This window comes from Actinomycetospora sp. (assembly GCF_036497585.1).
Lineage (GTDB): Bacteria > Actinomycetota > Actinomycetes > Mycobacteriales > Pseudonocardiaceae > Actinomycetospora.
On the sequence record NZ_DASXJD010000223.1, the window covers coordinates 1 to 52,972 of the forward strand.

Below are 52,972 nucleotides of genomic sequence, written 5' to 3' on the forward strand. Positions count from 1 at the left end.
GCCGGCCGTGGTCGCGCCGCCCCCGGACCGCCGCGGTCGCGGTCGCGACGACGGCGAGCAGCGCCGCCACGAGGACGACCCATGCCGGCGGGTTGAGGCCCGGGGTGTCCATCGGGTTCGCCGCGTACATGACGACCATGCCCGCGGCGACGAGCACGTAGACCAGGTGCCACACCCGAACGGCGCCGGTCGTCCGGACGGCTCGCAGGCTGAGCACGATCGCCACCCCGAGGAGCAGGACCACGCAGATCGCGCGCCACCACGTGGGCAGGAGCTCGGCCGCCGTGGGGTACATCGTTCGCTCTCCTCGCTCCTGGGCGGACCTCAGTGAACCGGACAGCGCCCGGAGCGCGCGCGGGAGGGCCGGTCCATGGCCCACCGGCAGCCCAGCGCGGCCACGATGACGAGCACCAGGCCGCCACCGGCGGCCCACAGGATCGTGCCGCCCCGGTGCACGTCGTCCGGGGAGAAGGCCGGCACGAGGACCGCCGGGACCGCCGCGAGGACGAGCCCGCCGGCCGTGGTGACGGCCGCCGCACCGGTCAGCAGGAGCAGCCCCGCCGCGGCTCGATGGGCGCCCAGCGCGGTGCTGAACACCATCAGCCCGGCCCCCAGCCAGAGCAGCTGCTCGAGCACACCCAGCACGGGGTTCGTCGCGACGGCCACGGGGAACGCGGTCAATCGGGTGAGCACCACGACCAGGGCGTAAACCACCAGCACGGTCGGCGCGGCGGTGGCGGCGCGGACGACGGCCCGGAGCCGGTCGAGGGCGGCCGACACCCGCTCCGACCACCCGCGCCGGAGGAGCTCCCCCGGTCGGCCGGCCACCCACAGCGGTGGCACCACCGAGGACAGCAGGAGCTGGACCACCACGCCCACCGCGAACGAGCGGGACACGGCGGCACCGAGGCCGGAGTCGACGGTCACGACGACGACCGCGAGCGCGCCGATCGCCGACACGGTCCGGATCACCGGCCAGCCGGTGACGTGTAGTGCGTTCCGCAGGTACAGCGCGGCGAGGGCGGTCGCCACGACCTCGACGCCCCACGTGGTGTGCCACGTCGTCAGCACCCCCGGCAGCGTACGGGCGCGGGCTCCTGCCCCCGGGCTGGTGGTGCGCGAGCGCTCCCGGGCCTCGCGGCTGCGCACCGGGAGCGCCGAGACGAGCAGCGCCGCGGCACTCTGGTCCGCGGGCTCCGATCGTCCGGCGGCTCAGTGACCGCCCGCCCGTCCCGGGCGGACCCGGCGCTGCCAGCGCGCGATGTCGTCGGCGGCGACGCCGCGGTCGCGGTGGAAGGTCACCGGGTCCGCTCCGACCTCCTCGAGGACCGCGGTCAGGGCCGGGACCGAGACGTCGAGCAGGTGCTCCATGACCGCCAGGCGGGTCTCGTCGAGGCCGAGGCGCGGGCGCAGGTCGGGAAGCGCGTCGCGGGTCGCGAGGTAGTCGGCGAGGATTTCCGCGCGGGGCACGCCGGCCAGGCGCAGCAGCAGTGCGACCGAGACGCCGGTGCGGTCCTTGCCGGCCGCGCAGTGGACGAGCGTCGGGCCGTCGGCGTGCGCCACGGCGCTGACGAGGTGGGGGAGCCAGGTGTCGGCGCTGCCCAGGAGCTGCCGGTAGAGCTCGGTCAGGCCGATGCGTCCGCGACGCAGTGCGAGCTGTTGGGCCGGTGCCAACGAGCCCGCGAGCGGGAGATTCAGGATCTCCGCGCCGGACCCGGCCAGCGGATGAGGGGCGTCGCCGACCTCGGCGACGTCGCGCAGGTCGACCACGAGTCCCGGCGGCCAGACCACGTCGTCGTGCTCACGAGCCCAGGACGGCGCGACGTCGTCGGGCAGGGGGGCGTCGGAGCGCCACAGCACGCCGGTGCGGACCCAGCGGCTCATCGAGGATCCGGGAGGGGCGACGTCGCGGAAGTTCGCCAGCTCGTCCCGTCGGTGTCCGGAGTGCTCGATGGTCATGACCGCCAGCGTGGGCCTGCCACCGCCCCGCCGAGGTGAACGCGGGACGAAACCTCCCGGGGTGGGGGCGATCCTGCTCACTCGGCGGGGCCGACGGTCGACGAGCGTCGGCCCTCCGGAACCGGTCACGCCCCGGCGGTGACCGAGGCGACGGCGCAGAGCCGGCCGTCCCCGCCGACGATGTCCACCCGCGCCAGGCCGGTGCTCCGGCCCCGGCGCACGGCACGGGCCTCGAACGTCACCACGTCGTCGAGGACGGCCGGGCGCAGGTAGGTCACCCGCAGCGCGGTCGTCCGCAGCGGCGGCTGGTCCTCGCGCGCGAACGTCGCGGCCGCGGCCACGTCGGCCAGAGCGGCGAGGACGCCGCCGTGCCCCATGCCCGCGGCGTTCTCTGCGGTGGGGCCCGGCGGGAGCGTCACGAGGACGCGAGCGTCCGCGCCCACCCCGAGCGTGGCCTGCAGCGCCTCGTGGAGAACGGCACCCGTCCGCGGCGACGGTGCGGGCGGTGGGGTCCGCGACAGGTCGGGCGCACCGTCCGTGTAGTGGGCCGTGACGACGGCCAGCGCGAGGAGCCGCCCGGCCGGATCGCGGACCTCGCCGCGCGCGCTGCCCGTCCGCTCACCGCCGACCAGGAGCTCGCTGGTGGCCGTGAGCACCGTGCCGTCGACCGGGAGACCGGCGAGGACATCGATCGACAGCTCCGCCGTGACCGGCCAGCAGCCCTCCGGTCTGGCGTTGAGCGTCGCCTGCCCGACCACGTCGTCGAGCAGGACGCCGAGCATCCCGGCCGACGGGCGGCCGGCCGCGTCGGTCATCCACCCGGCGGTGCGCATGTGCCCGCGGGCCGTGTCGCCCGCGACCTCGATCGGTCCGAGGCCGAACAGCGCCTCGGCGGGCCGGTGCGGGGTGACCAACTGCTCGCCGCGCGACCGACCGGTCGTGGTCATGCCGTCCTCTCGATGTCGGCGGCGACTCCCGTCAGCCGCCGTTCTTGGCCGTCTCGCGGAGCATGAACTTCTGCACCTTGCCGGTCGCGGTCATCGGGAGCTCGTCGACGAGCACCAGCCGCTCGGGCAGCTTCTGGGTCGAGAACGAGCGGGTGCGCAGGAAGTCGGTGATGTCGGTGAGGCTGGGCTCCTTGCCCGCCACCGGCACGACGATCGCACAGGCCTTCTCCCCGAGTCGCTCGTCGGGGTAGGGCACCACCGCGACCTGTGCGACGTCCGGGTGGGCAGCGATGTGCTCCTCCACCTCGGAGGCGCTGATGTTGGTACCGCCGCGGATGATGATGTCCTTGAGCCGACCGGTGACGCGGAGGTAGCCCTCGGCGTCCTTGCGGCCGAGGTCGCCGGTGTGGTGCCACCCCTGCGCGTCGATCGTCGCCGCGGTGCGCTCCGGGTCTCGCCAGTAGCCGAGGATCGTGCCGGGGCCCCAGTAGCAGATCTCGCCCTCCTCCCCGACCGGCAGGACCTTGCCGTCGGGGTCCAGCAGCTCGATCTGGACCCCGTCGAGGGCGGGGGATCCGTCGGATCCCGAGCGGCGTTCGATCGGGTCGCCCTTGTGGCAGCAGGCGGCCGCCATGATCTCCGAGGCCCCGTAGAGCGGGTTGAGCACGCCCTCGGTGAACACCGCCGAGAACTCCTTCGCCAGGGCCTCGGGGATCGGGGCGCCCGCGCAGAGCCAGAACCGCATCGAGGTGAGGTCCCGACCCGAACCGGGGGCGGCGTCGAGGGCCATCCGCACGAACGGGGTGGCGGTCGCGGTGGCCGTGCACCGGTACTGCTCGATGCGGCGCAGGCCCTCGTTCGGCTCCCAGACGTCGAGGAGGTGGCTCTCCGCCCCCACGGAGAGCGGGGTGATCACACCGACCATCAGACCCGTCGCGTGGGCCACCGGCGACGGCATGAACACCACGTCGTCGGCGTCGATCTCGAAGACGTCGTGGGCCAGCCCGTGACCCGAGAAGTTGATGGTGTTCCAGGTGTGGGCGCAGCCCTTCGCGGTGGACTCGGTCCCCGAGGTGTAGACGATGGCGTGCGGCGCGTCCGGGTCGGGGTGGGGCCCGAGCTCGGCGTCGTCGGTCTCGGTGCCGCACGCGGCGTCGAAGTCCAGCTCGCCCTCGGCCGCCTCGCCTCGCGCGATCAGGAGCGTGTGCAGGTCCGGGGCGTCAGCCTGGAGCGTGCGGAACATCGCAGCGTGGTCGAACTTGCGGAAGACCCCCGTCGTGACGGCCGCGACCGCCTCGGAGTTGTGCAGCACGTGCTCGACCTCGAACTGCCGGTACACCGGCATGATCGGCACCAACACTGCGCCGATCCGCGCGATCGCCATGTACGCGATGACGAACTCGGCCCAGTTCGGCAGCTGGACCACCACGCGCTCGCCGGGCCGCACGCCGCGCCGGAGCAGCGCGGCGCCGAGGCCGCGGGCCCGCCGGCGGACCGTGCCGTAGTCCAGGTCGACCTTGCCGTCGGAGACGAAGCACCGGTCCGGGGTGGTCTCGGCCCAGTGGTCCAGCAGGGCGGCCGCGGAGCCGTCACGCCACCAGCCCCGTGCGCGGAACTCGGCCATGTGCTCCGCGCCGTACCGGCCCTCCGCCGTCAGGGAAGGGGTCGCTTCCGCCGTCACCATGGGGCTCTCCGCTTCGATGCGTCTCGGTCTCGGTACCCGGGATCAGCGCGCCGGGGGCGGGCTGGCCCTCGGGCGGCTGTGATGCAAGGCACCGTAGGGCCGAACAGCGGATAGTTCAATGGTCGGGCCAAATATGTGGTGCCGGTTATTGGCCTGACCATTGATGCGTTCGACGTCCGGCGGGAGACTCGTCCCGCATGTGGACCCTGTGGGGAGGGCCACGATCCGCACGTGACGGAAAGGGGACGGTGTGACCGACGATCATGCCGAGGAGCGGCTGAGGTGGGCCCGGTGAGCTGGGACTGGAGCGCGACCGACCACGCCGCCCTGGAGGGCTTCCTCGGCAGTCACGGACTCGCCGCCGGACCCGTGACCACCCGCCGCATCGGCGACGGCCACTCCAACCTGACCTACCTGGTGACGAGCGGCGATCACCGGGTCGTGGTCCGTCGCCCTCCGCCGCCACCGGTCCCGCCAGGAGCGCACGACGTCCTGCGGGAGGCCGCGCTCCTGCGCGGTGTGGGCGGCAGCGACGTGCCGGTCCCGGCCGTCCTCGCCACCGCCGAGGCGGGCGAGGTCCTGGGTGACGTCCCCCTGGTCGTCCTCTCCTTCGTCGACGGACCGGTGGTCACGACGACGACGCCGGACCGCCTCGGGACCCCGTCCACTCGACGGGAGATCGGCGAGGCGATGGTGGACACGCTGGTCTCGCTGCACGCGGTGGACTGGCGTGGGGCCGGGCTGGTGGAGCTCGGACGGCCCGAGGGGTTCAACGCCCGGCACCTGCGCCGGCTGCGTCGGCTGGTGGCCGACGGCGACGGGGGTCTCCCGGCCGACTTCGCCGACGTCGACGCGTGGCTCTCCGAGCACGTGCCCCCGGAGTCCGGCGCGACGGTCGTCCACAACGACTTCCGTCTCGGGAACGTGATCCTCGGGGCCGAGCCGCCCGGCCGGGTGGCTGCCGTCCTCGACTGGGAGCTCGCGACGCTGGGGGACCCGCTCCTCGACGTCGGGTACCTCCTGGCGTGCTGGCCCGTGGCCGGATCCCCGCTGACGCCGACCGAGGAACTCGCGACCGCGGTCCTGGAGCCCGGCTGGCCGACCCGTGACGAGCTCGCGGGCCGCTATGCCGACGCGAGCGGCCGCGACCTCGACGGTCTCGCCTGGTACTCGACCCTCGTGCTCTGGAAGCTCGCGGTGCTGTACGAGTACAGCCGCAGGCAGGGCGCCGACCCGTACTACGACGACCCGAGCCTGGTCAGGTCGTTCCTGGACGCGGCACACCGAGCCGCCGGAGTCTGACTGGATTTGGTCTGACCGATAGAATAATATCCGCTATCAGCCGATCGAGGAGATGCCGTGGAGCTCGCCGACTCGCCGGAAGAAGCCGCGTTCCGGGCCGAGGTGCGGACCTGGCTGGGCGAGACCCTGCCGACCCTGCCGTGGCCCGAGCCCGTCGAGCTCACCGACAAGCTGCCGTTCTGGCGGCAGTGGCAGCGCCTGCTCTTCGACGGCGGGTACGCGGGCATGTCCTGGCCGCGCGAGTACGGCGGCCGGGGCGCCGACCCGAAGCTCCGGGCGGTGTTCACCGACGAGGCCGACCAGGCCGGCGCGCCGGAGCGGCTCAACACCGTCGGGGAGGACTTCGCCGGGCCCACGATCATCGCGTTCGGGACCGAGGCCCAGAAGGAGCGCTTCCTCCGGCCGATCCTGGCCGGCGACGAGCTGTGGTGCCAGCTGTTCTCCGAGCCCGAGTCGGGTTCCGACCTGGCGTCCCTGCGGACCCGGGCGACGAAGGTCGACGGCGGCTGGCGCATCTCGGGCCAGAAGATCTGGACGAGTCGGGCCCACCTGGCGTCCAACGCGATCCTGCTCGCCCGGACCGGCGGCCAGGACAAGGCCCGTCACCGCGGCATCAGCTACTTCCTGCTGCCGATGGACAGCCCCGGGATCAGCGTCCGCCCGCTGGCCCACATGCTCGGCGAGGCCGAGTTCAACGAGGTGTTCCTGGACGAGGTCTTCGTCCCGGACGACCTGGTGCTCGGTGAGGTCGACGGTGGCTGGAAGGTCGCCATGGCCACCCTGGGCTTCGAGCGGGTCGGGATCGCGACGGGCCGCGTCAACACCCGCCGGGCCGTCGACGACATCATCGCCGAGGTCCGCGCGATGACCGACGCGTCGGGACAGCCGCTGGGCGCGGATCCGCTCGTCCGCCAGCGCATCGCCGACCTCTACGGGCGTGCCCTGGTGCACCACGCCATCGGCCGGCGCGTCCTCACCCTCGCCGCCGACGGCGGATCGCCCGGCGCGGTCACCTCGATCGGGAAGCTCTACTTCTGCCCCCTGGTCGAGGACCTCGCGGACTTCCGGCAGTCCCTCTCGCCGCTGGGCGGTCAGATCGCTCCGGAGGGCCAGTCCGACGCCGAGAGCCGGTGGCAGCGGCTGGCGTACCAGGCGCGTGGCACCGCGATCGCCGGCGGCTCGACCTTCATCCAGCGCAACATCGTCGCCGAGCGGATGCTCGGCCTGCCGAGGAGCTGAGCATGGCGCCGTCGGACGACCCGGCCGACTACGTGTGGCACCCGAGCGCGGAGTACCGCGACGGCGCCACCGTGACCCGTCTGATGCGCCGGTACGGGATCGGCGACATCGGGGAGCTCCGCGCCCGGTCCGTGGCCGACGTCGGCTGGTTCTGGGGCGCGGTGGTGGATGACCTCGGGCTGCCGTTCGCCACGCCGTACCGCGAGGTGCTCGACGTCTCGCGCGGCGTCGCCGACCCGGACTGGTACGTCGGCGGCCGGATCAACGTGGTCGACGCGTGCGTGTCGCGGTGGGCCCTCGACCCCGTGGCCCGCGACCGGGTGGCCGTCGTGCACGAGGCCGAGGACGGCTCGTCCTCCCGGCTGACGTTCGCCGAGCTCGACGAGGCCGTCGCCCGGGCCGCGGCCGGACTGCGGGCCCTCGGGATCGGGCGCGGCGACGCCGTGGCGCTCTACCTGCCGATGTGCGTCGAGGCCGTCGTCTCCCTCTACGCGATCGCCCGGCTCGGTGCCGTCGCCGTCCCGCTGTTCTCGGGGTTCGCGGCCGGCGCGATCGCCGCCCGTCTCGACGACGCGGAGGTCCGCGCGGTCGTGGTCGCGCAGGAGACCGTGCGCCGCAGGCGCACCGTGCCGATGACCCCGCAGGTGCGCGACGCCGCCCGGCGGTGCCCGTCGGTGCGGCACCTCGTCGTCGTCGGAGGGGACGAGCCTGCGGCGCCGGCGGCCGGGTCCGGCGCCGAGGAGATCTCCTGGCGCGATCTCGTCGCGCACGCCCCCGACACGGAGCCCGCCGAGCCGATGGCAAGCGCGGACACCCTGCTGCTCGCCTACACCTCGGGTACCACCGGGCGGCCCAAGGGCGCGGTGCACACCCACGCCGGGTTCCTCGTCAAGACAGCGAGCGAGGTCGCGTACTCCTTCGACGTCGGTCCCGGGGGCGTCTTCTGCTGGGTCACCGACATGGGCTGGATCATGGGTCCGCTCTCGATCATCGGTAGCCACGCGAACGGTGCCACGGTCGTGCTCTACGAGGGCTCACCCGACGTGCCCGGTCCGGAGCGGCTCTGGGACCTCGTGGCGCGTCACGGGGTGACCATGCTCGGGGTCTCGCCGACACTGATCCGCACTCTGCGCTCGCGGGACGCCGACGCGGGCGACCGCGACGTCTCGAGCGTCCACACGCTCGGATCCACCGGCGAGCCGTGGGACGCGGAGTCGTACGTCTGGCTGGCACGGGACGTCTTCGCCGACCGCGTCCCGATCATCAACTTCTCCGGCGGCACCGAGGTCGGCGGATCGTTCCTCGCGCCGTACCCCGTGGAGCCGATCCGCAGCTGCTCGCTCGGCGGCCCGTCGCTCGGCATGGACGTCGACGTCGTCGACGCGGCCGGGGAACCGGTCCGCGGCGCGACCGGCGAGCTGGTGTGCCGGCAGCCGTGGCCGGCCATGACCCGCGGGATCTGGCGCGACCGCGAGCGCTACCTCGAGGCGTACTGGTCCACCTTCCCGGGGATGTGGCGGCACGGGGACCACGCCCGGGTGGACCCCGACGGGCAGTGGTTCCTGCTCGGCCGCTCGGACGACGTGGTCAACGTGGCGGGCAAGCGGCTCGCTCCCGCCGAGGTCGAGGCCGTGCTCATCGCCCACCCGGACGTGGCCGAGGCCGCGGCCGTCGGGGTCCCGGACCCGACCAAGGGCGAAACCGTCTGGGTGTTCTGGGTGCCCCGGGCGAGCGCGGAGGACGCCGACGCCGACGCCGTCTCGACGCGCCTGCGCGAGATGGTGGCCGAGGAGCTCGGCAAGCCGTTCGCTCCCAGCCTGGTGCGTCCGGTGGCGGAGCTTCCCAAGACCCGTTCGGCCAAGATCATGCGACGGGCCGTGCGCGCGGCGGCGCTGGGCGAGGAACCCGGCGACATGTCCGGCGCCGAGAACCCGGGCGCGCTCGAGGTGATCCGGGCGGCGGTGGGCTCCGCCGAGACGGCGGCGGCACCGTGACGGCCGCCGGGGGCGCCGGGCCCGGCGGCCCGCCCGCGTCAGTCGGAGCGGTCGTCCGGGACCGTGATCGCGGTCCGGTCGTCGACCTCGAGCGCCGCCTCCGCGTACGCGTGCACGTGCCGGGCCATTCGCCGGACCGCCGCGTCCGCGTCCCGCTCCCTGATTGCGCGGGTGACCGAGCGGTGGGCGCGCACGGTGATCGCCCGGACCTCCTCGTTGACGAAGCCCTCGGTGCGCGTGGCGGTGTAGATCGCCCGCGAGAGGGCGATCATGATGCCGGTCAGGATCTCGTTGTGGCTCGCGCTCGCGACCGCGACGTGCCAGTCGACGTTCGCCTCGAGGAACCCGTCGAGGTTCTCGCTCGCCGCAATCGCCTCGTTGGCGGCCTCGAGACGCCGCAGGTCAGCCGGCAGGCGGTTGTGCGCGGCCAGCCGGGCGCACGAGGGCTCGATGGCCTCGCGGGTCTCGTGCACCGAGGTCAGCCGGATCTGGCGACCACGGATGAGCAGCTCGAGGGAGTCGGCGACGGAGTCCTCGCCCGGGTGCTGGACGAAGGCGCCGCCCGACCGTCCGGCCTTGATCCGGATCAGGCCCTGGACCTCGAGGATGCGCAGCGCCTCGCGGACGGTGGTGCGGCTCATGTGCGTCTGCACCACGAGCTCGCGCTCGGGCGGCAGCGGGGTCCCCTCGGGGTACTCGCCGGACAGGATGCGTTCCCGGAGCTCGGTCGCCAGGACGTCCGAGGCCTTGGGGACCTGCATGGGAGACAGTCGGATCGACGGCTGGACCTCGTCCGAGGGCATGTGCGCTGCTCCGCTCTTGCCACCTAATGGTCTGACCTAACTTAGCAGTGACAGATCGCCGCGGCCGGGTTCCGGACGGGCGGAGTACGAGACCGAGGAGACGAAGATGCGCTGGGAGCTCTCCGAGGAGCAGGCGGACTACCGGACGGTGCTCGGCGAGTGGTTGGGCGAACGGTGCGATGCCGAGACGCTGCGCGCCTGGCTCGACGCCGGCGACCACGCCACGTTCGAGGACCGATTCGTCGGCGAGGGGTGGTTCGCCGTCGGGTCGTCCGAGGAGCTCGGCGGTGAGGGTGGCGGTCTGATCGAGCTGGCGATCACGGCCGAGGAGCTGGGACGTCGGGCGGCGCCGTCGTCGGCCTGGCTGGGCTCGATGCTCGCGCTGCCTGCACTCGCCGCGGCGCCGGAGGCGGCCAAGGCGCTGCTGGCCGACGGGACGACGACGGTGCTGGCGTGCTCCGCCGACGCGATCGTGGGCCCGGCCGCGGGGGTGACCCTGGCGGAGGACGGGCTGTCGGGACGGATCCCCACCGTGCTCGGGGCCGGACGGGCCCGGCGGCTGGTCGTGCCCGCCTCCTCGGAGCACGGGACGTCCCTGGTGCTCCTCGACGTGGACCAGGACGGCGTCGAGATCCGCGACCGTCCGCTGACCGACCGGAGCCGGGTCGCCTCCGACGTCCTGCTCGACCGGGCCCAGGGCACGGTCCTCGGGGGCGACGCGTCGGAGGCGCTCGCCGACGCCGCGCTGCGCAGCGCGGTCCTCGTGGCCGCCGACGGCCTCGGCGTCATGGAGCGCATGCTCGACATGACCGTCGAGTACGCGGGGCAGCGCCACCAGTTCGGGGTGCCGATCGGGTCGTTCCAGGCCGTGAAGCACGCCGCCGCGGAGATGCTGGTCAAGGTGGAGGCGGCCCGGTCGCTCGTGTTCCTCGCCGCCGCCATGGTCGAGGCCGGCCGCCAGGAGGCCCCGCTGCACGCCGCGGCCGCGAAGGCGCAGGTCACCGCCGCCGCGTCGGCGGCCGCGGACTCCGCCCTGACCCTGCACGGCGCGATCGGCTACACCTGGGAGCACGAGCTCCAGATCTTCTACAAGCGGGCGAAGCTGGACGCGCCGTTGTTCGGGTCCCCCGCGGCGTGGAACGAGCGCCTGGCCGACTCGCTCGACCTCGTCGGCGGCCCCACCGAGCCGTGAGCCGGGCCGTGCCGGGCGTCGGCGACGCCCGGCACGGCCGGCCGATCAGGAGCCGGTGCGCTGGGCCTTGCTCGCGGCGCTGGCGGCCTGGCTCTTCTCCCGGGCCTCGGCCCAGTCCTCGGCGGTGAGGGAGGTCAGGCCGGCGAAGGTGCCCGGGCCCGCGAGCATCTGGCCGCCGTCCATGGCGATGGTCTGACCGGTCAGGTAGTCACAGGCGTCCGAGAGCAGGAACATCGTCAGGTGCGCGAGCTCGTCCACGGTGCCCATCCGCCCCATCGGGATCTGGTCGGCCTGGGTCGCCCCCACCGCGCTCTTGTCGGTCGGGTTGAGCATGTCCCACGCATAGTCGGTCGGGATGGGTCCCGGAGCCAGCGCGTTGAGCCGGATGCCGTGCTTGGCCCACTCCACCGCGAGCGACATGGTCATCGAGTGCACCGCGGCCTTGGCCATGGCCGACGGCGTCACGAACGCCGACCCCGTCCACACCCAGGTCGTGAGGGTGGACAGGACGGAGCCGGGCAGCCCCGCGGCGATCCACCGTCGCCCGGCGGCATGGGTGGTGTGGAAGCTGCCCTTCATCACCGTCGACGTGACCGCCTCGAACGCCCGCGGGCTCAACGACTCGGTCGGCGCGATGAAGTTGGCGGCGGCGTTGTTCACGACACCGGTCAGCGCTCCGTGCTCGTCCCAGAGGCGCCCCATCGCGGCGTCGACCTCGTCGCCGTCGCGCACGTTCACCGTCTGGACGTGGACCGACCCCGGCCGCGACGCCGACGCCTCCTCGGCGGCCTCGTCGAGCACGTTCTGGCGCCGTCCCCACAGGTGGACGTCGGCCCCGTGCTCGACCAGGTGCCGCGCCACCCCGCGCCCGAGACCGGTGCCGCCCCCGGTGATGAGGATCCGCTTGCCCGCCAGCAGATCGGGCGCGAACGGGCTCTTCTTCGCCGGGACGGTCATCGTCGCTCCTCGGGTGCCGGTCCTCGTCGGCCGTGCCATTCGGTCCGACCTTCGTACCATCGACCACAGGTGGCCGACAGCGGAGGAGCGTAGCCCGCCAGGTCTCCTCAAATGGTCAGGCCTTTGCTACCGTCGGGCCGAATCCGATGACGGAGGTGTGCGGTGGACTTCGAGCCCACGGAGGACCAGGCGACGATCCGCAAGGCGGTCGCGGAGCTCGTCGCGAAGTTCGGCGACGAGTACTGGATGGAGTGCGACCGCGACCACCGCTTCCCCTCCGAGTTCTACGACACGCTGGCCTCCGGGGGCTGGCTCGGGATCACGATGCCCGAGGAGTACGGCGGCCACGGCTTCGGGATCACCGAGGCCTCGATCCTCATCGAGGAGGCCGCGAAGTCCGGCGGTGGGATGAACGCGGCGAGCGCGATCCACCTGTCGATCTTCGGTATGCACCCGGTGGTCAAGCACGGCTCCGACGAGCTCAAGGCCCGGACGCTGCCGCGGATCGTCAACGGTGACCTCCACGTCTGCTTCGGGGTGACCGAGCCGGGCGCGGGGCTGGACACCACCAGCATCACCACGTTCGCCAAGCGCGAGGGCGACCACTACCGCGTCAACGGCCGCAAGGTGTGGATCTCCAAGGCGCAGGAGTCCGAGAAGGTCCTCCTGCTCACCCGCACTCAGAAGCTCGACGAGGTCACCAAGCGCACCGACGGGATGACGCTCTTCCTCACCGACCTCGACCGGTCGAAGATCGACATCCGCGCGATCCCGAAGATGGGCCGCAACGCCGTCTCGTCCAACGAGCTGTTCATCGACGACCTGATGGTCCCGGTCGAGGACCGCGTCGGCGAGGAGGGCAAGGGCTTCACCTACATCCTCGACGGCCTCAACCCCGAGCGGATGCTGGTGGCGGCCGAGGCGCTGGGCCTGGGCCGGGTCGCGCTGGACCGAGCCGTGCGCTACGCCAACCAGCGCGAGGTGTTCGGCCGCCCGATCGGGAAGAACCAGGGGCTGCAGTTCCCCCTCGCCGACTCGCTCGCCCACCTCGACGCCGCCGAGCTGGCGCTGCGCAAGGCCACCTGGCTCTACGACGCCGGCAAGCCCTGCGGGCGCGAGGCGAACACGGCGAAGTTCCTCTGCGCCGAGGCCGGCTTCGACGCCGCGGACCGCGCGCTCCAGACCCACGGCGGCATGGGCTACTCCGAGGAGTACAACGTGGCCCGCTACTTCCGCGAGGCACGGCTGCTCAAGATCGCGCCGCTGAGCCAGGAGATGGTCCTCAACTACCTCGGCTCGCACGTCCTCGGCCTTCCCCGCAGCTACTGAAGATTCCCCCGTCGCTTCGCTCTCCCCGGAAGGGAGCGCCACTCATGCCTGCACCCGAGGTCTTCTCCCTGGACGGTCGCTGCGCCCTGGTCACCGGGGCCGGTAGCGGCATCGGCGCCGCCGTCGCCGAGGCCTTCGCCGCGGCCGGTGCCCGTGTCCTCGTCACCGACGTCGATGCGGCGGCGGCCGAGACGGTCGCCAAGCAGATCACCGCGGCCGGCGGGACGGCCGACAGCGCCGCGCTCGACGTCCGCGACCGCGCCGCCGCCGACGAGGCCGCGGCGCGGGCCGCGGAGCTCGGCGGTGGCACGGTGAACGTGCTGGTCAACAACGCCGGTGCGATCGCCCCCGCAATGTTCGGCAAGCTCGCCGAGGAGGACTTCCGGCGGATCGTCGAGATCCACCTCATGGGGTCGTTCACCTGCTCGCAGGCCGTCCTGCCGCACCTGCCCGACGACGGCACCGGCCGGATCGTCAACGTCACCTCCGCGGCCGGGCTCGTCGGGACGGTCGGGCAGGCGAACTACGGCGCGGCGAAGGCCGGGATCATCGGCCTGACGAAGTCGCTGGCCCGCGAGCTGGCGCGGCGCCAGATCACGGTGAACGCGTTGGCCCCGCTGGCGGCCACGCCGATGACCGAGAACATCCGCGGCAACGAGAAGCTGGCCGCGAAGACCCTCGAGCGCATCCCGCTGGGGCGGTGGGCCTACGCCGCGGAGATCGCCCCGTCCTTCGTCTTCCTGGCCTCGGACGCGGCGTCGTACATCACCGGCCAGGTGCTGCCCGTCGACGGCGGGACGGTGATCTAGGTGGCTCGTCGAGACGGTCCCTTCTCCGGCCGCGAGGTCCTCGTGGCCGAGGCGGCGCGGACCCCGTTCGGCAAGTCGCACCCCGAGAAGGGCTGGTTCCGGGACACCCACCCGAACGATCTCCTCGGCGCGGTCTACCGCGCGCTGCTGGAGCGCGGCGGGATCGCGCCCGAGGTCGTCGAGGACCTCGTCGTCGGGTGTACCGCGCCCTTCGGCGAGCAGTCCCGCAACATCGCGCGCAACGCCTGGCTGCAGGAGGGCTATCCGCCCGAGGTGCCCGCGATGGTGCTCGACCGCCGCTGCGGCTCGGCGCAGACGGCGGTGGAGATCGCGGCCTCGTTCGTCGCCTCCGGCGTGCACGACGTCGTCCTGGCCGGCGGCGTCGAGCACATGGGCCACGTGCCGATGAACTCGCCCGCGAAGATCTCCGAGCTCTACGGTGAGCCCTGGACCCCCGCGATGTGGGAGCGGTACGACTTCGTCTCCCAGGGGGAGAGCGCGGAGCTGATCGCGGATCGCTGGGACCTGTCCCGGCGGGAGATGGACGAGTTCGCGGCGCGCTCGCACCAGCTGGCGGCCGCGGCGATGGAGGCGGGTCGCTTCGACGCCGAGATGATCGGCTGGGAGCTCGACGGCGCCGTCCGGACGAGCGACCAGACCGTCCGGCCGCAGACCGACGCCGACTCGCTCGCCGGGCTGAAGCCGGCGTTCCGGCCGGAGAACGGGCGCATCACCGCCGGCAGCTCGTCGCCGATCTGCGACGGCGCGGCGGGGGTGATGCTCGCGTCCCGGTCCGCCGTGGACGAGCACGGCCTGACTGCGCGGGCCCGGGTCCTCGACCAGACCACGGTCGGCGTCGACCCGATCATCATGCTGACCGGGCCGATCCCGGCGACCCACAAGCTCCTGAGGCGCAACGGGCTCTCGGTGTCCGACGTCGACCTGTTCGAGGTCAACGAGGCCTTCAGCTCGGTCGTCCTCGCGTGGCAGCGTGAGCTCAAGCCCGACCCCGAGCGGGTCAACGTCAACGGCGGCGCGATCGCCCTGGGTCACCCGGTCGGCGCGAGCGGCGCCCGGTTGATCGCGACCATCGTGGCCGAGATGGAGCGCCGCGACGTCGAGCTCGGTCTCGTCACCATGTGCTGCGGCGGTGGACTCGGCACCGCCACGCTGCTGGAGCGGGCCGGCTGATGCTCGACCTGAGCGCCCACATCGCGCCCGGCGACGGTGTCTGGTGGAGCCAGGCGGGCGCCGAGGCGACCCCGCTGGTGGATGCGCTGCTCGACCAGCTGCCCGCGATCGGCCCGGTGCGCGCGTTCTGCGGCCTGACCTTCAACCGCCGGCTGCGCGAGCCGCCACCAGAGCTCTCCCTGAGCTCCTACGGGGCGATGGGGGAGCTGCGGGCGGCCAGCAGGGCCGGACGGCTCGACGTGGTTCCCGCGCACTACTCGGTGCTGCCCCGGCTGTTCGCCGAGCGCCGCCTCCCCGGGGACGTAGGGCTGGTGCAGGTCTCGCCGCCCGGCCCGGACGGCCGGTGCTCCCTCGGGATCGGCGTCGACTACGCGGGCGACGCGGTGGTGCACAGCCGGACGCTGATCGCCGAGGTCAACCACCGCATGCCGGTCACCACCGGCACCGACGGCATCCCGTTCGAGCGCTTCGCGGCCGTCGTCGAGACCGACCGGCCGCTGCCCGCGGCGCCCGACCGGGCGCCCGACGCCGTCGACGAGGCCATCGCCGCCCACGTGGCCGAGTTGGTCGCCGACGGCGACACCATCCAGCTCGGCGTCGGCGCGCTGCCCGCGGCGATCCTCGAGGGCCTCGCCGGCCACCGCGACCTCGGCGTGCACTCCGGGATGATCACCGACGGCGTGCTGCGGCTGGTGGAGAAGGGCGTCGTCACCGGGGCGCGCAAGGAGATCGACCCCGGCCTCGTGGTGACGGGCGCGGCCATCGGCAGCGACGAGCTCTACCAGGGCGTGCCGCACCTGCCGGTGGCGTTCCGGCCCGCCAGCTACACCCACGCCCCGGCGGTGCTGGCCCGGCTCTCCCGCCTCGTGGCCATCAACTCGGCCCTCGAGGTCGACCTCACCGGACAGGTCGGCGCCGAGGTCGCCCGCGGCCGCTACCTCGGCGGAGTCGGTGGGCAGGCCGACTTCTCCGGGGCGGCCGCCCGCACCGGCGCCTGCTCGATCATCGCGCTGCGGTCCACCGCGGGCACCGACTCGACCATTGTCGCGACGCTGCGCGGCGCGACCGTCACCACCGCGCGCGCGGACGTCGACGCCGTCGTCACCGAGCACGGGATCGCGTGGCTGCGGGGCTGTCCGCTGTCCGAGCGCGGGGTCCGGCTCGCCGCGATCGCCGCCCCCGACCACCGAGACGCGCTCCTGCGAGCGTTGGAGGAGGACCACCGATGACCAGGCCGAGCTCCGTCCACATCCGCGAGGTCGGACCCCGCGACGGCTTCCAGAACGAGCCCGAGCGCATCGACACCGACGACAAGGTCCGTCTGATCGAGACGCTGGGCCGGGCTGGCTTCACCCGCATCGAGGTGGCGAGCTTCGTGCGGCCGGACGTGATCCCCCAGCTCGCCGACGGCGTCGAGGTGCTGCGCCGGATCGACCTGCCCGACGACGTGCGCCGCATGGTGCTCATCCCCAACAGCAAGGGGCTCGACAACGCCCTCGCGCTGCGCGAGACCTTCCACGAGGCCGCGATCTTCGTGAGCGCCTCGGAGACGCACAACAAGAAGAACGTCAACCGCACCGTCGACGAGACGATGGCCGACAACGACGTGATGGCGAAGCGCATCCGGGGCGAGGGCCTCGGGTGCGCCGCCGTCATCGCGACCTCGTTCGGGTGCCCGTACGAGGGCAAGGTCGAGATGGACCGGGTGCTCGGCCTGGCCGAGCGCTTCGCCGAGGCGGGCGCCACCGAGGTCGGCTTCGGGGACACCACCGGGATGGCCAACCCGGGCTACGCCGGCGAGTTCTTCGCCGCGGCCCTCGACCGGCTCCCCGGGGTCGAGGTCACCGCGCATTTCCACAACACCCGTGGTCAGGGACTGGCCAACGCGTACGCCGCCCTCGAGGCGGGGTGCTCGAGCTTCGAGTCCAGCTTCGGCGAGCTCGGCGGCTGCCCGGTGCCGAAGGGGTCCACGGGCAACATCGCGACCGAGGACCTGGTGAGCATGTTCCACGAGATGGGGGTCGACACCGGCCTGGACCTGCCCGCGGTGATCGAGGCCGCGCGCGAGGCGCAGGACGTGCTCGGCCGGAAGCTGACCAGCCACTCCCTGGTGGCGGGGCCCATCGACTGGCACCTCGCCGGTGCCTGACCAACCACTCCACGAGAGGACACCATGAGCAACCGCACGGCCTTCGTCACCGGCGGCGCCCAGGGCATCGGCCAGGGCATCGCCACCACCCTCGGCGCCGCGGGTCACCGGGTCGCCGTCGTCGACCTCGACCTGGCCGCCGCCCAGGCGACCGCGTCGGCCATCACCGAGGCCGGCGGCACCGCGCTCGCCGTGCAGGCCGACGTCACCGACACCGCGGCCGTGCAGGCGGCGGTCAAGACGGTCACCGAGGAGCTCGGGCCGATCGAGATCGCGGTCAACAACGCGGGCTGGGACGACTTCATGCCCTTCCTCGACACCACCGAGGACTTCTGGGACCGCATCCTGGACATCAACTTCAAGGGCGCCCTGCGGGTCATCCAGACCGTGGTCCCGGGCATGGCCGAGCGCGGCTACGGCCGCGTGGTCAACATCGGCTCCGACGCCGGCCGCGTCGGGTCCTCCCTCGAGGCCGTGTACTCCGGGGCCAAGGGCGGGATCATCGCGTTCACGAAGACCCTCGCCCGCGAGGTCGCGACGAAGGGCGTCACCGCCAACACCGTCTGCCCCGGGCCCACGGACACGCCCGCGCTGCGGAAGTTCGCGGACGCGTCCGGGCAGGACGCCGACAAGGTGCTCGGCGGCATGACCCGCGCGGTGCCGATGCGCCGGCTCGCCCAGCCCGAGGACGTGGCGGCCGCCGTCGCGTTCTTCGCCTCCGACGCCGCCGGCTACGTCACGGGCCAGACGCTGTCCGTCAGTGGTGGCCTGACGATGGCCTGAGGTGCGGGTCTCGGGGCCACCCGAGCCCGTCCACGGGCCAGGCGCCGCCCCGACTTCGGTCGCTTCCCGCGCCGTCCGTGACGAGCGCCCCCACCCGAGCGAGAGGACACCGATGACCGAGGAGCTCCCCGTCACGTGGGAGGACGTCGCCGACCGCGTGCTCGCCGTGACGCTCGACCGCCGTCCCGCGAACGCGCTCGGGCCGCCGATCATCGACGGTCTGAACGCGGCGCTCGACGAGGCGGAGCGTCGCGGCACCCGCGTGCTCCTGCTGGAGTCGGCGATCCCCGGGTTCTTCGTCGCCGGCGCCGACATCAAGCACCTGGGCACCGTCGACGCGGCGTCGTTCACCGCCTACGGCGACCGGCTGCGGGCCGTCGTGGAGCGCCTCGCGGCGGCCGACCTGGTCAGCGTCGCCGTGGTGGAGGGCGTTGCCCTGGGCGGGGGGCTGGAGCTCGCGATGGCCGCGACGATGCGGGTCGCCGGGACGGACGCGCGCTTCGGGCTGCCCGAGGTCCGGCTGGGGCTCATCCCGGGGGCGGGTGGGACGCAGCGGCTGCCGCGGCTCGTCGGCCGAGGCCGGGCGGTCGACATCATGGCGACGGCCCGCCAGGTCCCCGCCGACGAGGCCGCGGCCATCGGGCTGGTCGACCGGCTGGTCGGGGCGGGGGAGGCGCGCGCCGAGGCCGAGCGGCTCGCCGGCGAGCTCGTCGCGCTCCCGCGGACCGCGCTGGCCGCGGTCGCGAGCTGTGCCGACGCGGCGTTCGACCTGCCGCTCCCGGACGGGCTGGCCTTCGAGGTCGCCCGTATCCAGGAGCTGTTCGAGCACGGCGAGGCCTCCGAGGGCATCGCCGCGTTCCTCGAGAAGCGGCCGCCGAAGTTCGGCTGACCGATGCGACCCGCTCACCGGTGAGAGGAAGCCCTTCCGTGACCGAGCACGACGACGCCGGGTGGACCACGCTGCGTCTGGACCGACCGCGCGACGGCGTCGTCGTCCTGACCCTCGACCGTCCGGACCGCTTCAACGCGATGACGGACACGATGTTCGCCGAGCTCGAGACGGTGGCGACCCGCCTCGACCGGGAGGACGGGGTCCGGGTCGTCGTCGTGACGGGCGCGGGTCGGGCGTTCTGCGGCGGCTACGACCTCGCCGACGCCGAGGAGCTGACCTCGCTCGGCGCCATCGGCATGCTCGACCTGCAGGAGCGTGCCGCCCGCGCCCTCACGGCCGTCCGCTCGATCCGCGTGCCGGTGATCGCCGCCGTCAACGGCGCGGCCGCCGGCGGCGGTCTGGCCCTGGCGCTGGCGGCGGACATCCGTCTCGGCTCCCCGGCGGCGAAGTTCAACGCCGCGTTCGTGCGCATCGGGCTGTCCGCCGGGGACCTCGGGACCTCGTGGCTGCTGCCGCGCCTGATCGGGCCGGCCGCCACGGCGGAGTTCGTGTTCACCGGCCGGCTCATGGAGGCCGAGGAGGCCGCGCGCACCGGCCTGCTCAACCGGATCGTCCCGGCCGAGGAGCTCCTCGACGCGGCGGTCGAGATGGCCGGGCTCATCTCCGCCAACTCCCCCGCCGGCGTCCGGATGTCGAAGCGGGCGCTCCAGTCGAACATGGAGGTCAGCTCCTACGCCGCGGCGCTGGAGCTGGAGAACCGGGGGCAGGCCCTGCTCACCCGCACCGAGGACATGCCCGAGGCGCTCTCGGCCATGCGGGAGAAGCGGTCCCCGGAGTTCCGGGGCCGCTAGCGCGGGGCGCCGGCGACGGCGTTCAGCGCGGCGCGCTCGCCGGACAGGATCGCGGCCTCGATCCCGGCGTGGGCGAAGTAGTCGCCGGCCAGGTACATGCCCTCGGGCATCTGCCCGTGCAGCACGTCCATCCGGGCGTAGTGGCCCGGGGTCGCGATCGAGAGCCCGCGCGGGTAGTGGAACAGCTCGATGACGTCCGGGCGCGGCGCAGGGCCGTAGACCTCCGTGATCGCGGCGAGGGCCTCCTCGACGATCTCGTCGTCGGTCATGTCGGCCAGGGGCGGGGTGTAGAAGTACACGCCGACGCCCTCGCCGCCCGGCGGCACCGAGCCCGGGTGGCGGTGGCTCTGCAGGACACACGCGCCCCAGGCCCGCGGCGTCGTGGCCGGGAGGGCGACGCTCGCGGCGAACTTCGGCCAGGGGTTGACCTTGTACCCGACCTGGACGTGCGCGTAGTCGGAGTAGGGGCACTCCCGCAGCGTGCGCACGCTGTGGTCGGGGGCGATCCCCTCCAGCAGGTCCGCGGCCACCCCGGGCTCGGGGGCCATGACGACCGCGTCGACCTCGTGGGTGGTCCCGCCGGCCTGGAGGCGGTAGCCGCCCGCGGGGCCGGTCGCGACCTTCTCGACGGCCGTCGACAGGTGCAGCTCCAGACCCGGCGTCGCGTCGACGATCCACCGGCTGATCTGGCCGGCACCGCCGGGCGGCACCGAGAGGGAGAGCTTGTGGAACTGCTTGATGACGGCGTGGAACAGCGCGGGTGAGAGCCAGCCGAGCGGCACCGCGTACAGGAAGCCCATGTACGGCTCGGTGATGTAGCGGGTACCGCGGTCCCCGAGGACACGGCGTGACCAGGACTCCAGGTCGCCGGTGTCCCACTTCGCGAGCTCCGCGCCGTCGAAGCACGACTGCGGCCCCGGCGAGAGGAACGTCCTCGCGACCCCGACGGCGATCCGGAGCTTGTCCCGCCAGCTCAGCACGGGCATCCCGAGGAAGCTGACCACCTGGTCGAACTTCGCCCGGTAGCGCTGCCCGTCGTCGTCGAGGACCTGCGTCCGGGCGTCCCATGGCACCAGCTCCCCGTCGTGACCGAGCTCCTCCAGCAGCGCGTGGGTGCGGGGGTAGATGCCGCCCATGAGGAACAGCGCCCCCGAGCCGAAGCTGAACCCCTCGCGCTCGAGCTGACTGGTGCGCCCGCCGACGTGGTCCTGGGTCTCGAAGAGGACGACATCGTGCCCGTGCTTGCGCAGGTAGTACGCCGCCGCGCATCCGGCGGGCCCGCCACCGACCACCGCAGTCTTCACGTTCTCACCCGTCATCCCGTGGGAGCACCCACCCGCGTTCGCCTTTTTGGCCTGACCTTCATACCATCGACCAAATTCGTGGGACAGACCACATCGAGGAGGACACGGTCGATGGCCGACGAGGGTCGAGCTCCGGTGCGCTACGAGGTGGACGGGGAGGGCGTCGCCACGCTCGTCCTCGACCGCCCGGAGAGCCGCAATGCCCTGACCGACGATCTGCTCGACGCGCTGCTCGCGCGGCTGGTCGAGGCGAAGGCGGACGACGCGGTCCGGGTCGTGGTCCTGACGTCGTCGCACGAGAAGGTCTTCTCCGCGGGCGGTGACCTCAAGGCCTTCGCGTCCGACGTGCCGGTCGTCGAGAAGTACGCCGGGCTCGACCGGTTCCCGCGCCTCTACACGGCGATCGCCGAGCTGGGCAAGCCGGTGATCTGCGCGACGGAGGGCGACGTCCTGGCCGGGGCCTTCGGGCTCGCCCTCGCCTGCGACCTGGTCATCGCGCGTCGCGGGGTCCGCTTCGGCTGCCCCGAGATCAACGTCGGCGTCTTCCCGTTCATGATCTCGGCGCTGATCTACCGCTCGATCGACCGGATGAAGGCCAACGAGCTGATGATGCTGGGCGAGCCGGTCGACGCCGACGAGGCCCACCGGCTGGGCTTCGTCAACGTGGTCGTCGGCGCCGACGAGTTCGACGAGACCGTGCGGACGTGGGCACGCAAGGTCGCGTCGAAGTCCCCCTTGCTCATGGGACTGGGCAAGGACGCGATCGCGGCCACGCGCGACATGGCCCTGCCGGAGGCCCTCGACGCGCTGCGGTCCCGGCTCGCGCTGGCCTTCACCACCGAGGACATCCAGGAGGGCGTGGCCGCCTTCCGGGAGAAGCGGGAGCCGGTGTGGCGGATGCGCTGACCCCGGCTCCCGATCACGGTTCCCGACGGGCGGGCGCCGGGCTCAGCCCGTGACCCGCTCCACGAAGGCGACGATGTCCGCCACGACCTCGTCGCGGTTGGTCTCGTTCAGGATCTCGTGTCGCGCACCAGGCCATGCGGTGACCGTCACGTCGGTCAGGCCCGCGTCCGCGTACCGGGCCTCGAGCGCCTTGACGAGCGCGAGGCCCGCGTTGACCGGGTCCTGGTCGCCGACCGCGATGTGGATCGGCAGGTCCTTCCGGACGTGGGCCAGCCGCTCCGGGTCGGCCGCGACCGAGCCGCCCATGAACATCGCGCCCATCGCCTCGTCGTCGAGGGTGTAACCGCACTGCGGGTCGGCGACGTAGAGGTCGACCTCGTGCTCGTCCCGGGTCAGCCACTCGAACCCGGTTCGCCCGGGAGCCCACGGCGCGTTGAACGCCTCGAGGTCGGGCGGCGAGTTCGGGTCGAGGTTCGCGGCGAGGATGTCGACGGCGGCGGTGCCCGAGAGGGCCAGACCGGCGATCTCCGCGGAGTGGTCGAGGATCCACTGCTGGCTGGCGAACGACCCGAGGCTGTGGGCGAAGAGCACGACGGGCACACCCGGATGCCGGTCGTGCGCCGCGCCGATCAGGACCCCGATGTCGTCGATGAGCCGGTTCCATCCGTCCGGCCCCGTCTGCCCTTGCTGGTCGAGGCTCGCGACCGAGCCGCCCTCGCTGCGGTGGTCGTGCGCGGACACGGCGAAGCCGGCCGCGAGCAGCGCACCGGCCAGACGCTGGAACCCGCCCCGTCGGACGTGGTCACCCACGCCCGCGAGGATGTGCACGACGCCGCGCGGCGTGCCCTCCGGCTCCCCGTGGTAGGCGAACAGGTCCCAGCCGTCGGAGCCCGCGATGCGGAACTCGGTCACGGGCACGGTCAGCGGGTGCTCTGGAAGCGTCATGTGACGCATCCTACTTGTGGCCTGACCATTGAAAAGGATGCACGATTCCGGAGAGCGTCGCCCGCCGGCCGGCAGCGCTGACCACGTCGAGGGAGTGCAACACGATGAAGGCAGCAGTCGTCCACGCCTGGGGCGGACCGGACGTCCTCACCGTGGAGACGGTGCCCGACCCGGTGCCGGGGCCCGGCGAGGTCGTGGTCCGCCTCCGCGCCGCCTCGCTGAACTGGCACGACGCGATCGTCCGCAGCTCCGGCCGGGGCGCCGAACTGCCGTCCATCCTCGGCATGGACGGCGCCGGGGTCCGCGAGGACACCGGCGAGGAGGTCGTCGTCTACCCGTGCCTGGACTGGGGGCCCTCGCGGGTCGCCTCCGGCCCCGGGTTCTCGATCCTCGGCGACCGGACCGACGGCACCTACGCCGAGGCGGTCGCGGTGCCCGAGGCCAACCTCGTCGCCAAGCCGGAGCACCTGTCCTGGGAGGAGGCGGCCGCCCTGCCGTGCGCGGCGCTGACCGCGTACCGGGCTCTCTTCACGCGCGCCGGTGTGCAGGCCGGCGAGACGGTCCTCGTCCTGGGCGCCGGCAGCGGGGTCTCGACGTACGCCGTCACGTTCGCGGCCGCGGCCGGCGCGACGGTCCTCGTCACCTCGTCGAGCACGGCGAAGATCGACGCCGTGCGGGCACTCGGAGCCCACGAGGGCTTCCTCTACACCGAGGACGGGTGGACGGAGAAGGTCGTCGCGGCGACCGGGGGTGGCGTCGACGTCATCGTCGACGGGGCGGGAGCCACCCTGGGAGATTCCCTCGCCTGCCTGAAGCCCGGTGGCCGGGTCGCCGTCTTCGGCGCCAGCGCCGGGCCGACGGCGACGGTGCAGATCCCCGCGCTCTACTTCGGACAGTTCTCGATCCTCGGGACGACGCTCGGCAGCCCCGAGGACTTCCGCGACATGCTGGGCCTGGTCGCCGAGCATCGTGTCCGCCCCGTACTCGACTCGACGTACCCGTTGTCGGACATCGTCACGGCGCACACCCACCTGGAGGCCCGGCGACACGTCGGGAAGCTCGTGGTCGTCCCCGACGAATAGGCGCAGATACTAGGACAGCTGTCCGGACACCTGTACGCTCACGGCCATGACGACACCCCCGGGACCGGCGAGGGACGCCCTGCGGGCCCCCGTGATCGTGGCGCCGATGTTCCTGGTCTCCGGTCCCGAGTTCGTGATCGAGTCGTGCCGGGCCGGGCTCGTCGGGTCCTTCCCCACGCAGAACGCCCGGACGTTCGAGGACCTGGTCGACTGGTTCGACCGGATCCGGGCCGGGGTCGCGGACCTGCCCGGGGCCTCCTGGGCGATCAGCATGATCGTGCACCGCAGCTATGAACGCTTCGCCGCCGAGCTCGAGCTCGTCCAGGAGTACCGCCCGGACGTCGTGGTCACCGCCCTGGGCCCGCCGAGCCGTGTCCTCGACGAGGTGCACGGCTACGGCGGCGCGGTGTACGCGGACGTCATGTCGGTCGAGCACGCCCGCAAGGCCGCGGACGCCGGGGCCGACGGCCTCGTGCTCGTCTGTCACGGCGCCGGTGGCCACACCGGGCGGCTGTCGCCCTTCGCGTTCGTGGACGAGGTCCGGCGGTTCTTCGACGGCCCGCTGGTCGTCGGCGGCGCCGTGTCGACCGGGCGCGCCGTCCGGGCCGTCGAGGTGCTCGGGGCCGACTACGCCTACATGGGCACCCGGTTCATCGCCTGCCCCGAGTCGCTGGTGAACGATCGCTACCGGGACATGCTGGTCCGCTCCGAGCTCGGCGACGTCACCGCGACCGCGGCGGTCACCGGGGTGCTGTGCAGCTGGCTCACCGAGAGCCTCACCGACGCCGGCTACGACCCCGAGAGCCTGGCGGAGGCCGGCCGGATCGACTTCTCCGACGTGCACGGCGAGCACAAGCCCTGGAAGGACATCTTCGGGGCGGGCCAGGGCGTCGGGGAGATCGACAGCGCGGCGTCGCTGGCCGACGTGGCGGACCGGATCGTGGAGGAGTACCGGGCCGCGGGCGGGCACGTTGCGCAGCAGCGCCGGGCGGAGGTGGGTGTCTGATGGTGTCGTTCGCGTTCGACGACGAGCACGAGCAGTTCCGGAAGTCCCTCGAGGACTTCAGCCGGAAGGAGCTCGCGCCGCACTACCGCGAGCGGGCCGCGTCCACGGAGTTCCCGTTCGCGGTCTTCCGGCAGCTCGGCGAGCTCGGTGTTCTCGGGATCGGGCTGCCCGAGGAGTTCGGCGGCAGCGGCGAGGACGATCCCGTCCTGCTGGGTCTGGCCACCGAGACGCTGGCCTACGGCGACGTGAACCTCGCGTCGGCTCCGGTCCAGATCGGGCTGATCGCCTCGCAGCTGGTCCACGGCACCCGCGAGGTCCAGGAGCGCTACCTGCCGGCCATGATCGAGGGTCGCGAGACGGTCGCGATCGCCCTGACCGAGCCGGGATCGGGGTCGGACGCGAGCGCCCTGTCGACCGTGGCCCGTCCGGAGAACGGCGGGTGGCTCCTGTCCGGGGAGAAGACGGCGATCACCTGGGCGTGCAACGCCTCGGCCGCGCTGGTCTACGCCCGGGAGCCCGGCAGCAGCCGGGCCCGCGGTGTCAGCTGCTTCCTGGTGCCGCTGAACGCGCCGGGCGTCACCGTCCGCCCCGCGCCGGGTATGGGGTGCCTCCCGCTGGGCTGGGGGTCCATCCACTTCGACTCGGTGTTCGTGCCGGAGGAGCACCTGGTCGGGGAGCAGGGCCGCGGCTTCCATACGGTCATGGGCCACTTCGACTTCAGTCGTGCCGCCCTGGGCCTGATGTGCCTCGGCGCCGCGCGGGCGAGCCTGGACGAGGCCGCCGTCTACGCCACCCAGCGGGAGACCTTCGGCCGGCCGATCGGCGACAACCAGGGCGTCTCGTTCCAGCTGGCCGAGCACGCCACGTACCTCGAGGCCGCACGGTGGATGTGCTACCGCGCGCTGTGGCTGCGCGCCGAGCACCGGCCCCACACCTCGCTGGCGTCGATGAGCAAGTGGTGGCCGCCGGTGGTCGCGAAGGACGCGATCGAGTCCGCGATGAAGATTCACGGCAACCTCGGCTACTCCGCGGAGTTCCCGTTGCAGCAACGGCTTCGCGACGTCATGGCCTACCTGGTGGCGGACGGGACGGCGGAGATCCAGAAGCGGATCATCTCGAAGGAGATCCTGGCCCGCGGGTCGGTCTCATTCTGATCGGCGGGCCGGGGCGTAGAGGACGTTCCAGATGATCAGCGTGTAGGCGTCCAGCAGGGAGTCGATCCTCGCGGACTCGGCCCGCACCATGCGGTGCAGCCCCCGCTCGGCCATCCACTGGAGCCAGTACGCGGTCTCGTGCGGGGGCAGCGACGGGTCGACGAAACCACCGGTCTGACCCCGCTCGATGTGGGCGGCCAGCCCCGCGATGTAGCTCGCCATCGCCTCGTCGACGGCCTGCCGGATGTCGTGGTCGTAGCCGATCGCCTCGTGCGTCGCGGCCATCAGCTCGGGGTGCGGGCGGTAGGCGGCGACGATCCCGGCCAGCGCCGCGCGCAGGTCGCCCCGGTCGGCGGTCGCCCCGAGGGCCCACCACGCCCGGGCCGCCGTCGTGATCGTGGCGCTGACGTCGGCGTACCAGGATCGCAGCAGGTCGGCCTTGTCCTCGAAGTAGACGTAGAACGTGGTCCGCGACAGGCCCGCCTCGGCGACGATCTCCCCGACCTTGATGTCGGTGAACGTCTCCCCGTTCCGGAGGCGCCGCTCCACGACCTCGAGGAGCCGGGTGCGGGCGGCGGCGCGCCGACCGGCACGCGTCCGGCGTCGGTCGGTCACCGGCTCGGTCACGGTCCGATGCTACGGAGGTGGTCCCGGGCGCGGACGACGTCGGTCCCGAGGGCGGGTCAGGGGCCGTGCAGCGCGGCGTGGATCGTGAGGGCGGCGTCGAGGTCGCCGGTCCCTGAGGTCAGCGAGCGCCCGAGCAGCTTCTCCGCCTGGCCGATCCGGTAGGTCACCGTCTTGTGGTGCACGGCGAGCGCGCGGGCGGCGTCGGCCCGGCTGTGCCCGTGCGCGAGGTAGGCCCGCAGCGTGGCGCGGAGTCGTTCGACGGCCTCGTCGTCCTCGGCGAGCCGACCGAGCCGGTCCGTGGCGAAGCGCCGGGCGCGGTCGGGGTCCGCACAGAGGACGGCCGCCAGCTCGACGTCGGCGAAGCGGGTCACGCCGCCACGGGGGCCGGGGCGCAGGCGGGCGACCCGCTCCGCCTCCCGGGCGCGGGTGTGCGAGGTGCGGAACCCCTCCCGGCCGCGACCCGGCTCGCCCAGACCGATCAGCACGTCGTCCGGGGTGAGCCGCGCGAGGTCGACGAGCTCGTCCTCACCCGGCCGGGCGGGCCAGGAGATCCAGCCCCACCAGGTGCCGTCCCCGGCCGGCAGCGTCAGCGCCGGGGCTCCGGTCCGGTCGATCAGGCGTTGGACCTCGTGGCGGACCCCGGCGGTGTCCGACAGCGGGGACGCGACGAGGGCGACGTGCACCCGGGTGAGGTCGTGGCCCAGCGCCCGGCCGGCGGCCGGCACGTCCACCGCCTCCGAGCCCAGCAGGGCCCGGACGACGGCGGCGCGTCCGAGCTCGCCCGTCCCGCCGACGCGCCCCGGACCGGGTCCGGGGTCGGTGGGGAAGTCCGCGACGATGCGTTGGCAGACGGCGTCGATGAAGTCGAACAGGTGCCGCGAGGAGGTCCGCAGCACGGCGAGCAGCAGCGGTCCGCGGTCGTCGGCCGTGCTGCTGTCGAGCTCCGCCTCGACGTGGTCGGTCCAGATCCGCCAGAGCAGGTCGTGCCCGACCCGGTACGCCCGCAGCAGGTGGGTGACGTCGCCCCCGCCGGCGAGCATCCGGCGCACGAGATCCTGGGTCCCGGCCGGAGCGTCGATCGTGGTGGACGGGACCCCGAAGGCCATCGTCGCGAGCATTGCGCCGATGTTCTGGTCCGTGCTGTGCCGCACCACCGCGACCGCGTCCTCGCCGCCGGCCGGCGCGAGCTCCGGCACCAGGCGCACGACGTGCTCGGTCACCTGCCCGGCGATGACCTCGCTCTGGGGCAGCAGCGCCCGGGCGAGCCGGCGGACCTCGCCATCGGCGATCTCGTCGAGAGTCATTCCGTTGTCCATTCCTGCCCACGATCGCCCGCGCTGTGGATGACATCGTCGAACCACAGCCCGCAGGACGGAAGGTCGTGCGCTGAGAGTGGCATCGAACGGCCGAACTGCTGTCCGCTCGACCGTCGAGGACTCGACGATATGGCCTCCACGATGTGACGCAGGTCGCGCCCGTCGATCAGCGGGCGCGTCGACACCGCCGTCGTGAGGAGCACCGTCGTGGAGACCACGTTCGACGAGATCAAGAAGCACTACGCCGCCGAGGTCGACCGGGCCGCCGACCGGACGATGAAGGCCGCCTCGGAGCTGCCGATGAGCTACGAGGAGATCACGCCGGCCTGGCTGACCGCGGTGCTGGCCGGTGACCGTACGGGCGCCGAGGTGGTGTCGCACCGCCTCGGCGACGTCGACGAGGGCACCTCGAGTCGCCGGCGCATCTTTCTCGAGTGGAACGAGGCCGGGGTGTCCGCGGGCCTGCCGGGAAGCGTGTTCTGCAAGAGCACCATGACCCTGGAGAGCCGGTACCTGCTCGGGATGAACGGGGGCATCGCCGCGGAGACCATCTTCTTCCGGGACGTCCGCGCGCACCTCGGGATCCGCGCCCCCCACGCCTACTACTCCGAGTTCGACCCGCGGTCGTTCAACTCGTTCATCATCCTCGAGGACATGGCCGACCAGGTCACCTTCGGCGACTACACCATGACCCTGACCGAGGAGCAGGCGCGCGACCAGCTGGCCACCCTCGCGACGGTGCACGCCCGCTACCAGGACAGCCCGGCCCTGCACACCGAGCTCGCATCCTGGAACGACTGGGAGAAGTACTTCACGATCACGGTCGAGAAGGCGGGGTTCGGTCCCGCCTGCGAGCGCGGGTTCCGGCAGGCCGAGGACGTGATCCCGGAGCGGCTGTTCGCCCGCGCCCAGGAGATCTGGCCGGCCACGCTGCGCGGCGTCCTCGAGCACTCGACGCTGCCCCGCACGCTGATCCACTCCGACGTGCACCTGAAGAACTGGTACATCGACGCCGACGGCCGCATGGGCCTCAACGACTGGCAGTGCTCCTGCAAGGGTCACTGGGGCCGTGACGTCGCCTACGTCATCTCCACCGCGCTGGGCGTCGAGGACCGGCGCCGGTGGGAGCGCGACCTGCTCGCGCACTACGTCGACTGCTTGCAAGCCGAGGGGATCACCGACGTGACCACGGACGACGCCTGGACCGCGTACCGCCACAACCTCTTCTCGGCGCTGGCGTGGTGGACCGGCACCCTCGGCCAGCCGCCGGAGGCCCCCGACATGCAGCCGCCGGAGGCCTCGCGCGAGTTCATCCGCCGCATGACCCACGCCATCGACGACACCGACGCCCTCGACTCCTTCTGAGCGTGCGGCGCCGCGGCGATGTCAGATGACCTCGTCGCGGCGCAGCCGGTCGAGGTCGGCGTCGGTGAGCCCGAGCCGCTCGCGCAGCACGTCCGCCGAGTCCTCCCCCAAGAGCGGGGCGGGCGCGGCGGGACGGGGGCGGGACGCCGACATGCGCACCGGGCTGCCGAGCACGGTGGCGGCGCGGTCGCCGTCGCCGACCTCGGTGAGCATCCCGCGGTCGCGCAGGATCGGGTCGGTGATGACCTCGCCGAGCGACCGGACGGGGGCCGCCGGGATGTCGGCCTCCTGGAGGCGACCGAAGAGCCACGCCGTCGTCGCCTGCTCGGTCCACCGGGTCACGTCGTCGTCGATGCGGTCCATGTCCCGGACGCGGCCCGCCGGGCTCGCGAGCGCGGGGTCGCGTGCCAGGTCGGGCCGGTCCATGAGGTCGCACAGCGCGGTCCAGTGGCGGGGGCGCAGGCACAGGATCGCGATCCAGCCGTCGAGCGCGGGGTAGATGTTGTAGGGGCAGACGGCGAGGCCCCCGTGACGGTTCCCGGTGCGCTCGGGGAAGTCGCCGTCCGCCTCGAGGTACCCGGCGATGTTGGAGGTCAGGGCGGGCAGGATCGCGTCCTGCATCGCGACCTCGACGTGCTGGCCGCGGCCGGTCCGCTCGCGCTGGTAGAGCGCCGCGAGCACCGCGGCCGCCAGGTGCGTCCCGGTCGCGAAGTCGACGACCGCGGGGCCGGCCTTGCTCGGCGGCCCGTCCGCGGGGCCGGTCGTGGTGACGACCCCGGCGATGGCCTGGACGGTGACGTCCATGCCGCGCAGGCCGGCGGCGGCGGGGTGGTCCCCGAAGGCCCGGCCCGATGCGAGGACGAGGCGGGGCGCGACGGTGTGCAGCGTGTCCCAGCCCAGGTCGAGGCGCTCCATCACGCCGTCCGCGAAGTTTTCGACGAGCACGTCCGCAGTGCGGGCCAGCTCGAGGAGGAGCTCCCGGCCCTCCGGCTTCTTGAGGTCGAGACGCAGTCCCTGCTTGCCGGCGTTCAGCATCAGGAACGCCGCGCCGGCGACGTCGCCGGCCGAGCGCCACCGGATCGGCTCCCCGCCGAAGGGTTCGATCTTGATGACGGTGGCGCCCATGGCCCGCAGGAGGTGGGTGCAGTAGGGCCCGGCGTAGATCTGGCCCAGGTCGAGGACGATGACGCCGTCGAGGGCGCCCGCGGTGTCCGGTGCGCTCACCGGTACGCCCGGCGCAGGGTCTCGAGCTCGATCTTGCCGGCGCCGTTGCGCGGGACCTGCTCGACGAAGTCGACCGCGCGGGGGCACTTGTAGTGCGCCAGCTCGGCGCGGCAGTGGGCGACGAGCTCCTCGGCCAGCCCTTCTCGCGGTGTCGACACGGGGGCGACGACCGCGCGGACCTGCTCGCCGAACTCCTCGTCCGGCACGCCGAGCACGGCGACGTCGGCGACGTCCGGGTGCAGCGCGAGCAGGTCCTCGACCTCACGGGGATGGACGTTGACCCCGCCGGTGACGATGACCTGGCTCTCGCGCCCGGTGAGGTAGAGGTAGCCGTCGCCGTCGACGTACCCCAGATCGCCGGCCCAGCCCCAGCCGGGCAGGGCGTCGAGATCGGCGCTCCCGTCGGTGGCCCGCTCCGGTTCACCGGCGTCGGGGCGCACCAGCCACACCCGGCCGATCTCGCCGGTCGCCAGGTCGTGTCCGTCGGCGTCGGTGATCCGCACCGAGCCGCCCTTGGGCCGGCCCACCGACCCGGGGTGCGCGATCCACTCCCGGGGCCCGATCGCGGTGCGGCCGTAGCCCTCGGACGAGCCGTAGTACTCGTGGAGGATCGGACCCCACCAGTCGAGCATCGCCTGCTTCACCGACGGTGGGCACGGCGCCGCACCGTGCACGGCAACGCGGTGGGAGCCCAGGTCGTAGCGATGCTTGACGGTGTCGGGCAGGCGCAGCAGCCGGACGAACATCGTCGGGACCCAGAGGCTGTGGGTGATCCGGTGCCGCTCGATCGCGGCCAGCGAGCCCTCGGCGTCGAAGCGGCGGGCGGTCACCAGGGTGCCGCCGAGCTGGTGGACCGCGTGCATGAAGCCCATCGGCGCGGTGTGGTACGCGGGCCCCGGGCTGTACATGATCGGTGCGGGCTCGCCGGGCCCGGGGACCATGCCGACGTCCGCCATCATCGCCCGGTAGCGCAGCGGAACGTCCCGGGGATGGACCCCCGGAGGATCCTCCCGGTAGGCCTTGGGTCTGCCCGTGGTCCCGGAGCTGAACACCAGGCGCCCGCCCATGGTCTCCGGGAGCTCGGGGTCGGGTGGCGTGGCGTCGACGGCCTCGTCGTAGTCCCGGCCGACGGTCAGGACGGCGGGCGCCGGTGCCCCGCCCAGCGCCGCTCCGAGCGTCGGGGCGAGGCCGGTGTCGGTGACGACGGCCGCGGGGCGGGCCAGGTCGACGAGGGCGCGGAGTTCCTCGGCGCCCAGGTGCACGCTGACCGGCGCGAGCACCAGTCCGGTGCGCCAGCACGCCCAGGCGATCTCGGCCCAGCGGACATCGTTGGGCAGTGCGAGCACGACGACGTCGCCGGTGTCCAGGCCCGCACGGCGCAACCAGGTGGCGAGCGCGGCGCTCCGCGCCTCGACCTCGGCCCAGGTGCGCTGCTCCCCGGTGTCGGCCATCGCGATCGCGGCCCGCTCCGGATCGGTCCGGGCATGGGCGGCGGGGAACACGGTACGAGCCTAGTGTTCTGGCCTGACCATCAGAAGGTCGCTCGCGCACCCGGGAGCCGGTCGTCGGGGCGCCGAGGTCGCGCTGTGCAGGTCGACGACGGTCGCGTAGAGCCCGACGGATGCGGCGCCACCCTGAGCACCAGGGAACGGGAGCTCACGGGTAGCGCCGGCGCAGCTCGGTCTTGAGGACCTTGCCCGTCGCGTTGCGGGGCAGGTCGTCGACGAGCTCGAGGCGCCGCGGCAGCTTGTAGCGTCCGATCCGTTCACCGGCGAACGCGCGGAGCTCCTCGAGATCGACCGTGGCGTCGGTCTCGGCGACGACGACCGCGCACACGGTCTGGCCCCAGCGGTCGTCGGCCGTCCCGATGACGGCGACCTGCGCGACACCGGGGTGGTCGAAGAGCGCCCCCTCGACCTCGGCGGGGTAGATGTTCTCCCCGCCGGAGATGATCATGTCCTTGACGCGGTCGGAGACGAAGACGAAGCCGTCCGCGTCGATGTGCCCGCCGTCGCCGGTCCGGAGCCACCCGTCGTGGAAGGTCGCGGCGGTGGCCTCGGGGTCGTCGAGATAGCCCGGGGTCACGCTGGGTCCGCGGACCTCGATCTCACCGGCGACGTCCGGACCGACCGGGTGCCCCGTGGGATCGACGATGCGCATGTCGCACAGCAACAGCGGCCGTCCGGCCGAGCCGAGCTTGCGGGTGGCGTGCTCGGCGGTCAGGAAGCACGTGACCGGAGAGGCCTCGGTGAGCCCGTATCCCTGCGCCAGGTCGATCTCACGAGCCCGGAAGAGCCGGATCAGGCCGACGGGAACGGGCGCACCACCGGTGATGATCAGTCGGAGAGCCGAGAGGTCGGCGTCGCGGAACCCGGGCAGGTCGGCGATGGCCTCGCACATGACCGGAACCCCGAACATGGTGGTGACCCGCTCGTCCACGAGGGCCGCGAGCACGGCCTGCGGTTCGAAGGTCGGGTGGATGACGAGGCGACCGCCCTTGATCCAGGTCGCGATGGTGGTGACGTTGAGGGCCCCGATGTGGAACATCGGGGCACAGACGAGGGACACGTCGTCGTGGGCGATGTCGAGGGCCAGGATGACGCCGATGTTGTGCCACCACAGGTTCGCGTGGGTGAGGACCACGCCCTTCGCCCGGCCCGTGGTCCCGGAGGTGTACATGATCACTGCCGGGTCCGACGGAGCGACCGCAGCGCGCTCGTCGAGCTCCGGGGCTGCGGCGATCAGCTCGTCCCCGTCCTCCCACCCGGAGACCGGCACTCCGGCTCCCGCGCGGACGAACCGTCGGTCCGGTAGCTGGTCACGGATGGCGTCGATCGCGGCGGTGTGCACCTCGTCGGCGAGGATCGTGTGCACACCGGAGTGGCTGATCGCGTGGGCGAGCTCCGGGCCGGCGAACCGGTAGTTGAGCGGGACGAGGATCGCCCCCAGGGTGGCCGCCGCGAAGAGGGTCTCCAGGATGGCCGGATCGTTGAGGCCCAGATAGGCCACCCTGTCGCCGGGCCCCACACCGCCGGCTCGGAGCACATGAGCGAGGCGGCGCACTCGCTCCTGGACCTGGGCGAACGTCCGGGTCTCGCCCCCGAAGGTCACCGCCGGGCGCTCCGGCGACACCCGGGCGCGGCGCTCGAGAACGGCAGCGAGATCGATCTCGGCGCGCGGTGCGCCGAACTCGGCGGCGATGGTGTCGGCGGTTGGGGTCTCGCGAGCGGTCATGGCGAGAGCGAATCAGTCCGCCGAGAGGCTGGTCACCCGTTCTCCACCCGTGGAGCGAGCAAGCTCCCTCCTCGGGAGGAAGCTCCGGGCCGCGTCGAGATGTGAGGGTGATCGCTGACGCAGCCGCAGGTCCTGAAGCCGGTGCGTACGGCGCTTCCGGGCCAGGCCTCTCCAGCTAGCCCGCATCGGAGCGTGATCTCTCGTGTCCGTACCTCCGCCCGAGGTTCTCCTGGCCTATCCCCAGCGCTACTTCGACGCCTGGAACCAGCGTGACATCACCACGGCTCTGCAGGTGGTGAGTCCGAAGGTGCACTGGACCGACCCGCTCGCCCCGGAGCCGATGACCGACCACGACGCGGTCTCCGCGTTCTTCGGCGGTGCCTGGCAGGGCTTCCCCGACATCCACTTCGAGATGATCGGTGCGCCCCTCCTGGACGCGACGGGCGGACGGGTCGCGGCATCCTGGCGGATGACCGGCACCCACACCGGCGAGTTCCCGCCGGGCGCCCCGATCAGCGGGAACGCCTTCGACGTGCCGGGCACTGACGTGTGGGAGGTCGACGCCGAAGGCCGTGCCACCAGCGTGGAGGCCTTCTACGACTCGCTGACCCTGCTACGCGCCATCGGGCTCGCCTGACACTCGTCCATCGGCCGGAGGAACGCTTCGTGAACACCAGGATCGAGCACGCTGACGTCATCATCGTGGGCTCCCGGTGCGCCGGTACGGCGGCAGCGGTGCCGTACGCGCGCGCGGGCAGGAAGGTCGTGGTCCTCGACAAGGGCAGGTTCCCGGCCGACACCCTCTCCACGCACGTGCTCGTGCCCAACGGAGTGCAGGAACTCCAGAAGATGGGTGCGCTCGACCGCATCCTCGCGCTCGGTCCCTCCCGGAGCCGATACCTCACGCTCAAGGACGGCGACCTGGAGATCCGCGAACGCTTCCGGCCCTTCTCGGGCATCGACTACGCGCTGTGCATTCCGCGGGACCAGCAGGACATGGCGCTGGTCGAGACCGCCCGGGAGGCCGGCGCCGACATCCGCGAGAGGACGAAGGTCGACGAGGTCGTCTGGCGCGACGGGCGTGCGGTCGGCGTGCGCTGCTCGTTCGATGACGACGAGTACGAGATCCATGCGAAGCTGGTCGTCGGGGCCGACGGACGTCGTTCCCGTGTCGCGAGCGAGGTCGGAGCCTGGGAGCCCTACCGTGCCTCGAAGAACGGGCGCGGATTCGTCTTCCGCTACGTCGACGATCCACTCGGGACCGACGCCCCGGACGCCCTGGAGATTCATCGGGCCGACGGCGACCAGGTCCTGGTCCTCCCGTCCTGCCCGGCCGGGCGCACCCTCGTGGTCAACATGACCGACGCCGCCGCGATCCCCGCCTACCGCAAGGACTTCCATGCGCAATGGAAGGCGATGATCGAGCGGAACCCCGCGTTGAAGGCCCGTATCGGCGACGCGACCAACATGGGCAAGCCCCGCATGACCGCCGACCTCACCTCCTACTACCGCCGCGCCACGGGTCCGGGCTGGGCCCTGGCCGGCGATGCGGGCCACTTCAAGGACCCGGTCACCGGCAACGGCATGCGCGACGCGTTGAAGTTCGGTCGCCGCCTCGCCGAACTCACCGAGCCCACGCTCGACGATCCCGAACGGCTCGACGTCGCTCTCCGGGATTGGGAGTCCGAGCGGGACGCCGACACCATCTCCACCTACCACTGGGGCAATCGCGAGACCCGACCCGGGGCCACCAGCCCCCTCGTCCGCGAGGTCCTGCGCACGTTCGCGGGCAGCGAGGAACCGAACCTGTCCGACACCTTCAACCGGGCCCGCCCCGTCGAGGCGGTCATCAGCCCCGACCGGCTCGTCCGCGGTCTGATCCGGGTGTGGCGAGCGCCCGGCGCCGACCGGAAGGCGATCCTGCAGGAGCTGCGGACCGAGCTGCCGATGGAACTCTCGCTGCGGCGCCACCGGCTGCTCGACGGGTTTCGGTCGAGAAGGCCGGCCGCGACCGAGCGCGCGGGCTGGAGCGTGGGCGAGCCGAGCTCGCCCGCATCGCACCGGCCGGCCGCCGACGTCGACCACCCGGCCGCCGGCTCCGAGCAGGAGGCCCCCACCCCGACCTCCGCCGCCTAGCGTCCGACCTACGGCACCGCCGTGAGGCCGCGCCGTCACCGCAGGTAGAAGCCTCCGTCGACCTTGCGCGCTGACGTCGATGCTCGTCCACGCGGCCAGGTACCCGGTGACGGACTCGAACGCGTCAGTCGTCGAGACGGCGGAGGTCGCCGCTGTGCAGGCCGACCAGCTTGTGCATGGTCTCGACGTCACCGTCGCTGATGGCCCGGACCATGCCCTCGTGGATCTCCAGGGAGTGGGCGACCCGCGAGTCCGCGGGTTCGACGAACGCCGCGCGCACCATGCCGTTGCGCAGCAGGGCGACCACGGTGTCGTAGAGGCCGACGGCGACGGTGATCCCACTGGCGCGGGCGATCGCGTGGTGCAACCGCATGCTGGCCTCGAGGTAGCCACGGGGGTCCTCGCGGTGGGCGCGCATCTCGTCCAGCGCCCACGACATGGCACGGACGTCCTCGGGCACCGCGCGCGCGACGGCCAGGGTGGCGAACGCGTCGTCGAAGAAGGTGCGGGCGTCGAACAGCTCCCGCGGATCCCGCACCGAGGTGGAGAACCACACGTCGATGGCCCCGAGCCGGACCTGGGCCGGCGTGCCGTCCACGAACACCCCGCCCGACGGCCCGGGGCGGACGGTGATGAGCCCGCGCGCCCGCAGCAGGCGGAGCGCCTCGTCCATGGCCGAGGGGCTGGCGCCGAACCGGGCGATGAGGTCGGTCCGGAGGCCCAGGCGAGCCCCCGTCGCGAGGCCCTGCTCGGCGATCTCCTCCTGCATGGCCTCGGCGATGCGCTCGGCGCGGGATCCCTGCGGTCGGGGCACGTGCGGGGTGTCCTTCATCGGGTTCTCCTCGGTCGGCCGGGGATTAACCAGCGGAAACTCCCTGAAGATTACCCCATCGACGGGGCCTGTTGAGGAGATTCGGGGTACACCCCTTGATATCTTCGTGAAGGTTTCGTAGTTTGCTGTGGTCCAGGTCGCACAGTCGCGAGAGTGGAGACGGTGAGTACCTCGGAGCTCGACGCCATCGACTGGCACACCCACGGGGTCGCGCCGGACCTCTGCGCGCCGGTCGGTCACGCCGACCACGCCTGGCCCGTGGTCGAGCGCCTCGACGAGACCCGCGCGGTGATATGGGTGGGCGACCGGCGCTACCGCGAGATCGACGACCGCTGCTGGTCGGCGGCGCGCCGGATCGCTGACATGGATGCCGAGGGCGTGGCGGTCCAGGTCGTGTCCCCGATGCCGGTGACCCTCTGTCACGACGCCCCGGCCGGTGGAGCCGCCGAGCTCGCCCGGGCCCAGAACACGTTCTTCGCCGCTTTGGTCGACGGGGCGCCGGACCGGTTCCGCGCCCTCGGCGCCGTGCCGCTCCAGGACGTCGACGCGGCCGTCGCCGAGCTGCGCCGCTGCGTGCTCGAGCTCGGCTTCCCGGGGGTCGAGGTCGGGACCCGGGTGGGCCCGCTCGAGCTCGCCGACCAGGCCTTCGCGCCGTTCTTCGACGCCGCCGACGAGCTCGGGGCCGTGGTGTTCGTCCACCCGGTGGACGAGACGCTCGACCCCCGCCTGGCCAGGATGGGCGTGGCCTTCGGGGTCGGGATGCCGACCGAGACGGCGGTGGCCGGGGCCGGCCTGCTCACGGCGGGGACGCTGGTCGAGCGCCCGAACGTCCGGCTCTGCCTGGCGCACGGCGGTGGTGCGCTGCCCGGGATCCTCCCGCGGGTCACGAAGGGCCAGTCGATCGCCGCGGCGGCGGCCGGACGCGGGGCGGTCCCCGAGGCCGACACCGCGCTCACGCGGGCCGGGCAGCTGTGGACCGATTCGCTGACCTACGACGCCACGAGCCTGCGCCTGGTCCTCGACCGTGTCGGCGAGGGCCACGTGGTGCTCGGCACCGACTACCCCTTCGCCGCCCGGGAGGTGCCCGCCGGGGCGGTGCTGCGGGAGCTCGATCCGGACACGCGCACCCGGATCGGTGCCGCGAACGGCGAGACCCTCATGACCAGGACCATCGCTGCAGAACTGGAGCCTCGATGACCACCACGGCCGACGTCAGTGCTGGCCTGTACACCGATGTGCGCGGGGTGCGCACCCATTACCACGACGCCGGCTCCGGCGATCCGGTGATCATGCTGCACGGGTCCGGGCCCGGGGTGTCCGCGTGGGCGAACTGGCGGTTGAACCTGCCGGTGCTCGCCGAGCGTTTCCGCGTGCTCGCCCCGGACATCGTGGGCTTCGGCCACACCGAGCGCCCCGACGACGTCCGGTACTCGCTGCGGAGCTGGACCGACCACGTGTGGGACTTCGCCGACGCGATGGGCCTCGAGCGGTTCTCCCTGATCGGCAACTCGCTCGGCGGGCGGATCAGCCTGGAGATGGCGGCGGAGCGCCCCGAGCGGATCGCGCGGATGGTCCTCATGGGCTCGCCGGGGGTCGGGATGACGATCACCGAGGGCCTCAAGGCGCTCCGTGCGTACGAGCCCTCGCACGACAACATGCGCACGCTGCTCAAGACCAACTTCGCGGTCGACCCGGATCTCATCACCGAGGACCTGGTGCGCGACCGCTACGAGGCGAGTGCCGCGCCCGGGGCGCACGAGGCGTACACCGCGATGTTCAACGACCCGAAGCACGCCGGCGGCGAGCTCGCCATCACCGAGGACCAGGTCCGCGCCATCACGCCCCCGGCCCTGCTGGTGCACGGCCGCGAGGACCGCGTCGTCCCGACCGAGGTGTCGTGGACGATGGTCAACCTGCTGCCCGACGCCGACCTGCACGTGTTCGCCCGGTGCGGGCACTGGACCCAGATCGAACGGGCGGACGAGTTCAACGCAGTGGTCGGGGACTACCTCGGCCGGGCGGGGAAGTGATCACATGACACTGCTGAACGACCCTCCGGACAGCCTGATCACCGGGACGGGATCGCGGCTGGTGGCCGAGGAGCCGGAGCGGTTCCGGGTGCACCGGGACGCGATGACCTCCCCGGACATCCTGACCGACGAACAGCGCAAGATCTTCGACCACAACTGGCTCTACGTCGGTCACGAGTCCGAGGTCGCCGAGCCCGGTGACTACGTGCGCCGCAAGGTCGGCGGCCGGCCGCTGTTCATGGTCCGTGGCGCGAAGAGCAAGCAGATCAACGTCTTCCACAACAGCTGCACCCACCGGGGCGCGGTCGTGTGCCGCCAGGACCAGGGCAACGCCAAGGTCTTCCAGTGCTTCTACCACGCCTGGACCTTCGACTCGGAGGGGAAGCTCTCGGGCGTCCCCGACCGCGACGCCTACGGCGGCACCCTCGACTGGGACGCCCTCCGGCTCAAGCAGGTCGCCCGAGTCGAGTCCTACCGCGGCTTCGTCTTCTGCTGCTACGACCCCGACGTGGTCGGGCTCGAGGAGTACCTGGCCGGGGCCAAGGACTACCTCGACCTGATCCTGGACGCCGCGCCGACCGACATGGAGATCGTCCGCGGGACCAACGAGTACGGGATGGACGCCAACTGGAAGCTGCTGGTCGAGAACTCGATCGACGGCTACCACGCGGTCTCCACCCACGACACGTACTTCAAGTACCTCGTCGCGCTCGGCACCGATCTCTCGGTCGGGGTGAAGGGCACGGCCCACGACCTCGGGAACGGCCACGCCGTCCTCGAGTACGAGGCGCCGTGGGGCCGGCCGGTGGCCAAGTGGGAGCCGCTGTTCGGTGAGGACGCCAAGCCCTCGGTGGAGGGTCTGCGAAACAGCCTCGTCGAGCGTTTCGGCGAGGAGCGGGCGCACCGCATGGCCGACCTCAACCGGAACATGCTGATCTACCCGAACCTCGTCGTGAACGACATCATGGCGCTGACGGTCCGGACGTTCATGCCGACGGCGCCGAACCGCATGGAGATCTCCGCCTGGGAGATGGCACCGCGCGAGGAGCAGCCCGACGTCCGGCAGCGCCGGCTCGACAGCTTCCTGACCTTCCTCGGCCCGGGCGGCTTCGCCACCCCCGACGACATCGAGGCCCTGGAGTCCTGTCAGCAGGGGTTCTCCAGCGGTGGCGTCGAGTGGAACGACATCTCCCGCGGCATGACGCGGGAGCCCGAGGCGAACGACGAGGCCCAGATGCGCGCGTTCTGGCGGCGCTGGCGTGAGGACATGAACCGCGACGACCTCGGGGCGATGCGATGACCGCCCCGCCGCGCACCGTCACCCGCGCCGAGGTCGAGGACCTGCTCTTCCACGAGGCCGAGCTGCTCGACGAGTGGGACCTCGACACGTGGTTGACCCTCTACACCGAGGACTCGCACTACGTCGTCCCGGCGACCGACACCCCGGACGGGAACCCGGCCACCGACCTCGTGCTCATCGACGACGACCGGCTGCGGATGCGGCTGCGCGTCGAGCGGCTCAACAGCCGCAAGGCCCACCGCGAGTACCCGCACTCACGTCTCCGTCATCTGGTGAGCAACGTCCGGGTCCGGGAACCGGAGGGCGACGAGATCCCGGTCCGGGCGAACTTCGTGGTCTGGCGGGCCCGCAACGGCAAGGACGTGACCTTCGTCGGCAGCTACGAGTACCGGCTGGTGCACCGTGACGGGGAGCTGCGCATCCGCGGCAAGCGGGTCATGCTCGACATGACGAGCCTGCGGCCGGCCAACGACGTGGCCATCATCCTGTGAGCGGGCCCCTCGACGGTCGCGTCGCCGTCGTCACCGGCGGCGCCACCGGCATCGGTCGGGCGATCAGCTCGCGCCTCGCCGCCGACGGCGCCGCCGTGGTGGTCGCGGGTCTCGACAAGCCCGAGGTCGACGAGGCCGTGGAGGCACTGACCGCGACCGGGGCCCGGGCGGCGGGCTTCGTCGGCGACCTCGCCGAGCCGGGCGTCGCCGAGGACCTGACGGCCTCCGCCGCCGGCGCGTTCGGGGTAGTCGACATCCTGGTCAACAACGCCGGTGGCGGGGTCATCCGCCCGACCCTCGAGCACACCGAGGAGACCCTGCAGGCCACGATCTCCAACAACCTGTGGACGACCCTGCGCTGCTGCCTGGCGTTCCTGCCGGTGATGCGCGACCGCGGGTACGGGCGGATCGTCAACATCGGCGCCGAGTCGGTCCGCAACGGGCTGACCGACCACGCGGTCTACAACGCCGCCAAGGGCGGGGTCCACGCGCTGGCGTCGGGTCTCGCCCGGGAGTTCGCCGGCGACGGGATCACGGTGAACGTCGTCGCCCCGTCCTACGTCCGGACCGATGCCCTCGACGCGGCGTTGGCCTCGGGCGCGGTGCCGGCTCGCCTGTCGACCGTGGTCGACGACGCGGTGCGGTGGATCCCGATGGGTCGTCCGGCGGAGGTGGACGAGGTCGCGGCCGCCGTGGCCTACCTGGCCCGGGAGGACTCCCGCTTCGTCACCGGACAGGTGCTCGGGGTCAACGGCGGAAGCAGCATGCAATGAGGTTCCGGAGAGGTGAACGATGGCAGACGTACTCGGTCTCGGGCTGACGCATTTCCCGCTGCTCGGGGGCCTCGACGAGAAGATGGCGATCCTCCTGCGCGGCACCCTCAAGGATCCCGACATCCCGGCGGCGGAGAAGGACCCGGCGAACTGGCCGGAGCGCATGCGCCGGGAATGGGGTGAGGACGAGGGCCGCTCGGCGGCGCCCGCGCACCGCGCGGAGCTGGTCAAGGAGCTCGCGCGGTGCCGTGAGGCGCTCGATGAGTTCGCTCCCGACGCGCTCGTGGTCTGGGGCGACGACCAGTACGAGAACTTCCGCGAGGAGGTCGTCCCGCCGTTCTGCGTGCTGGCCTACGACGACATCGAGGTCCACCCGTTCTCGTTGATGAACGAGTACGGCAACCCCAACGCCTGGGGCCGGCCCGACGACATGACGTTCACGCTGCACGGCAACCGCGACTGGAGCCGCAACCTGGCCGACCGGCTCATCACCGACGGCTTCGACATGGCGTACTCGTACCGCAAGCGCGAGGGCGCGCACTTCCCGCACGCCATCGCGAACACCCAGATGTTCCTCGACTACGACAACGCGGGCACCGAGTTCCCCTACCCGATCATCCCGATCACGGTGAACTGCTACGGCCAGCACGCGATCGCCCGGCGCGGCGGTCTCGCCAAGTTCGCCGAGATCCGCGACGAGCAGCTCGACCCGATCGGCCCGACACCGGCCCGGTGCATGGAGCTCGGCCGCGGCGTGGCGCGCGCCCTGCGTGGCGACGGCCGCCGGTACGCGTTCGTCGCCAGCTCGAGCTGGTCGCACGCGTTCCTCACCGACAAGCTCTGGCACATCCGTCCCGACACTCCGGCCGACCTGGAGCTCTACGACGCGCTCCTCGCGGGGGACCGGGAACGGTGGCGCCGGACCACCAGCCAGGAGATCGTCGACGCCGGCCAGCACGAGATGCTGAACTGGTTCTGCCTCCTCGGCGCCATGGACGAGCTGGGGATGGACCTCACCTGGTCCACTCTGGTGCCCACCGACGTCTTCAACTCCAACAAGTGCTTCGCGATCTTCGAGGAGCGCGCGACCACCGGGGCCCCCGCATGACGGCCCCGGCGATCGGGAGCCGGGAGGCGATCCGGGCGGCCGCGGAGCGTCTCGCGGACGCAGCGCGCACCGGGGTCCCGTGCGCGCCGGTCCGCGACCTCGTCGGGAGCACCGACATCGACGCCGCGTACGCGGTCCAGAAGGTGCTGCGCGACGAGGCCGTCGCGTCGGGGCGCCGGATCGTCGGACGCAAGATCGGTCTGACGGCCGAGGTGGTCCAGCGCCAGCTCGGGGTCGACCGGCCCGATTTCGGTGTCCTCTACGAGGACATGGCCTACACCTCCGGTCAGACGATCCCGTCCGGCCGGCTGCTCCAGCCCAAGGTCGAGGCCGAGGTGGCGCTCGAGCTGGGGATCGATCTCGACGGGCCCACCGACCCGGACGGTGTCCGGGCGGCGGTGCGCCGGGTGCTGCCCGCCCTCGAGATCGTCGACTCGCGCATCGCGGGGTGGGACATCACCTTCGGCGACACGGTGGCCGACAACGCGTCGTCCGGGCTGTACGTGCTCGGGGAGAACTCCGTCGCCACCCACGACCTCGGCGCCCTCGATCTCCCCGGGATCACGATGACGCTGACCAAGGACGGCGAACCGGCGTCGTCGGGGACCGGAGAGGCCTGCCTCGGTGACCCGGTCTCGGCGCTGTTCTGGCTCGCGCTGGAGGCCCACCGCCTCGGTGACCCGCTGCGGGCCGGGCAGATCGTCCTCTCGGGCGCTCTCGGCCCGATGGTGCCGGTCGAGCCGGGGGCGACGGTGAGCGCGGATCTCCACGGCCTGGGCTCGGTCTCCTGCACGTTCAGCAGTGGGGAGGACACATGACCACCAAGGTGGCGATCATCGGGTCGGGCAACATCGGCACCGACCTGATGATCAAGATCAAGCGGCTCTCGACGACCCTGGAGGTCGTCGCGCTGGTCGGGATCGACCCGGCCTCCGACGGGCTGGCACGGGCCCGACGCCTCGGTGTGGCGGCCGTCGACACCGGCGTGGAGGGCCTCACGTCGCTCGACGGGTTCGACGAGATCGAGATCGTGTTCGACGCGACCTCGGCGAAGGCCCACGTGGCCAACGCCGAGGTCCTGCGTCCGCACGGCAAGCGGCTCGTCGACCTCACGCCCGCGGCGATCGGGCCCTACGTCGTTCCGCCGGTGAACCTCGAGAGCCTCCTGGACGCGGACGCCCCGGACGTCAACATGGTGACGTGCGGCGGGCAGGCGACCATCCCGATGGTCGCCGCGATCTCCTCGGTCGCTCCCGTCCCCTACGGCGAGATCGTCGCGTCGATCGCGTCGAAGTCGGCCGGGCCCGGCACCCGGGCCAACATCGACGAGTTCACCGAGACCACCGCGGCGGCGATCGAGCACGTCGGCGGGGCGGACCGGGGCAAGGCGATCATCGTCCTCAACCCCGCCGAACCCCCGTTGATCATGCGTGACACGGTGCTGTGCCTGGTCGACGCCGCCGGCATGGACGACGAGACCTTCGCCGCCCAGGTCGCCGCCTCCGTCGAGGCGATGGCCAAGAAGGTCGCCGAGTACGTGCCCGGGTACCGGCTCAAGCAGGCCGTGCAGATCCGGGCCGTCGATCCCGACGACGCCCTGGACACCCTCCTGCCGGAGGGGAGCGCGCCGCCCACCCACCAGGTGTCGGTGTTCCTCGAGGTCGAGGGCGCCGCGCACTACCTGCCCGCCTACGCCGGGAACCTCGACATCATGACCTCCGCGGCGCTGCGGGTCGGCGAGGAGATCGCCGCGGCCGGGACGGGAGACGCCCGATGACCGATCGCCTCTACATCCAGGACGTCACGCTGCGCGACGGCATGCACGCGATCCGGCACCGCCTGGCCCCGGACGCCGTCGCCCGCATCACCACGGCCCTCGCGGCCGCCGGGGTCGACGCGATCGAGGTCTCCCACGGCGACGGGTTGGCCGGAGCGTCGCTGACCTATGGCCCCGGATCGAACACCGACTGGGAGTGGATCAGCGCTGCCGCCGAGGCCATCGAGGCGGCCGAGAACTCACCCGTGCTCACCACGCTGCTGCTCCCCGGCATCGGCACCATCGCCGAGCTCCGCCGCGCGCACGAGCTCGGGGTGCGCTCGGTGCGCGTGGCGACGCACTGCACCGAGGCCGACGTCGCCGCGCAGCACATCGAGACCGCGCGCGAGCTGGGGATGGACGTCTCGGGCTTCCTGATGATGTCCCACATGACCTCTGCGGCGGACCTGGCGAAGCAGGCCTCGCTGATGGAGTCCTACGGCGCGCACTGCGTCTACATCACCGACTCCGGCGGCCGGCTGACCATAGGCGACGTGCGCGACCGGGTACGTGCGTACCGGGACGTGCTCGACCCCGGGACCGAGATCGGCATCCACGCGCACGAGAACCTGTCGCTCGCGGTGGCCAATTCGGTGACGGCCGTCGAGGAGGGTGTCGTCCGCGTCGACGCCTCCCTGGCGGGCCAGGGCGCCGGGGCGGGCAACACCCCGATCGAGGCGTTCATCGCGGTCGCCGACTGCCTGCGCTGGGACCACGGCTGTGACCTGTTCGCGCTGCAGGACGCCGCCGACGACCTCGTGCGTCCGATGCAGGACCGGCCCGTGCGCGTCGACCGGGAGACGCTGACGCTCGGCTACGCCGGCGTGTACGGCAGCTTCCTGCGCCACGCCGAGCGCGCGGCCGCGCACTACGGGCTCGACACCCGCGAGCTGCTGGTCGAGGTCGGGAACCGGGGCCTGGTCGGCGGGCAGGAGGACATGATCGCCGACGTCGCCCTCGACCTCGTCGCGGCCCGCAACGACTGACCCCTCGGCGCCGGCCCCGACCGGCGCCGGCAACCGAGAAAGTGAGAACGGTCGTGCCTGAGCTCAGCAAGGCCGCGCAGGCGTTCCGCGAGGCGCGGGACGTCCTGCTCGAGCGGCGGACGGACTACGACGCGGCGCTGCGCGACTTCACGTGGCCCGAGCTCGACGAGTTCAACTGGGCCCTCGACCACGTGGACGCGATCGGGACCGATCCCGCGACCGCGGACCGCCCGGCGCTGTGGATCGTCGAGGAGGACGGGTCGGAGGCGAAGTACACCTTCGCCGAGATGCGGGTGCGCTCGAACCGCGTCGCCAACTGGCTGCGGGCCCGGGGTGTGGCCCGCGGCGACCGGATCGTCCTGATGCTGGCCAACCAGGTCGAGCTGTGGGAGACCATCCTCGCGGCGATGAAGCTGGGCGCGGTGATCATCCCGTCGACGCCGATGCTCGGTCCGGCCGATCTGCGTGATCGCGTCGAGCGCGGCGGGGCGCGCCACGTGGTCGTCCGCGACGTCGACGTCGACAAGTTCGACGACGTCCCGGGCGACTACACGCGGATCGCCGTCGGGCCGGGCGTCCGCGAGCCGTGGCTCGACCACACCTCCGCCCACGCCGAGTCGGCGGAGTTCACGCCGGACGGCGTGACCCGGGCGTCGGACACGCTGCTGCTCTACTTCACCTCCGGCACCACCTCGCTGCCCAAGCTCGTGGAGCACACCCACGTCAGCTACCCGGTGGGCCACCTCTCGACGATGTACTGGATCGGGCTGCAGCCCGGCGACGTGCACCTCAACGTCGCCTCGCCCGGCTGGGCCAAGCACGCCTGGTCGAACGTGTTCGCCCCCTGGTGCGCCGAGGCGACGATCTTCGTCTACAACTACACGAAGTTCGACGCCGACCGGATGCTCGACGTGCTGGTGGAGAAGGGCGTGACCACCTTCTGCGCGCCGCCGACGGTGTGGCGGATGCTCATCCAGGCCGACCTGTCGCGGGTCACGGTCCCGATGCGCGAGCTGGTCGGCGCGGGCGAGCCGCTCAACCCGGAGGTCATCGAGCAGGTCCGCGCGGCGTGGGGCCTGACGATCCGCGACGGGTTCGGCCAGACCGAGTCGTCCGTGCAGATCGCGAACACCCCGGGACAGCCCGTGAAGGACGGCGCGATGGGCCGCCCGCTCCCGGGCTTCCCGATCGTCCTGGTCGACCCGGTCACCGGGGAGCGCGGCGACGAGGGCGAGATCTGCGTCGACCTGGACCGGCGTCCGACGGGCCTGATGGTCGGCTACGCCGACGACGCGGAGCGCAACGCCGAGGTGATGCGCGACGGCGTCTACCACACCGGTGACGTGGCCTCCCGCGACGAGGACGGGTACATCACCTACATCGGTCGCTCGGACGACGTGTTCAAGGCCTCCGACTACCGGATCAGCCCGTTCGAGCTCGAGAGCGTCCTGCTCGAGCACGACGCCGTCGCCGAGGCGGCGGTGGTGCCCTCCCCCGACCCGCTGCGGCTGGCGGTGCCGAAGGCCTACGTCGTGCTCTCGGGTCGCTGGGAGCCGACGCGCGACACCGCTCTGGAGATCCTGCGGCACGCCCGGGAGAACCTGCCGGGCTACAAGCGGGTCCGCCGTCTGGAGTTCTTCGAGCTGCCCAAGACGATCTCCGGGAAGATCCGTCGGGTCGAGCTGCGGAATCGGGAGAACGATCTGCGTTCCGACCCCGCCGCCACGCCCGCGGGCGAGTACCGCGACGAGGAATTCCCCGAATTGAAGTCATGATCCCCCGGCGGCCCGGTGATCCCGGGTCCCGCCGACGATGAGGAGACGTATGTCCTACGTCATCACCGACGCCTGCATCGACTACACGGACAAGTCCTGCATCGAGGAATGTCCGGTCGACTGCATCTACGAGGGCAGTCGAAAGCTCTACATCCATCCGGCCGAATGCATCGACTGCGGGGCCTGTGAGCCGGTGTGCCCGGTCGAGGCCATCGTCGAGGCCCGTGACGCCGACGACGAGCAGGAGAAGTTCGTGACCGGCGACTCCCGGTTCTTCCTCGAGCCCCTGCCCGGCCGGGACGCGAGCCTGGGAAAGCCGGGTGGCAGCAAGGCGGTGGGCGCCATCGGCGTCGACATCGAGCTCGTCGCCGAATGGCCCCGGTCCTGACTCGCCCGCGGGGGAGAACCATGTACCCCCTTCGACCGGATGAGGCCGGGAAAGATGCCGTCCATGGTATGACCATTGGACGCAAACCCCGCCACACGATTCCTGAAGGAGACCTTCTGTGAAGACCCGCGGCGCGATCCTGCGCCAGGCTCCCGGCAAGTTCGAGGTCGTCGACCTCGAACTCGATGATCCCCGCCAGGGCGAGATCCGCGTCAAGATGGTGGCGTCGGGGATGTGCCATTCCGACGACCACATGGCGACCGGTGACCTGCCCGTCGCGGTCTACCCGGTCTGTGGCGGCCACGAGGGCGCCGGCATCGTGGAGTCCGTCGGCCCCAACACCGCCGGCTACGCCCCCGGCGACAAGGTCATCTTCTCGTTCCTGCCGGCCTGCGGCCACTGCGAGTGGTGCTCCACCGGCCACCAGAACCTCTGCGACCTCGGCGCGCTGGTCCTCGTCGGCTCGCGCTGGGACGACCCGAACAGCTTCCGGATGCACCTCGACGACGGTTCGCCCGTCGGCCAGGCGCTCGGCATCTCGACCTTCAGCGAGTACACGACGGTCGCCGTCGACTCGGCCGTCAAGGTCCCCGAGGACACCCCGCTGGAGAAGGCTTGCCTCCTCGGCTGCGCCGCAGGCACGGGCTGGGGCTCGGTCGTGAGGACGGGTGAGGTCGCCCCGGGCGACACGGTCGTCATCATGGGCGTCGGCGGCATCGGGGCGATGGCGGTGCAGGCCGCGGCCACCGCCGGTGCCGAGAACGTCATCGCCGTGGACCCGGTCGCCTTCAAGCGCGAGAGCGCCCAGCGCCTCGGGGCCACCCACGCCGTGGCCTCGATGAAGGAGGCCACCGAGATCGCCCAGAGCCTGACCAACGGTCAGGGAGCGGCGCTGGCGGTGGTGACCGTCGGCGTCATCAGCGGTGACCACATCGCCGAGGCGTTCGCGTCCGTGCGCAAGCAGGGCACGGTGGTGGTCACGGCCCTGGGCAACGTGACCAACGTCGGCATCCCGGTGCCGATCCTCGAGCTCACGCTCTACGAGAAGAAGATCAAGGGCTCGCTGTTCGGCTCGGGCAACCCGCGGTCCGACATCCCGAAGATGCTGCGGCTCTACCACGCCGGGAAGCTCCAGCTCGACGAGCTCATCACCACCGAGTACGCCCTCGACGACATCAACCGGGGCTACGAGGACATGCACGCGGGCACGAACATCCGCGGCGTCATCCGCTACTGACCAGGGACACCCCGCTGCGCTCCCCAGGGGACGGGGCAGGGCCGGCGCCGCCCGGTCCTGCCTCGTCCTGTCGTCCGCGAGAGGAATCAACGGCCATGTCGACGTCGGGTCCCGCGCCGTACCGCGTGGTCATCATCGGGGCGGGTCCGTCGGGCTTCTACGCCGCCGAGGCACTGCTCGACGCCGGTGCGGAGCCGGGCGGTCCCCGCATCGAGGTCGACATGGTCGACCGCCTCGCCACGCCGTGGGGGTTGGTGCGCAGCGGCGTCGCGCCCGACCACCCCAAGATCAAGTCGGTGAGCGCGCAGTACGAGAAGACGGCGGCCCGGCCCGGGTTCCGCTTCTTCGGGCACGTCGAGTTCGGTGAGCACGTCACCCGTGACGAGCTGCTCGACCGGTACGACGCGGTGCTCTACGCCGTCGGCTCGCAGACCGAGCGACGGCTCGGGCTGCCGGGGGAGGACCTCCCCGGCAGCCTCGCGTCGGTCGACTTCGTGGGTTGGTACAACGGCCACCCCGACCACGCGGACCTCGATCCCGACCTGTCCGCCGACCGGGCCGTGGTCATCGGGGCCGGCAACGTCGCGCTCGACGTGGCCCGGATGCTGCTGCTCCCCGACGAGGACCTCCGCGCCACCGACACCGCTGACCACGCGCTGGCCGGGCTGGCCGCGTCCGCCGTCCGCGAGGTCGTGCTCTGCGGTCGGCGCGGCGCGGCGCAGGCGGCCTTCACCACGTCCGAGCTGCGCGAGCTCGCCGACATCGACGGTCTCACCCGGATCGTCGATCCCGAGCAGATCCCGGCGGCCGACGATCCGGCCGTCGCGGACCAGCCCAAGAGCACCCGGCGCAACCTCGACGTCCTGCGGGGCTGGGCCGAGCCCGGCGACGGCGCGACGGGCGACGGCCGCAGGGTTCTGGAGTTCCGGTTCCTGCGCTCCCCGGTGGAGATCCGCGGTGAGGGGCGCGTCGAGGAGATCGTGCTCGGCGTCAACCGCCTCGAGCCGGGCGAGGACGGCCGCATCCGTGCCGTCGACACCGGCGAGCGGGAGACCGTGCCGTGCGGGCTGGTGCTGCGCGCCGTCGGGTACCGGGGGGCGCAGCTGCCCGACGTCCCGTTCGACGAGGCCGGCGGCACGATCCCACACGAGGGTGGCCGGGTCGCCGGGTGCGAGCGCGAGTACGTCGTGGGCTGGATCAAGCGGGGCCCCAGCGGGATCATCGGGACGAACCGCAAGGACGCGGCCGAGACCGTCCGCCACCTGCTCGAGGACCTCGCGGAAGGATCCGGTGCACGGGGTCCGGCCTCGTCGGCCGACGAGGTCGGGGCGTGGCTGCGCACGCGCTGCCCCGATCTCGTCGACCAGGCCGGGTGGGAGGCGATCGACGCCCACGAACGCGACCGCGGCACCGGCGACGGTCGGCCGCGGGTGAAGGTGACCGACCGCGCGACCATGCTCGAACTGGCCGGGGGCGTCGCGGTGCCCGCCGGGCCCGGGTGACGAGGTGGCCGTGCAGCCGCTCCCGGCCACCGTCCCCAGCGCGCCCGGCCGTCAGGGGCTCGGGTCCGGGTGGACCCATCCGGTGCCCCGCGGCCTGCGCCGGGTGGTGGCCGCGGCGCGGATCGCCCGCGCCGGCCTGCTCGACGGCCTCGAGGGCGCCCGTCGGCGGCGCCGGGCGGCGCTGCTGACCGCGCTGCACGCCGACGGCATGACGATCCCGGAGCTCCGGGCGGCCCTCGACGACCACCGACTCGTGGCCGCGGCACTGCGCCAGGCGCTCGAGCCCGAGCCGCCGCGGCACACCCTCGTCGACATCGCCGCGCACACCTCCGCCGACGTGGCCGATGTCGCCCGGTGGTTCCGCGCCTTCGAGCGGCCGGTGACCGACGACCCAAGCGCCCGGATCTACGGCGACGACGACCTCGACGTGGCCCGCCGGCTGGACGACTACCGCCGGCTCGGACTCACCGAGCAGGAGATCCTGCCGGTGGCCCGTGCCGTGGGCCGCGGCCTGACGGGGATGGCGGACGCGATCGCCGACGTCCTGGGCTCCCGGTTCCTCGTCGAGGAACCCGACCCGGGCGAGGTCCTGGACTACGCCGTCGAGATCCGGCGCATCGCCCAGCGCGACGGACTGCACCTCGCCCACCTGCTGGCGCGGAGCCTCGCCGAGCGCATCGGTTCGCAGGTGGTGGCCGCGGCCGCCGGCACCGCCGCGCCCCGGCCGGGGGTGCGCTCGGTCGCCATCGGCTTCGCCGACATCGTGGGGTTCACCGCGCTCGGCGAGCAGCTCAGCGCCACCGAGGTGTGCGAGCTGGCCGAGCTCCTCTCGGCCAGCACCCACGAGGTGCTCACGCCTCCGGTGCGGCTCAGCAAGACCATCGGGGACGCGGTCATGCTCGTCTCCCCCGACCCGGACGCGTTGGTGGACGTGTGCCTCGACCTCAGCCGGGTGTGGCACGGGACGTCCTCGGGGCCGGCTCTGCGCATCGGCCTGGCGTGGGGGACCGCGATCCCCCACGGCGGTGACTGGTTCGGCTCCCCGGTCAACCTCGCGAGCCGGATCACGGCGGTCGCCCGGCCCGGGACGGTCCTGGCGGACCACGAGCTCCGGAGCGCGTGTCGGCGGACGGCCGGCGACGTCGTCGAGTGGACCCCGACGGCCAGACGCCGGTTCAAGGGCTTCTCGCAGCGCCGTCAGCTATACCGGCTGGACCGGGGCACGTACGACGCCGCCTGACGCGCCGACCACGGGACCCGACGACGTGGACGGACGAGAACGACGACCGACCGGATCACCCGGCTGACGGCAGCCGGCGCATCGAGGAGGGTCCTTGACCTACGACTCCATCTTCCGACAGGGCCTGTTCGACGGAAAGGTCGCGATCGTGACCGGCGGGGGGAGCGGCCTCGGCCGCTGCACCGCCCACGAGCTGGCCGAGCTGGGCGCGACGGTGGCGATCGCCGGTCGCGACGTCGACAAGCTCGCGACCGTGCAGAAGGAGATCGAGGACGCCGGCGGGACGGTGTCGGTCCACCGGTGCGACATCCGCGTGGAGGACGAGGTCACGGCGCTGATCGACGGCGTCCTCGACCGGCACGGGCGGATCGACGCGCTGGTCAACAACGCCGGCGGGCAGTACCCGAAGCCGCTGGCGGACATCAGCAGCAACGGGTTCGAGGCGGTCGTGCGGCTGAACCTGTTCGGTGGGTTCATGACGATGCGCGAGGTGTACAACCGCTGGATGGCCGAGCACGGCGGTGCCATCGTGAACGTCATCGCCGACATCTGGCACGGCTGGCCGAACTTCTCCCACTCCGGGGCCGCCCGCGGGGGCATGCTGACCCTCTCCGAGAGCGCGGCCTCCGAATGGGCGCCGGCCGGCGTCCGCGTGAACTGCGTGGCGCCGGGCGGGATCGAGAGCAGCGGCTTCGACACCTATCCGCCGGAGGCCCAGCACGTCGTCCTGGACTTCCCGAAGACGATCCCGCTGCAGCGCTACGGCAACGTCGCCGAGGTGTCGGCCGCCATCGTCTATCTCCTGTCCCCGGCCGCCGCCTACGTCACCGGGAGCTGTCTGCGCGTGGACGGTGGGGCCCCGAACGCCCGCTACTGCTGGAACCCGCCGCGGCCCCACGACAACTCGCAGCCCTTCGAGGCCTTCCCGCTGCAGGAACGACCGCGGCTGCTGCAGGAGTCCACACCGCCGGAGAGCCCCTAGATGAATGAGTCCGATTAGATCTTGGGGTGTGTCGTTCACCTGAACGTGGGCGGAGGGCGCCAAAGGTCATTGTGTGACGAACGACCGTGACGCCCTCCTGACCGCACTCTATGTCCACCTCGAGGATCGTGT

General features: G+C 72.4%; 49 protein-coding genes. 34 read left to right on the plus strand and 15 right to left on the minus strand.

What is annotated here, in order from left to right:
- The 5 genes from VGH76_RS22890 to VGH76_RS22910 all read right to left on the minus strand — a co-directional run.
- Positions 1-295, minus strand: a 295-nt coding sequence (locus VGH76_RS22890) for a hypothetical protein (protein WP_331559037.1), incomplete at its 3' end; no start/stop codon positions are given.
- 29 nt (positions 296-324) lie between these two features.
- Entirely contained in the window at positions 325-1,071 is a 747-nt protein-coding gene (locus VGH76_RS22895) for a cytochrome c oxidase assembly protein (protein WP_331559038.1), read from the minus strand.
- 141 nt (positions 1,072-1,212) lie between these two features.
- A complete protein-coding gene (locus VGH76_RS22900; protein WP_331559039.1) occupies positions 1,213-1,959 on the minus strand; it encodes a tyrosine-protein phosphatase in 747 nt (248 codons plus the stop codon).
- Positions 1,960-2,084: 125 nt separating this feature from the next.
- Complete coding sequence (locus VGH76_RS22905; protein WP_331559040.1) at positions 2,085-2,906, minus strand: PaaI family thioesterase; 822 nt, start codon at positions 2,904-2,906, stop codon at positions 2,085-2,087.
- A gap of 31 nt (positions 2,907-2,937) precedes the next feature.
- Positions 2,938-4,590: an AMP-binding protein gene (locus tag VGH76_RS22910; protein WP_331559042.1), complete on the minus strand. Its 1,653-nt coding sequence runs from the start codon at positions 4,588-4,590 to the stop codon at positions 2,938-2,940.
- A 291-nt stretch (positions 4,591-4,881) separates the two neighbouring features.
- On the opposite strand from VGH76_RS22910, the gene VGH76_RS22915 reads away from it, so the two are divergent.
- From VGH76_RS22915 to VGH76_RS22925, 3 genes are read left to right on the plus strand one after another with little or no spacing between them, the layout of a single operon-like run.
- Entirely contained in the window at positions 4,882-5,892 is a 1,011-nt protein-coding gene (locus VGH76_RS22915; RefSeq protein WP_331559043.1) for a phosphotransferase family protein, read from the plus strand.
- 57 nt (positions 5,893-5,949) lie between these two features.
- A complete protein-coding gene (locus VGH76_RS22920) occupies positions 5,950-7,131 on the plus strand; it encodes an acyl-CoA dehydrogenase family protein (RefSeq protein WP_331559044.1) in 1,182 nt (393 codons plus the stop codon).
- Positions 7,132-7,133: 2 nt separating this feature from the next.
- The gene (locus VGH76_RS22925; protein WP_331559045.1) at positions 7,134-9,125 is read left to right on the plus strand and encodes an AMP-binding protein; all 1,992 of its coding nucleotides are present in this window, start codon (positions 7,134-7,136) and stop codon (positions 9,123-9,125) included.
- A gap of 38 nt (positions 9,126-9,163) precedes the next feature.
- Here the strand turns inward: VGH76_RS22925 and VGH76_RS22930 are convergent, their stop codons facing one another.
- Positions 9,164-9,886, minus strand: a complete 723-nt coding sequence (locus VGH76_RS22930) for a FadR/GntR family transcriptional regulator (protein ID WP_331559046.1) — start codon at positions 9,884-9,886, stop codon at positions 9,164-9,166.
- A 148-nt stretch (positions 9,887-10,034) separates the two neighbouring features.
- On the opposite strand from VGH76_RS22930, the gene VGH76_RS22935 reads away from it, so the two are divergent.
- Positions 10,035-11,120, plus strand: a complete 1,086-nt coding sequence (locus tag VGH76_RS22935) for an acyl-CoA dehydrogenase family protein (RefSeq protein ID WP_331559047.1) — start codon at positions 10,035-10,037, stop codon at positions 11,118-11,120.
- Positions 11,121-11,165: 45 nt separating this feature from the next.
- Here the strand turns inward: VGH76_RS22935 and VGH76_RS22940 are convergent, their stop codons facing one another.
- Positions 11,166-12,077 carry an SDR family oxidoreductase gene (locus VGH76_RS22940; RefSeq protein WP_331559048.1) on the minus strand — a complete coding sequence of 304 codons (912 nt, stop codon included), beginning with the start codon at positions 12,075-12,077 and terminating at the stop codon, positions 11,166-11,168.
- 162 nt (positions 12,078-12,239) lie between these two features.
- Here VGH76_RS22940 and VGH76_RS22945 point away from each other — a divergent pair, with 162 nt between their 5' ends.
- From VGH76_RS22945 to VGH76_RS22980, 8 genes are all read left to right on the plus strand, one after another.
- The gene (locus VGH76_RS22945; protein WP_331559049.1) at positions 12,240-13,406 is read left to right on the plus strand and encodes an acyl-CoA dehydrogenase family protein; all 1,167 of its coding nucleotides are present in this window, start codon (positions 12,240-12,242) and stop codon (positions 13,404-13,406) included.
- A gap of 44 nt (positions 13,407-13,450) precedes the next feature.
- Complete coding sequence (locus tag VGH76_RS22950; RefSeq protein WP_331559050.1) at positions 13,451-14,215, plus strand: SDR family NAD(P)-dependent oxidoreductase; 765 nt, start codon at positions 13,451-13,453, stop codon at positions 14,213-14,215.
- Positions 14,216-15,406, plus strand: coding sequence for a thiolase family protein (locus tag VGH76_RS22955; RefSeq protein ID WP_331559051.1), 1,191 nt, complete (start codon positions 14,216-14,218; stop codon positions 15,404-15,406).
- Positions 15,406-16,635 (plus strand): acetyl-CoA hydrolase/transferase family protein, encoded by a 1,230-nt coding sequence (locus VGH76_RS22960; protein ID WP_331559052.1) that lies wholly within the window; start codon positions 15,406-15,408, stop codon positions 16,633-16,635. The genes VGH76_RS22955 and VGH76_RS22960 overlap by 1 nt, the downstream gene beginning before the upstream one ends.
- On the plus strand, positions 16,632-17,555 hold the full coding sequence (locus tag VGH76_RS22965; protein ID WP_331559053.1) for a hydroxymethylglutaryl-CoA lyase: 924 nt from the start codon (positions 16,632-16,634) through the stop codon (positions 17,553-17,555). Before VGH76_RS22960 ends, VGH76_RS22965 begins: the two co-directional genes overlap by 4 nt.
- Before the next feature lie 24 nt (positions 17,556-17,579).
- Entirely contained in the window at positions 17,580-18,338 is a 759-nt protein-coding gene (locus VGH76_RS22970) for a glucose 1-dehydrogenase (protein ID WP_331559054.1), read from the plus strand.
- A 112-nt stretch (positions 18,339-18,450) separates the two neighbouring features.
- Positions 18,451-19,227: an enoyl-CoA hydratase/isomerase family protein gene (locus tag VGH76_RS22975; protein WP_331559055.1), complete on the plus strand. Its 777-nt coding sequence runs from the start codon at positions 18,451-18,453 to the stop codon at positions 19,225-19,227.
- A gap of 38 nt (positions 19,228-19,265) precedes the next feature.
- A complete protein-coding gene (locus tag VGH76_RS22980) occupies positions 19,266-20,081 on the plus strand; it encodes an enoyl-CoA hydratase/isomerase family protein (protein WP_331559056.1) in 816 nt (271 codons plus the stop codon).
- On the opposite strand, the gene VGH76_RS22985 is transcribed toward VGH76_RS22980, so the two are convergent.
- Complete coding sequence (locus VGH76_RS22985; protein ID WP_331559057.1) at positions 20,078-21,400, minus strand: NAD(P)/FAD-dependent oxidoreductase; 1,323 nt, start codon at positions 21,398-21,400, stop codon at positions 20,078-20,080. The two genes, VGH76_RS22980 and VGH76_RS22985, sit on opposite strands and share 4 nt — an antisense overlap.
- Positions 21,401-21,496: 96 nt before the next feature.
- On the opposite strand from VGH76_RS22985, the gene VGH76_RS22990 reads away from it, so the two are divergent.
- Positions 21,497-22,291: an enoyl-CoA hydratase/isomerase family protein gene (locus tag VGH76_RS22990; protein WP_331559058.1), complete on the plus strand. Its 795-nt coding sequence runs from the start codon at positions 21,497-21,499 to the stop codon at positions 22,289-22,291.
- A gap of 42 nt (positions 22,292-22,333) precedes the next feature.
- On the opposite strand, the gene VGH76_RS22995 is transcribed toward VGH76_RS22990, so the two are convergent.
- On the minus strand, positions 22,334-23,236 hold the full coding sequence (locus VGH76_RS22995) for an alpha/beta hydrolase (protein WP_331559059.1): 903 nt from the start codon (positions 23,234-23,236) through the stop codon (positions 22,334-22,336).
- A gap of 104 nt (positions 23,237-23,340) precedes the next feature.
- On the opposite strand from VGH76_RS22995, the gene VGH76_RS23000 reads away from it, so the two are divergent.
- Genes VGH76_RS23000 through VGH76_RS23010 form a run of 3 tightly spaced genes read left to right on the plus strand, consistent with a single transcriptional unit; the run spans position 23,341 to position 26,478 of the window.
- The gene (locus VGH76_RS23000; protein ID WP_331559060.1) at positions 23,341-24,318 is read left to right on the plus strand and encodes a quinone oxidoreductase family protein; all 978 of its coding nucleotides are present in this window, start codon (positions 23,341-23,343) and stop codon (positions 24,316-24,318) included.
- Positions 24,319-24,364: 46 nt separating this feature from the next.
- Positions 24,365-25,324: a nitronate monooxygenase gene (locus VGH76_RS23005; RefSeq protein ID WP_331559061.1), complete on the plus strand. Its 960-nt coding sequence runs from the start codon at positions 24,365-24,367 to the stop codon at positions 25,322-25,324.
- Positions 25,324-26,478, plus strand: a complete 1,155-nt coding sequence (locus tag VGH76_RS23010; RefSeq protein WP_331559062.1) for an acyl-CoA dehydrogenase family protein — start codon at positions 25,324-25,326, stop codon at positions 26,476-26,478. Before VGH76_RS23005 ends, VGH76_RS23010 begins: the two co-directional genes overlap by 1 nt.
- On the opposite strand, the gene VGH76_RS23015 is transcribed toward VGH76_RS23010, so the two are convergent.
- Together VGH76_RS23015 and VGH76_RS23020 are read right to left on the minus strand one after the other, a co-directional pair.
- On the minus strand, positions 26,470-27,105 hold the full coding sequence (locus VGH76_RS23015) for a TetR/AcrR family transcriptional regulator (RefSeq protein ID WP_331559063.1): 636 nt from the start codon (positions 27,103-27,105) through the stop codon (positions 26,470-26,472). The two genes, VGH76_RS23010 and VGH76_RS23015, sit on opposite strands and share 9 nt — an antisense overlap.
- Positions 27,106-27,161: 56 nt before the next feature.
- The gene (locus VGH76_RS23020; protein ID WP_331559064.1) at positions 27,162-28,409 is read right to left on the minus strand and encodes a PucR family transcriptional regulator; all 1,248 of its coding nucleotides are present in this window, start codon (positions 28,407-28,409) and stop codon (positions 27,162-27,164) included.
- A gap of 219 nt (positions 28,410-28,628) precedes the next feature.
- Here VGH76_RS23020 and VGH76_RS23025 point away from each other — a divergent pair, with 219 nt between their 5' ends.
- Positions 28,629-29,786: a phosphotransferase gene (locus VGH76_RS23025; RefSeq protein ID WP_331559065.1), complete on the plus strand. Its 1,158-nt coding sequence runs from the start codon at positions 28,629-28,631 to the stop codon at positions 29,784-29,786.
- Positions 29,787-29,807: 21 nt separating this feature from the next.
- On the opposite strand, the gene VGH76_RS23030 is transcribed toward VGH76_RS23025, so the two are convergent.
- The 3 genes from VGH76_RS23030 to VGH76_RS23040 form a co-directional block, all read right to left on the minus strand.
- Positions 29,808-31,010, minus strand: coding sequence for a CoA transferase (locus VGH76_RS23030; protein WP_331559066.1), 1,203 nt, complete (start codon positions 31,008-31,010; stop codon positions 29,808-29,810).
- On the minus strand, positions 31,007-32,512 hold the full coding sequence (locus VGH76_RS23035) for an AMP-binding protein (RefSeq protein WP_331559067.1): 1,506 nt from the start codon (positions 32,510-32,512) through the stop codon (positions 31,007-31,009). The genes VGH76_RS23030 and VGH76_RS23035 overlap by 4 nt, the downstream gene beginning before the upstream one ends.
- A 154-nt stretch (positions 32,513-32,666) precedes the next feature.
- Positions 32,667-34,244 carry a long-chain fatty acid--CoA ligase gene (locus VGH76_RS23040; protein WP_331559068.1) on the minus strand — a complete coding sequence of 526 codons (1,578 nt, stop codon included), beginning with the start codon at positions 34,242-34,244 and terminating at the stop codon, positions 32,667-32,669.
- 202 nt (positions 34,245-34,446) lie between these two features.
- On the opposite strand from VGH76_RS23040, the gene VGH76_RS23045 reads away from it, so the two are divergent.
- Both VGH76_RS23045 and VGH76_RS23050 read left to right on the plus strand, forming a co-directional pair.
- A complete protein-coding gene (locus VGH76_RS23045; RefSeq protein ID WP_331559069.1) occupies positions 34,447-34,881 on the plus strand; it encodes an ester cyclase in 435 nt (144 codons plus the stop codon).
- 29 nt (positions 34,882-34,910) lie between these two features.
- The gene (locus tag VGH76_RS23050; protein WP_331559070.1) at positions 34,911-36,380 is read left to right on the plus strand and encodes an NAD(P)/FAD-dependent oxidoreductase; all 1,470 of its coding nucleotides are present in this window, start codon (positions 34,911-34,913) and stop codon (positions 36,378-36,380) included.
- A gap of 124 nt (positions 36,381-36,504) precedes the next feature.
- On the opposite strand, the gene VGH76_RS23055 is transcribed toward VGH76_RS23050, so the two are convergent.
- Positions 36,505-37,212, minus strand: coding sequence for a FadR/GntR family transcriptional regulator (locus tag VGH76_RS23055; protein WP_331559071.1), 708 nt, complete (start codon positions 37,210-37,212; stop codon positions 36,505-36,507).
- Between the two features lie 162 nt (positions 37,213-37,374).
- Between VGH76_RS23055 and VGH76_RS23060 the strand changes: the two genes are divergently transcribed.
- The 15 genes from VGH76_RS23060 (at position 37,375) to VGH76_RS23130 (ending at position 52,840) form a co-directional block, all read left to right on the plus strand.
- A complete protein-coding gene (locus VGH76_RS23060) occupies positions 37,375-38,409 on the plus strand; it encodes an amidohydrolase family protein (RefSeq protein WP_331559072.1) in 1,035 nt (344 codons plus the stop codon).
- Positions 38,406-39,242, plus strand: coding sequence for an alpha/beta hydrolase (locus VGH76_RS23065; RefSeq protein ID WP_331559073.1), 837 nt, complete (start codon positions 38,406-38,408; stop codon positions 39,240-39,242). The genes VGH76_RS23060 and VGH76_RS23065 overlap by 4 nt, the downstream gene beginning before the upstream one ends.
- A 4-nt stretch (positions 39,243-39,246) precedes the next feature.
- Complete coding sequence (locus VGH76_RS23070; RefSeq protein WP_331559074.1) at positions 39,247-40,542, plus strand: aromatic ring-hydroxylating dioxygenase subunit alpha; 1,296 nt, start codon at positions 39,247-39,249, stop codon at positions 40,540-40,542.
- Positions 40,539-41,033, plus strand: a complete 495-nt coding sequence (locus tag VGH76_RS23075; protein ID WP_331559075.1) for an aromatic-ring-hydroxylating dioxygenase subunit beta — start codon at positions 40,539-40,541, stop codon at positions 41,031-41,033. Before VGH76_RS23070 ends, VGH76_RS23075 begins: the two co-directional genes overlap by 4 nt.
- On the plus strand, positions 41,030-41,806 hold the full coding sequence (locus VGH76_RS23080) for an SDR family NAD(P)-dependent oxidoreductase (RefSeq protein ID WP_331559076.1): 777 nt from the start codon (positions 41,030-41,032) through the stop codon (positions 41,804-41,806). Before VGH76_RS23075 ends, VGH76_RS23080 begins: the two co-directional genes overlap by 4 nt.
- Before the next feature lie 19 nt (positions 41,807-41,825).
- A complete protein-coding gene (locus tag VGH76_RS23085; protein WP_331559077.1) occupies positions 41,826-42,914 on the plus strand; it encodes an extradiol ring-cleavage dioxygenase in 1,089 nt (362 codons plus the stop codon).
- Positions 42,911-43,732, plus strand: a complete 822-nt coding sequence (locus VGH76_RS23090; RefSeq protein WP_331559078.1) for a 2-keto-4-pentenoate hydratase — start codon at positions 42,911-42,913, stop codon at positions 43,730-43,732. The genes VGH76_RS23085 and VGH76_RS23090 overlap by 4 nt, the downstream gene beginning before the upstream one ends.
- Positions 43,729-44,691 (plus strand): acetaldehyde dehydrogenase (acetylating), encoded by a 963-nt coding sequence (locus tag VGH76_RS23095; RefSeq protein WP_331559079.1) that lies wholly within the window; start codon positions 43,729-43,731, stop codon positions 44,689-44,691. The genes VGH76_RS23090 and VGH76_RS23095 overlap by 4 nt, the downstream gene beginning before the upstream one ends.
- Positions 44,688-45,716, plus strand: a complete 1,029-nt coding sequence (dmpG, locus tag VGH76_RS23100; RefSeq protein ID WP_331559080.1) for a 4-hydroxy-2-oxovalerate aldolase — start codon at positions 44,688-44,690, stop codon at positions 45,714-45,716. Before VGH76_RS23095 ends, dmpG begins: the two co-directional genes overlap by 4 nt.
- A 53-nt stretch (positions 45,717-45,769) precedes the next feature.
- Positions 45,770-47,491, plus strand: coding sequence for an AMP-binding protein (locus VGH76_RS23105; RefSeq protein ID WP_331559081.1), 1,722 nt, complete (start codon positions 45,770-45,772; stop codon positions 47,489-47,491).
- Between the two features lie 49 nt (positions 47,492-47,540).
- Positions 47,541-47,879 carry a ferredoxin gene (gene fdxA / locus VGH76_RS23110; RefSeq protein WP_331559082.1) on the plus strand — a complete coding sequence of 113 codons (339 nt, stop codon included), beginning with the start codon at positions 47,541-47,543 and terminating at the stop codon, positions 47,877-47,879.
- A 118-nt stretch (positions 47,880-47,997) separates the two neighbouring features.
- Positions 47,998-49,116, plus strand: coding sequence for an NDMA-dependent alcohol dehydrogenase (locus tag VGH76_RS23115; RefSeq protein WP_331559083.1), 1,119 nt, complete (start codon positions 47,998-48,000; stop codon positions 49,114-49,116).
- Between the two features lie 95 nt (positions 49,117-49,211).
- On the plus strand, positions 49,212-50,618 hold the full coding sequence (locus VGH76_RS23120; protein WP_331559084.1) for an FAD-dependent oxidoreductase: 1,407 nt from the start codon (positions 49,212-49,214) through the stop codon (positions 50,616-50,618).
- A gap of 10 nt (positions 50,619-50,628) precedes the next feature.
- Positions 50,629-51,858 (plus strand): adenylate/guanylate cyclase domain-containing protein, encoded by a 1,230-nt coding sequence (locus VGH76_RS23125; protein ID WP_331559085.1) that lies wholly within the window; start codon positions 50,629-50,631, stop codon positions 51,856-51,858.
- Between the two features lie 94 nt (positions 51,859-51,952).
- Complete coding sequence (locus VGH76_RS23130; protein WP_331559086.1) at positions 51,953-52,840, plus strand: SDR family oxidoreductase; 888 nt, start codon at positions 51,953-51,955, stop codon at positions 52,838-52,840.
- The last annotated feature ends 132 nt before the right edge of the window (positions 52,841-52,972 follow it).

Excerpts from the sequence above, each read along its gene's own strand:
- VGH76_RS23085 (WP_331559077.1), top strand. The coding sequence starts at position 41,826 with ATGGCAGACGTACTCGGTCTCGGGCTGACGCATTTCCCGCTGCTCGGG.
- VGH76_RS23070 (WP_331559074.1), top strand. The coding sequence starts at position 39,247 with ATGACACTGCTGAACGACCCTCCGGACAGCCTGATCACCGGGACGGGA.
- VGH76_RS23055 (WP_331559071.1), bottom strand. The coding sequence starts at position 37,212 with ATGAAGGACACCCCGCACGTGCCCCGACCGCAGGGATCCCGCGCCGAG.
- VGH76_RS22925 (WP_331559045.1), top strand. The coding sequence starts at position 7,134 with ATGGCGCCGTCGGACGACCCGGCCGACTACGTGTGGCACCCGAGCGCG.
- VGH76_RS23095 (WP_331559079.1), top strand. The coding sequence starts at position 43,729 with ATGACCACCAAGGTGGCGATCATCGGGTCGGGCAACATCGGCACCGAC.
- VGH76_RS23120 (WP_331559084.1), top strand. The coding sequence starts at position 49,212 with ATGTCGACGTCGGGTCCCGCGCCGTACCGCGTGGTCATCATCGGGGCG.
- VGH76_RS23090 (WP_331559078.1), top strand. The coding sequence starts at position 42,911 with ATGACGGCCCCGGCGATCGGGAGCCGGGAGGCGATCCGGGCGGCCGCG.
- fdxA (WP_331559082.1), top strand. The coding sequence starts at position 47,541 with ATGTCCTACGTCATCACCGACGCCTGCATCGACTACACGGACAAGTCC.
- VGH76_RS22960 (WP_331559052.1), top strand. The coding sequence starts at position 15,406 with ATGCTCGACCTGAGCGCCCACATCGCGCCCGGCGACGGTGTCTGGTGG.
- VGH76_RS23075 (WP_331559075.1), top strand. The coding sequence starts at position 40,539 with ATGACCGCCCCGCCGCGCACCGTCACCCGCGCCGAGGTCGAGGACCTG.
- VGH76_RS22995 (WP_331559059.1), bottom strand. The coding sequence starts at position 23,236 with ATGACGCTTCCAGAGCACCCGCTGACCGTGCCCGTGACCGAGTTCCGC.
- VGH76_RS22930 (WP_331559046.1), bottom strand. The coding sequence starts at position 9,886 with ATGCAGGTCCCCAAGGCCTCGGACGTCCTGGCGACCGAGCTCCGGGAA.
- VGH76_RS22910 (WP_331559042.1), bottom strand. The coding sequence starts at position 4,590 with ATGGTGACGGCGGAAGCGACCCCTTCCCTGACGGCGGAGGGCCGGTAC.
- VGH76_RS22905 (WP_331559040.1), bottom strand. The coding sequence starts at position 2,906 with ATGACCACGACCGGTCGGTCGCGCGGCGAGCAGTTGGTCACCCCGCAC.
- VGH76_RS22940 (WP_331559048.1), bottom strand. The coding sequence starts at position 12,077 with ATGACCGTCCCGGCGAAGAAGAGCCCGTTCGCGCCCGATCTGCTGGCG.
- VGH76_RS22970 (WP_331559054.1), top strand. The coding sequence starts at position 17,580 with ATGAGCAACCGCACGGCCTTCGTCACCGGCGGCGCCCAGGGCATCGGC.
- dmpG (WP_331559080.1), top strand. The coding sequence starts at position 44,688 with ATGACCGATCGCCTCTACATCCAGGACGTCACGCTGCGCGACGGCATG.
- VGH76_RS23065 (WP_331559073.1), top strand. The coding sequence starts at position 38,406 with ATGACCACCACGGCCGACGTCAGTGCTGGCCTGTACACCGATGTGCGC.
- VGH76_RS23010 (WP_331559062.1), top strand. The coding sequence starts at position 25,324 with ATGGTGTCGTTCGCGTTCGACGACGAGCACGAGCAGTTCCGGAAGTCC.
- VGH76_RS22965 (WP_331559053.1), top strand. The coding sequence starts at position 16,632 with ATGACCAGGCCGAGCTCCGTCCACATCCGCGAGGTCGGACCCCGCGAC.
- VGH76_RS22950 (WP_331559050.1), top strand. The coding sequence starts at position 13,451 with ATGCCTGCACCCGAGGTCTTCTCCCTGGACGGTCGCTGCGCCCTGGTC.
- VGH76_RS22985 (WP_331559057.1), bottom strand. The coding sequence starts at position 21,400 with ATGACGGGTGAGAACGTGAAGACTGCGGTGGTCGGTGGCGGGCCCGCC.
- VGH76_RS22900 (WP_331559039.1), bottom strand. The coding sequence starts at position 1,959 with ATGACCATCGAGCACTCCGGACACCGACGGGACGAGCTGGCGAACTTC.
- VGH76_RS22975 (WP_331559055.1), top strand. The coding sequence starts at position 18,451 with ATGACCGAGGAGCTCCCCGTCACGTGGGAGGACGTCGCCGACCGCGTG.
- VGH76_RS23020 (WP_331559064.1), bottom strand. The coding sequence starts at position 28,409 with ATGACTCTCGACGAGATCGCCGATGGCGAGGTCCGCCGGCTCGCCCGG.
- VGH76_RS23000 (WP_331559060.1), top strand. The coding sequence starts at position 23,341 with ATGAAGGCAGCAGTCGTCCACGCCTGGGGCGGACCGGACGTCCTCACC.
- VGH76_RS22935 (WP_331559047.1), top strand. The coding sequence starts at position 10,035 with ATGCGCTGGGAGCTCTCCGAGGAGCAGGCGGACTACCGGACGGTGCTC.
- VGH76_RS23005 (WP_331559061.1), top strand. The coding sequence starts at position 24,365 with ATGACGACACCCCCGGGACCGGCGAGGGACGCCCTGCGGGCCCCCGTG.
- VGH76_RS22990 (WP_331559058.1), top strand. The coding sequence starts at position 21,497 with ATGGCCGACGAGGGTCGAGCTCCGGTGCGCTACGAGGTGGACGGGGAG.
- VGH76_RS23040 (WP_331559068.1), bottom strand. The coding sequence starts at position 34,244 with ATGACCGCTCGCGAGACCCCAACCGCCGACACCATCGCCGCCGAGTTC.